The organism is Paenarthrobacter sp. FR1 (assembly GCF_051106045.1).
Lineage (GTDB): Bacteria > Actinomycetota > Actinomycetes > Actinomycetales > Micrococcaceae > Arthrobacter > Arthrobacter nitroguajacolicus_A.
On record NZ_JBPFSF010000003.1, the window covers coordinates 1 to 57671 of the forward strand.

A 57671-nucleotide genomic window follows, 5' to 3' on the forward strand; every position below is an offset into this window, starting at 1 on the left:
TTCAGAGGCCGCACGCCAAGCCTGCTACCCGGACTTCATCGAGCACTACAATCAACGCAGGCCACACACCGCACTCAAAGGCGCCTCACCCATCAGCCGCGTCACCAACCAACCGGGATAGTACAGCTAGCTGCCGGCAGGTCGAAAGTGCACTTAGGGAACCCGGTTCAACCAATCCTCGGTGCCGAACTTCGAGTCCACCCGCTTCCGGGCTTCGTCCAGTTCTGCTTCAGTGAGCCGGGATTCCACCGCGCCATAACGCTCGGTGAAGACTTCCTGCATGGCGTGAAGGATGGCTGACCGGGCCAGTCCGGTCTGCCGGCGCAATGGATCCACGCGCTTCTTGGCGCTGCGTGTGCCCTTGTCAGAGAGCTTCTCCTTGCCGATTCGCAGGACGTCCACCATCTTGTCGGCATCGATGTCGTAGCTCATGGTCACGTGATGCAGCATGCCGCCGTTGGCCAGCCGCTTCTGCGCAGCCCCGCCAATCTTGCCTTGGTCCGTGGCGATGTCGTTGAGCGGTACGTAGAAGGCCGTGATGCCGAGCTTCTCAAGCGCGGCCATGACCCAGGCGTCCAGGAAGGCGTAGGAGTCCGCGAAGCTGATGCCGTCCACGAGCGTCTGCGGCAAGTACAGGGAGTAGGTGATGCAATTGCCAGCTTCCATGAACATGGCACCGCCACCACTGATCCGGCGAACCACTGTGATGCCATGGCGGGCTACACCCTCCGGATCCACTTCGTTCCGCACCGACTGGAAACTGCCGATCACCACGGAGGGTTCTTCCCAATCCCAGAAACGGAGAGTGGGATTGCGCCTGCCGCTCCCGACTTCCTCAGTGAGCACCTCGTCCAGCGCCACGTTCACTTGCGTGGGAAGTACCGTTGGCGGAATGACGTCCCACTGGTGGTCTGCCCAGCTGGTTGCTTTGGACAGCGCCCGGCGAACAGTGACTGCCACGGCTTCCGCGGAAAATCCGAACAGTACAGCCCCTTCGGGCAGGCGGGCTGTAACAGCCGCTGCGATATCGGCGGCCGAAGAGGCATCCGAAAGTCCGGTGAGGGCCCCGTTGATGTCCTCCAAAGCCTCATCGGGCTCCAAGAAGAAGTCGCCGCTCAGCGAGACGTTGGCGAACCGCCCCTCCACCACATCCAGGTCCACCACCACGAGTTTTCCGCCCGGGACTTTGTATTCCCCGTGCAGGCGAGTGCCGCCGTCGTGCATTTTTGTTTCTGGTTTGGGCTGGGAAGTCATGCTGTCCATCTTGCCGGAAAACGCAAAAGCCCGCATTGCCGGAATTCCAGCAATGCGGGCTTTGAAAGCCTTGGGGTGAAGTGGGTTACTTCTTGCCGCCGAAGCCCTTGAAGCGAGCGTTGAAGCGCTCGACGCGGCCAGCGGAGTCCATGATGCGCTGCTTGCCCGTGTAGAACGGGTGGGACTCCGAAGAGATTTCGACGTCGATAACCGGGTAGGTGTTTCCGTCTTCCCACTCGATGGTCTTCGAGGAAGACACGGTGGACTTGGTCAGGAACTGCGTACCGGAAGCCAGGTCGTTGAAAACAACAGCTTCGTACTTCGGGTGGATATCAGACTTCATAATGGGACCTTTTGTTCACGCAACTGGATTTTGCCAGCTGCCAGGTATGAATGGAGGTGGTCCGATTGCTGGAATGTGAAAATTTCAGCGGCCGGGCCAACAACCAATCATAGCGGAAACAGCCACCCGGCACGAACCGGGGATTATCCGCGCGGACGAAGCTCCCAGAACGCCACCGCGGACGCCGACGCGACGTTGAGCGAGTCAACACCGGCCCGCATCGGAATCTTGACTGCGAGGTCGACGGCGTTCAAGGTGTCGCTGCTCATGCCGGCACCTTCGGTGCCGAGAACCAGGGCAAGTTTCGGGTACCGTCTGGCGGCCAGCTCGTCCAAGTCAAGGGCATCATCGGTCAGCTCCATGGCAGCCACGGTAAAGCCTTGCTCCTTGAGGCGGTCCAAGTCATTGGGCCAGCTTTCCAACCGTGCCCACGGCACTTGGAAGACAGTTCCCATGCTGACGCGGACACTGCGCCTGTACAGTGGGTCACCACACCGCGGCGATACGAGGACGGCGTCCACTCCGAGCGCAGCAGCCGAACGGAAGATGGCGCCCACGTTGGTGTGGTCCACGATGTCCTCGAGCACGGCGACCCGCTGTGCGTTCACCAAGAGCTCCTCCAGCGGAACGGGAGCTGGCCGGTGCATGGCAGCCATCGCGCCGCGGTGGAGGTGGAAGCCAGTAATCTCCTCCAGCAAGGGCGCTTTGCCAATGAAGACAGGAACGTCGGGATAGGCCTGGAAGACATCGTCGAGGTCCTCCAGCCACTTCTCTGCAAGGAAAAAGGATCTGGGCTGGTGCCCCGCGGCAAGCGCCCTCCGGAGTACCCGGGAAGATTCGGCAATGTACATGCCTTCTTCGGGTTCACGGAGTTTGCGGAGATGTACGTCGGTGAGCGTGGTGTAGTCAGTGACGCGGGGATCGTCAGCCGACTCGAGGTAGTGGAAGGTCACCGGGAGATTATTTCAGCAGGTTGGCAATCATGAAGCCAAGGGCCACGATGCCGAGGGTGAAAATGACCGCCCTGAGGATTCGCGGCGAAAGCTTTCGGCCAACCCTTGAGCCCACAAGACCGCCGATGGTTGAGCTGACGGCAATGAGCAGGACCACAAGCCAGTTGATGCGGTCGAAGGCGAAGATCAGGTACGAGACGGCCGCCACCATGTTTACGCCCAGCACCAGGATGTTCTTCATGGCGTTGGCGTTTTGCATGGTTCCCGTGAGGAACACCCCGAGGATTCCTACCAGCAGGATGCCCTGGGCTGCCACGAAGTAACCGCCGTAGACGCCGGCAAGATACACCAGGGCCACCAGCAAAATGCCGTGGCTGCGATCCCGGATGGCATGTTCAGGGTTCTGTTCCCTGCTGCGCACCCACGCCTGCAGCTTCGGCTGGAAGAGGACCATCATCAGAGCCAGAACCAGCAGGACGGGCGCAACGTAGTGGAAGACTTTCTCCGGGAGATGCAGCAGCAGCCACGCACCGGTGATGCCGCCCAGCAACGACGCTGGCAGCAGCTTCATGAGTTGCCGACCCCTGCCGGCCAGTTCTCGGCGATAGCCCCAAGCCCCGGCAGCCGTTCCCGCGACGAGGCCCATCGCATTGCTCATGGACGCAACCACGGGAGTAATGCCGATGGCGATGAGAACGGGGAAAGTCACCAGCGTGCCGGAACCGACTACTGCGTTGATGGTGCCGGCCCACAAGCCCGCGAAAAAGACCAGGATGCTGCTAAGAATTTCCACTGTTGGCTACGATTTCGCTTAGCGGCGGGCAGTCGCAGTGTAGCGACCACCGTTTTCCGAGAGATCCAAGGCCAGGCCGAAGGTGGTGCTTAGATGTCCGTCGGTGAGGACTTCCTTGATGGGGCCGGCCGCAACCACTCCGCCTTCGCGGAGAAGCATGGCGTGAGTGAAGCCCGGCGGCACTTCCTCGAGGTGGTGGGTGACCAGCACCATGGCGGGTGCGGCTTCGTCGCTGGCAAGTTCGCCGAGCTTGTGGACGAGTTCTTCGCGACCACCGAGATCGAGGCCGGCCGCGGGCTCGTCCAGCAGAAGCAGTTCGGGGTCGGTCATGAGGGCGCGGGCAATCTGGACTCGCTTGCGCTCCCCCTCGGACAGTGTTGCGAAGGTGCGGTTAAGCAACGGCCCCATGCCCCAGTCGTTCAAGAGGCCGAAGGCGCGCCGTTCGTCGTCGCGCTCGTAACCCTCCCGCCAACGTCCGGTGACGCCATAGGCGGCGGTCACCACGACGTTCAGGACGTTTTCGTGCTCCGGGATCTGGGTGGCGAGGGCCGCCGAAGAAAGCCCGATGCGCGGGCGGAGTTCAAAGACATCCACACGGCCCAGCGTCTCGTCAAGGATTCCTGCCTTGCCGCTGCTCGGGTGCAAGCGAGCGGCTGCGATCTGGAGAAGCGTCGTCTTGCCGGCACCGTTGGGGCCCAGGATGACCCAACGTTCGCCTTCGTTGACCTCCCAGTCGACCTTGTCCAGCAGGGTCTTCTTGCCTCGGACAACGCTGACGGAAGCCAATTCCAGAACATCACTCATAGCAGTAGACACTAGGACAAAACTGCACATGACTGATAACTGATGTTTCTGCTCGGATATGAGTCGAAACAGTTTCGGGTGGCAGCAGCACCCTCAGTAGGATTGAGCCCATGACTTCGAACTTGGCTGCAGTCAGCTATGGCGTGAATTTGTCCCCCGGGTCCCTCGAGGGTGTGCGGAAGGTGCTTGCCGACGCCGGCGTTGCAGTGTCATCGGAATCACACGGTGGAGACGAGCGCTTCACAGTCCACACGGCCAACCTCACTTTGCCGGCGAACTCTGCCGTCGACCTCTTGTCCGTGCGGCGCTTGGTGGCCCAGTCCGCCGATGCAGGCGTGGATACGGCTATTGTTCCGGAGGACCTTCGCCAGGCCGCCCGGAAGCTCCTCATCATGGACGTGGACTCAACGCTCATCCAGCAGGAAGTGATCGAGCTGCTGGCAGGCCATGCCGGTAAGCGCGAAGAAGTTGCCGAGGTGACTGAGGCTGCCATGCGTGGCGAGCTGGACTTTGCCCAGAGCCTTCACGCCCGTGTGGCCGTCCTCGCGGGTTTGCCGACCGCCGTCATCGAATCCGTGCGTCACGAGGTGCGCCTTAGCCTTGGTGCGGCAGAACTGGTTGCGGCGTTCAAGGCGGCTGGCCACGTGGTGGCGGTGGTTTCCGGAGGGTTCAACCAGATCCTGGGTCCCATCGCAGAGGAGCTGGGCCTTGATTACTGGATTGCCAATGAGCTTGAGATTGTCGACGGCGCTCTCACTGGCAAGGTCCTCGGAGATGTCGTAGATCGTGCCGCCAAGGAAAAGTACCTGCGCCGGTGGGCAGCCGCAGAAGGCATCAGCCTGGAACACACCATTGCAGTAGGCGACGGTGCCAATGACCTCGACATGCTCGGGGCGGCCGGAATAGGCGTTGCCTTCAATGCAAAGCCAGCCGTTCGGGCAGTGGCTGACGCCGTCATCAACATGCCGTACCTTGACGCCGTGAGGCACATCGCCAACGTCTGATCCGCAGGGTAAGCACCTGCAGCCCCTTACCGGTCATCCGCTCTTGCTTGGTCGGATCCTTTCGCGTGCCCAAAACAACGGCGGCTCCACATGAGCGGCGTGCGGCAAGAACGCCGCGAAACAAGCAAATGGATTTCGTGACGCCAAATTCCAAACAATTTACTGAATCGAAATCATTTCCCTGCGCATTGTCCACGCTGGCATTCGATGTGTTAGATTTCGAATTCCAAGACGAAGCTGTGAAGCATGCGCTAATTCGGGATATAGGTACAGGGGCAAAGAGTGAACCATTCGCAGCGCACATGGAAATGGTGGAAGCGGCGCGATGAATTTGAGCCGGATGCCAATGGCTGGGCTGCAAACACAAGCCAGCAAACGCCTTTCCACGAAATGTTCCATGGCGAAGACTGGGACACGGAAGCATCCGCGGTAAATGCCGCCGTGCCTGAACATCTCCGCAATGCAAGCCCTTACCAGGGAGCCCGGATGGCCGACTTCACGGAGACCGTTGATGATGAAGAAGAAGAGGATGAATTCACCATGAGCTCACTGAATGAAGCTATCAAGCAATTGCTTTCCATCGAAGGCGCCACGGGTGCGGCCATTGTGGACTACACCAGCGGAATGGCCTTGGCGCAGGGCGGAAGCCCTGGATTTGACCTCGGCGTGGCTGCCGCCGGCAATTCGAACGTGGTCAGCGCGAAGCTCCGCACTATGGCCGACTTGAGCCTGGAGAGCGATATCGAGGACATCCTCATTACGCTGGGCTCCCAGTACCACCTGATCAACGTCCTGAATTCAGACGGATCCAAGGGCCTGTTTGTGTACCTGGTACTCGACCGAACCTATGCGAACCTGGCATTGGCCCGCCACAAGCTCAAGACCTTCGCGAAGGCCATTACCATCTGAACCAACAAGAGCAGGAAAAGTGAGAGGGGCGGCCATCCATGGCCGCCCCTCTGTTGGTTCATCGTAGGAGGGGGCCGGGCTCCTGGGCCTTCACGCGGCGGGCTTCGCTGCCCTTGGAATCGAACTTCTGACCCAACATGTGGTGAACCAGGACATCCTCGTTGGTATTTGCGTTTGCCTCGATGGTGACAAGTTCCCCTTCGCGCATCACACCGATACGGTGGCACCAGTTGACCAGTTCCGACATGTCCGAAGACAAGAGAATGATGGCCACGCCTGATTGACTGAGCTCGGTGAGCATCTTGTAGACAGTTTCCTTGGCCCCAATGTCGATGCCCCGACTGGGATGGCTCAGGATCAAGACGTCGCAGTCAGTGGACATCCATTTGGCAAGCTCCACCTTCTGCCGGTCGCCGCCGGACAGGGTGGTGATGCTGCCATGGATGTTGGTGGTTCTGATCCGCATGCGACGGACGAGTTCGATGACGGTCCGGAGCTGGGTGATCTCCGTGTGGAGATCCGCCAGCCCTGCATCGGATCCAGGGCGGAGGCCGTTCGCGATGCTGGCGTCGGTATCCACGGCGTCCGCAGCGTCTGACAAGTACCCGACCCGCAAACGGGCTGCATCCTCCAGGCTCTGGATCTGGACCGCTTGTCCGTTCAGGAGAATCTGCCCCGAACTGATCGGGTGAATGCCCACAAGTGCTTCGACCAACTGGTAGATGCCGGAGCGGTGTGTACCGGCCAGGCCGAAAATCTCGCCCTTTGCCACGCTGAACGTCACGTCCCGGACATTCTTGCCCGCATTGAGTTTCAGGACCCGCAGCGCCTCGTCGCCGCCTGCAGGACCGGCGGGCCGGGCGCTGTCCTCGAGTTCCTGCTGGAGCAGGAGGAAGGCAAGTTCGCCGACGTCGGTCCGGCTCGCTTCCAAGGTCTTGTGCACCCTGCCGTCCCGCAGGACGGCGATGCGATGCGCAATGGAACGGACCTCGTCCAAGCGGTGGGTGATGTAGATGATGGCCCTGCCCTGCCCGATCAGCATTCGCAGGACTTTGTGCAGGACGGCGACGTCGTGGTCCGGAAGCGACGCAGCAACTTCGTCCATGATCACGAGCTGGGCTTCCTCGGCCACCATCCGCAGGACTTCCACCAGGGCTTGCTCCGCGCGTATCAGCGTCCCCACCCTCACGTCCGGGTCCAGGGCGATTCCGATGTCCCGGATCAACGTGAGTGCTTGGTCGCGGAGTTCCAGGTGCGGTTTGTTGGCTTGAAACGTGCCTCGAAAAATTGCTTCGGCGACGGTCTGTTCAGGCAGGAGCCGGAAGTTCTGTGGGATGAGTCCCACGCCGCAGGCCTGTGCTTCCTCCACGGAATCCGGCCCGTACTTTTCACCGGCCAACATCAGTTGTCCGGAATCATGCTTGTGGGATCCGGACAGTACGTCCATCAAGGTCGTCTTGCCTGCACCATTGGTGCCGATCAACCCCAGGATTTCTCCTCGGTGCAACGAAAATCCAATGCCTTTGAGGATGTGCCGTTGATCATAAGACGCATGAATGCCATCTGCATGCAGTAACAGGTCCAAAGAAGCTCCTAGTTCGCAGTTCAATGCGTTCGAGGTGGGCTGGAGAAGCTGGAGTCGCGTGCCGCCCGGAACGTAATGCTGTGCTCAATTACGGATTGGGCGCCTTGCAGATTCAATCAGATGGAAACAGTTAACGCAAAAGCATATTAGTGAAACAGGGTTTCTGATTTCGTGACGCTAAATTCAATACTATTTATCAAATTGTCATCTATCAGGATTCGGGTGAGTGGCCCTATAAACAACAACGGCCCGGGACATTGTCCCGGGCCGTTGCAGAGGGCGAAGCGCTACTCGGCTGTTTTACCGAAGTAGTCGGCGCCTCCCACGTATTCCGTGTGACCGGATTCGACATCGGCGGTAACCATTTTGGCAACCTCGGCCGCGAACTCCTCAACGGAGTAGAGCTTGCCGGCTTCCGCGCGGCGAGTCTCGATGGCACCCGGGTTGGAGCGGTCAAGAAGCGTTGCCGTAACGGTGCCCTCGATCATGTCGCCGGAAACGACCACCAGTGAAATGCCTTTGTCCGCAAGATTGGGAAGCAAGGCGCGCAGTGCATCCTCGCCGGCACGCTTGCTCTTTGCCACGGGTTCGTACTCGGGCATGGTGGGAACGGTCTCTACGAAGTGCGCCTGGTGGCTGGTCACGAAGACAACCCGTGAGCCTTCGGGCATGAGCGGCACTGCGGCATTGAGCATGTTGATCTGGGCATCGCGGTTCAGTTTCAACGCGTACCCCTCCTCCATGCCGGACTCCATGCCGCCGGAGGCGTTAAGGACCAATACGTCGAGGGAACCGAATTCCTCCATGGCAGTGCTGGCCAGGGCGTGCACGCCTTCATCGGTGGTGAGGTCGGCGCCGACAGCAGCGGCACGGCCACCCGCTGCCTGGATTTCGGCCACTACCTTGTTGGCGCGCGGCGCCTTCTGGCGGTAGTTGACTACGACGGCGGCACCCTCGCCGGCGAGGATCTTGGCAACTTCGGCGCCGATTCCGCGGGAAGACCCCGTGACGATCGCGGTCTTGTTATCCAGCATTCCCATTCGTGCTCCTTTTGTTCACTTCATCCAAATTCCGTGGGCTCGGATTCCATCATGCCAGCGGCCGAGCCGAAATCCGTTGTTGACCCCGGACAAAAAACTGCTGTTGGGGCTAGTTTGCTAGTGGCCCATTCCGAGGCCGCCATCGACCGGAATCACCGCGCCGGAGATGTAGGCGGCCTCGTCGCTTGCAACCCAACGCACAACATCGGCAACCTCGGACGCCTCGGCGAAACGACCAGCGGGGACGTTGGCCAAGTAGGACTTCTGCGTGTCTTCGGGGAGTTCAGCAGTCATGTCCGTGTTGATGAATCCCGGAGCCACGACGTTGGCGGTGATGCCGCGGCTACCGAGCTCGCGGGTCAGGGAACGCGCAATGCCCACCATGCCGGCCTTGGAGGCGGAGTAGTTGATCTGGCCGGGAGCGCCATAGAGACCGGACACTGATGAGATAAGAACCACACGGCCCTTGCGCAGCCGGATCATGCCCTTGGACGCCCGCTTGATGACACGGAAAGCGCCGGTGAGGTTGGTGTCCAGGACTGAGGTGAAGTCGTCCTCACTCATGCGAAGCAGGAGAGTGTCCTTGGTGATACCCGCGTTCGCCACCAGCACTTCCACGGGACCGTGGGCCTCTTCAACGATCTTGAACGCTGCGTCAATCGATGCTTCATCCGTGACGTCGGCCTTCACGCCCAGGATGCCTTCAGGCAGTTCTGTTTCACTGCGGTAGGTGACAGCCACCCTGTCGCCATTGGCAAGGAATGACTCGGCGATGGCCAGACCGATGCCACGGTTGCCGCCCGTGATCAGGACGCTGCGACCGGTGGATACTGCTTCAGACATACTCTTGCTCCAGGTTCCGCGGCAGTCGATTGCCGCTGTGAAGGGGGATTTTCCTGTGTCGATCTTATCCGCCGCCTGCAGCAACCCGCGGGTAACCAGCCACCTGCGCGGTTTGGGCCGGTACAGCCTTGGTGAGAGAATTGAGAGAGGCCTTTGGAGCGTGATGATTCAGCTGTGACACCAGAAAGCAGTCCCCTGCAGCAAGTGCCCGGGGAACCGGACGCTGTTTCCAGCGACCCCGAAGTCCACAGCATCACCGATGCCGCTGCGGCCCACTCTGAGGACATGCGCGAACGCATGATCAAATATGCCGTTGCCATGGGCATCCGCATGGTCTGCATCATCCTGATCTTCGTGGTTGACGGCTGGTTCAAGATTATTGCCATCGCCGGGGCTGTCTTCCTTCCGTGGATTGCCGTGGTGATCGCCAACGGCAATGACAAAGCCGAAGACCACAGTGAGTCTTTGTTGGACTACGTTGCTGTCCCGGAAATCGAGGGCTCGGCCCAGCCTGACGACGATGAACGGGCTGAGGCACCCACGGTGCTCCAAGGCGAATTGGTGGATGACGAGCCAACAGGCAATCAAGCGGACCCGACTAAGGGCCACGCAAGCGAGGCCGGACACGCCGGCGATGAACGGGCGGCTTCATGAACATCTTTAACCTTGGCGGCGCAGGAATGGCCGGCCAGGAGTCCGAACGTGCCGCCGGTCCGGCGGTATGTTCGCGCAAGGGCTGCCGATCTGGGGCCCAATGGCAACTGCTGTGGAACAATCCGCGGATTCACACTCCGGAACGGCGCAAGGTCTGGCTTTCTTGTGGCGATCACCGCGAGTGGCTTGAGGATTACCTGCAGACGCGTGGCCTCTGGAAAGACACTGTGCCGTTCACGGACCACTCAACGGCGAACGAGGCTGGCTGAATGTATCGTTTCCTTTTCTCCAGCAAGTGGCTGGGGTACTTCGTTCTTGCTGTCATCTTCGCTACTGCCTGCGTGTTCCTGGGCCGTTGGCAAATGGACCGAAGGGCCGAGACCCTGGCCGAAATCAACCGCGTGGTCAGTAATTACTCCGCAACGCCTGTCCCCTACACAGAGATCAAAGGCCAATTCGACGCTTTGGACCCTGAGCGTGAATGGACGCAGGTCCAACTGCGCGGTTCCTACGACCTTGACGGTCAGCGGGTTGTCCGGAACCGGCCGCTGAACGGCCAGCCAGGTTACGACGTCGTGGTTCCTTTCCGCCTCACCACCGGTGAAGCGGTGGTGATTGACCGCGGTTGGTTACCGATCGGAAACAACACACCCGGCCACCCCGACGTCGTTCCGCCGCCTCCCAGAGGTGAGGTCACCGTGGTCGCCCGCCTCAAACCCGCAGAGCCCAAACTGGACCGCGGCGCAGTGGACGGCCAGCTCGCCTCCATTGACCTTGCCAGCTATGCCACCGAACTCCCCTACCCGATCGCCACGGGCGCGTATGGGCAGCTCGCCAGCGAAGATCCTGCCGTGCAGCCCATGCCCACACCGTTCCCCAAGCCGGCCACGGAAGAGGGAACACATCTCTCCTATTCCCTGCAGTGGTTCGCTTTTGGCGTCCTGATGTTCATCGGTTTCGGTTACGCGGCGCGGCAGCAGGCCCGCAATGCCGCCATTGACGCCGAAGACGAAGAGGACGAAGAGATCATCGCCGCCGGCGGCACGCCCAAACGCCGAACTCCTGCCCCCCGCAAGAACAAACGGCCAACGTCCGAAGAAGAGGAAGACGCGATCCTGGATGCACAAGGCTACTGAACCGGTTCCCGACCCCGTCCTCAACGTCAGGTCTGCCTTGGTGGCTGCCGGCGCGCAGGACACCGTTCGGATTTTCGCTGCCACAGTGCCTACAGCCGCCGCAGCTGCGTCGGAACTCGGCTGCAACGTAGCCGCAATCACTAACAGCTTGATCTTTGAGCTTGATGGCGAACCCCTGCTTATCCTCGCCAGCGGCGCAGCAAAGGTGGACACGGCACTGGTGGCCAATCAGCTGGGAACGGGGAAAATCCGCCGCGCCAAGCCAGAATTCGTGCTGGAACACACCGGCCAGGAAGTGGGTGGAGTTGCCCCCGTGGGCCACCCCCGCAGAATCCGGACCGTCCTGGACACGTCGCTGCAGGAACACCCAGTGCTGTGGGCTGGCGCGGGAGACCACAACTCGATGTTCTCGATCAGCTACGAAGAACTGGCACGCATCACGGGTGCGGAACCCTTGCAGGTTCGTTAGCCAGAGGCTCCTAGGCCAGGGTAATGAGGTCCAGGTAGTCCTCGTTCCAGTGGTCCTCCACACCGTCCGGGAGCAGCACCACACGCTCCGGGTTCAGTGCCGAGACGGCACCTTCATCGTGGCTGACCATGACAACGGCGCCGCTGTAGTTTTTGAGCGCGCCCAGGATCTCTGCACGGCTGGCAGGGTCCAGGTTGTTGGTGGGCTCATCAAGGAGCAGCACGTTGGCGCTTGAGGCCACGATCGTCGCTAGAGCCAGGCGCGTCTTTTCGCCGCCGGACAGGACGCCGGCAGGCTTGTCGACGTCGTCACCGGAAAACAGGAACGAGCCCAGGATTCCGCGCACTTCGGCGTCCTTCATGTCCGGGGCGGAAGACCGCATGTTTTCCAGGACAGTGCGATCGTGGTCCAGGGTTTCGTGTTCCTGGGCGTAGTAGCCAACCTTGAGGCCGTGGCCCGGAATGATGTCGCCGGTGTCCGGCTTGTCGACTCCTGCCAGCATCCGCAACAGGGTGGTCTTGCCTGCACCGTTGAGCCCCAGGATGACCACCTTGGAGCCGCGGTCGATGGCGAGGTCCACGTCTGTGAAGATCTCCAAGGATCCGTAGGACTTGCTCAGGCCCTCCGCGGTGAGCGGCGTCTTGCCACATGGTGACGGGTCCGGGAACCGCAGCGCGGCCACGCGATCATTCTCGCGGACAGCTTCCAGGCCGCCGAGGAGGCGTTCAGCCCGCTTGGCCATGTTCTGCGCCGCGACGGCCTTCGTAGCCTTGGCACGCATCTTGTTGGCTTGGTCGATGAGGACCTGGGCCTTTTTCTCAGCGTTGGCACGCTCACGCTTGCGGGCCCGCTCATCCGTCTCGCGCTGCTGGAGATAGCGCTTCCAGCCCATGTTGTAGTAGTCGATCTGGGCGCGGTTGGCGTCCAGGTGGTAGACCTTGTTGACCGTGGCTTCCAGCAGTTCCACGTCGTGGCTGATGACAATCAGCCCGCCCTGGTGGTCCTTGAGGAAGTCGCGCAGCCAGGTGATGGAATCGGCGTCGAGGTGGTTGGTTGGTTCGTCAAGCAGCAGCGTCTCAGCCGAAGAGTAGAGAATGCGGGCGAGCTCCACACGACGACGCTGACCACCGGAAAGGGTCTTCAGCGGCTGGTTGAGGATGCGCTCCGGCAGGGCAAGGTTGGAGGAGATCGCAGCGGCTTCGGCTTCTGCGGCGTAGCCGCCCCCAGCCAGGAACTCAGCTTCCAAGCGGTCGTAGCGGTTCATGGCCTTGCGCTGGACGGCTGCGTCCTCGCTGGCCATTTCCATCTGAGCCTTCTTGAGCTTCCCCACCACCACGTCCAGGCCACGTGCAGAAAGGATGCGGTCACGGGCGAGCTGTTCCATGTCCGGAGTGCGCGGGTCCTGCGGCAGGTACCCGATCTCGCCGCTTCGGGTTACCTTTCCACCAGCGGGAAGGCCTTCTCCTGCGAGGACGCGCGTGAGCGTGGTCTTGCCGGCACCGTTGCGGCCAACCAGCCCGATCTTGTCGCCTTTGTCCACCCTGAAGTTAACCTGGTCCATGAGCAGGCGTGCGCCGGCGCGGAGTTCGAGTTCCTGGACGGTAATCAATTCGGGTGATGCCTTTCAATGGGGAACGCCTGCGGGGACCGGTGGGTCCGATAAGTGCGGCGGGGGCGGCCGTGAGAACAGCCTGTTCAAGTCTACCGGCAGCATGGCCGCTGGCTGACATCGTCCCCGGACAGCGAAAACTGTGTCATCGACCAAAGATTGCTGCCCGTCCGTTGTGGAGAGGCTCCAAAAACCCGGTTCCAAGGCCTCCGTATCCTCAAAAGCAGGGGAAAAACACGCACTTCCATCGCTTCGCACCACACCTGATAGGACCGTCATGAGCAAGACTGACTCTGCCGCTGCTGCCGCTTCCACGTCGCAGCGCACCGCCGCCTCCCGAAAACGCTGGACCGCGACTGACCTCGGCCTCATTGCCGTGTTTGCGGCCCTTGTGGCCGCCTCCGCCATTGTGCCCGGCATTCCTGTAGGGGCGCTTGGGGTTCCGATTACCTTGGTGACCCTTACAGTGATGCTCAGCGGATTGGTCCTCGGCGCTGGGCGCGGCTTTGCCGCCGTCGGTCTTTATGTCCTCCTGGGCCTGGCAGGCTTGCCGATCTTCAGCGGCGGCCGCAGCGGCCTGGGTATCCTTGCCAGCCCTTCCGCCGGCTACATTATCGCGTTCCCCCTGGCCGCTGCCGCCACCGGTTACCTGGCCGGCGTCGTGATTCGCCGGACGGTCAGGAACCGCGGGCTGTGGCTCTTTGCCGCGACCATGGTCAGCAGCATCGTGATCGTCCACGGCCTGGGTGTCCTGGGGATGATGGTTAACGGCAAACTGGATTTCACCAAGGCGTTCATCGCAGATCTCGCCTTCTACCCGGGCGACATCATCAAGAACGTACTGGCCGTGGTGATTGCCTTGGCAATCCACAAGGCCTTCCCTGACGTCCTGGTACGTCGAGTCAAGTAAAGCGGGAACAACCAGTACATGAACCTCATCAGTTTCAGCAGGGTCTCGGTGCGGATCGCCGTCGACGGCCGGGACGCGCCCAAGACCCTGCTGCATGACTTCTCCCTGGAGTTGTCCGAGCGTCGCATCGGCGTGATTGGCGCCAACGGATCCGGGAAATCAACGCTTCTGCGCCTCCTGAATGGCTTAGTGGAACCGAGTGCCGGAACGGTGACCGTGGGTGGCGCCGACACGGTGACGGACGTCCGCCGTGTCCGGGGCAATGTGGGCTTCGTCTTCACCGATCCCCTGTCCCAGCTGGTCATGCCGACAGGGCGCGAGGACGTTGAGTTGTCGTTGCGTCGATCCGTGAAGAATTCGAAGGAACGTGCGGCCCGGGCCGAGTCCGTCCTGGATCGCTTTGGCCTGCTCCACCTTGCCGACCAAAGCATTTATGAGCTCTCTGGTGGCGAGCGGCAGTTACTGGCGCTGGCCGCCGTCCTGGCCGTGAATCCTGGAGTGTTGGTCCTGGACGAGCCTTCCACGCTGCTGGACCTCCGCAACCGCGAACTTCTGCGCCGAACACTTGCGGGATTGGACCAGCAGGTCATCATGTCCACGCACGACCTCGATCTGGCGCTGGACATGGATCGCGTCCTGGTGGTGGAGTCGGGCCGCATAGTGTTCGACGGCGGTGCAGCCGAGGGCGTTGCCCTTTACCGGGCGCTGTGCGCAGCTTCCCTGGGTGAACTGCCGCACGAAAGTGCTCCACGGTGAGGGGCCACGGCTTCCTGATTGCCAACTACGTACGCGGAGACTCGGTGATCCACCGCACTCCGCTCTGGCTGAAATTCCTGGTGGTGGTTGCCTGCGGAACGGCGTCGTTCCTGATCGTGGACTGGGCTGTGTCCCTGGCGATCTTCGCCGTCATGTGCGGGCTGTTCCTTCTCAGCGGTGCCGGCGTGCGGCGCCTCCTCAGGGCAATCTGGATGGTGGCGCCGATCCTCCTGGTCATCGGGCTCTTCCAGTGGTGGCAGCTGGGGGGACCGACGGCGGCCCGCATCGTAGTGAACATCCTGGTCTGCGTTGTGGCGGCCTCGGTGCTGACAGCAACAACACCGGTGCAGGACCTTCTGGACGGCGTGGTGTCGTTGGCCAAGCCCTTCCGCCGGCTCGGTGCCGACCCCGAGCGCTTCGCACTGACCATCGCAGTGATGCTGAGGAGCATTCCTTTCATCGCCGGCGCCTTCTCCGATGTCCGGGACTCAGCGCGTGCCCGCGGTCTGGAACGCAATCCCCGGGCGCTGGTCCTTCCTGTCTTCATCACCACTGTGGCCTACGCCCGGCAGACGGGCGACGCGTTGGCCGCCCGGGGGCTGGGCGAGGCTGAGGAAATCCCGGAGAAGAGCTAGAGCCTTGAATACCGCAGGAGGGCAGCAGTTCCCATGCCGCCGGCGATGCTGATCATCGCCAACCCGAGCGCCGACGCACCCGTTTCCTGGTACTTCCTGCGCGCTTGTGCGAACAGTCGCGTGACCAGGACGGCCCCCGAAGCTCCGTAGCCGTGGCCCAACGCCAGCGCTCCTCCTTCGAGGTTGGCCCTGGCAGGGTCCACGCCCAAATGCTCCAGGCATGCGATCGTCTGGGATGCGAAAGCCTCGTTGAATTCGATGAGGTCAACTTCATCAGCCACCAGGTTGCTCGACGACAGCAAGCGTTCGGCTGCGTAGGCGGCACCGATACCCAGCAGTTCCGGGTCCACTCCATGGGTGTCGCAGCCCAAAACGGTCAAGCCGTCTGCGGCACCCATGCTGCGTGCACGCTTCAGCGACGTGATGACGACCGCGGACGCCGCGTCGGCGTCGAAGCATGAGTTTGCTGCCGTGACCGTTCCACCGCGCACGAATGCAGCCGGGAACCTCGCCATCAGCGGCGCCCGCAGTGAAGGTTTGGGGCCGTCGTCGGTATCCACCAGTGTTCCATTGCTCGTGAGCGGAACGATCTCCTCCGAGAACTTCCCGGCAGCAGCGGCGTCCACTGCACGGCGATGGCTTCTGAGCGCGTACTCGTCCTGCCGCTGCCGGGTCACCCCAAAGTCCCTTGCCACGTTCTCCGCCGCCACACCCATGTCCGGGTCGCCGAACTCGGGTGGCACGAAGGTGGCCCGGGCGTAAAAGTCCAGGCCGCCGTCGTCGTTCCTGTGAGCGCGGGCCGGTGCCGAACTGATGCTTTCGACGCCGCCGGCCAGGTACAGGGGATCGCCGCCGGCCGCCACCAGCCGCGAGGCCAGGGCAATCGCGTCCAGCCCTGAGCCGCACTGGCGGTCCACAGTGAGCCCTGGAACGGTCATTGGCAAGCCGGCCTGGAGGGCGGCGTACCTGGCAAGGTTTCCTCCCCCACCCACGGCATTGCCGATGATGACATCATCCACTTCTACTGGGTCCATACCTGTGGACTCCAGCAGCGAACTCAACACTGGTGCCAGCAAGTCCGGCGCTCGGAACTGCTTCAGTTGCCCGTTGGCGCGACATATCGGTGACCGCAACGCGGCGATGATGACCGGCTGCCGGGATTCATCCGTGCCCCTGCCGGACGGATTGACGCTAGCCAAGAGGCTGCGCCCGCGCATCATGGTTCTTGATCCAATCGAGGAGCACCTTGCGGCTGACCTTGCCTCGGTCGGTCACGGGCAACTCCGACAATACGTAATACTGCAGCGGCCACTTGTCCCGTGCCAGCAGGCCATCAAGGCCCGTACGGAGCTGCGTAGCTGTCACGGCACCGTAGGCAGGCACGATTCCGGCGATCACTTTTTGACCGCGGAGATCGTCGGGCGCCCCGGCGGCGATCGCGAGCTCGATCCCGGGAACGGAGGCGATGGCGAGTTCAACCTCGTGCGGGTAGACGTTCTTTCCGGCCGTGATGATCATGTCCGAACGCCTGCCAAGGATGTGGAGGGTGCCATGGTCGAGGTAGCCCTGGTCCCCCACCGTGTACCAGCCATCGAGGCACCGCAACGCCTGCCCGTCATCGCCCCACAAGTAGCCGTTGCTGACCATACCGCTGCGCACGCTGATATTCCCATGGTCTCCATCGGGAAGCGGCCGGCCTGCATCGTCAAGGATGCTCAGTTCGACACCGGGAAACGGGGTTCCGATTCCTGTGCCGCCGGCGTCCAGCGGTTCACCCGCGGCAAGGCGGGTGCCGGAGACGAAACTCAGCTCCGAGGCGCCGTAGTACTCATAGATGGCGGCATGCGGCGCCCATCGGCGTGCCGCCTCCAAAGTCCGGGCGTCCAGCTTGGAACCCGCGCAAATGATGCTGCGGATACCGGAGGCATCGACATCGCCGGCGAGGCCCCGTTCACTGAGCAACCGGAGCATGGTGGGAGCCAGCACAAGGCGGGTGATGCCGTCATGGCTGATGGCTGCGTGGGCGTCACCAACATCGAAGAATGCCAGGGTGTGAAACGCGGCGCCGGCATACAGGCACTCCGAGAGGGCATAGAGGTTCAGGCTGGCGGAAAGCGGGCCAGGCGCCAGCGTACGGTCATCCTGCGCAAGCCCGAAAAACTCGATGGAGGCGTCAAAGGACACCTGCCACGAGCGGCGGGAGCGAGTGAAGGCTTTCGGCACGGAAGTGGTGCCGGAGGTGAGACCGATCAGGAAAGTGCTGGAAGTATCTCCATCCACGAGTTCTGTCCCGGTCGCAGAGGCGTTGTCCAGGAGGCGCGAAGCCACGTCCTCGATCATGGCGGCCGGCCATTGCGGGTCCAGGACGGCGCAGCGCCGCTCCCCTGCTACGGCGGCAGCATAGTGTGCGACGAAGCGGACGGAGTTTGGCTCAGCCAGCACCGTAGTGGCTCCGGCGGTTCCGAGCAGCGCTGCTGCGGCATCGCGGAGTTCCACCCAGGTGATTCGGCTGCTGCCAACAACGACGGCGGTGTCGTGGGGGCGCTCATCAGCCCAGAGTTGAAGTTTGTCCAGGAAAGGCATCCAACCAATTTTACGGCAGTGTCCAGCCTCCGGCACTAAAAGTGACGTCTATTCTGACTGTATGAGTTTCAACGATGGTGCGCAGCTTGACCCGTCCCAAGTAGAAGACCGACGCGGCGGTGGAATGGGCCGAGGGACCAAGATTGGTGGTGGCATCGGCGGCGGCATCGTGGTGCTTTTGCTGGTGCTGCTCGGGGTAAATCCGAACGTCCTGGGAGACTTGACGGGCGGCGGAAGCCAGCCACCCGCCGTCGAAAGTGGCGGTCCCGGCGCGGGAGGTATCCAGGAATGCCAGACGGGTGCCGATGCGGACAAGCGCCTGGATTGCCGGATCACAGGCACTGTGAACAGTCTCAATGCCTTCTGGCCCGATTACCTGGCCCAGTACAACGTGCAGTACTCGCGGCCGGGGACGGTCATCTTCGATACGGCCACGAACACAGGGTGCGGCCCAGCCACCGCGGCAGTGGGACCCTTTTACTGCCCGGCGGACGTCAAAGCCTATTTTGATCCGGGCTTCTTTGACGAGTTGGTGACCCGCTTCGGTTCATCGGGTGGGCCCTTGGCACAGGAATACGTGGTGGCCCATGAGTTTGGGCATCACGTACAGAACATCCTGGGGACCTTGGACCAGGCCCAGCAGGACCCACAGGGCCCGCAGTCCGGAGCAGTCCGGGTGGAGTTGCAGGCGGATTGCTTTGCCGGGCTGTGGGTTCGCCACGCCACAACGCAAACCGATGCCAGCGGCAGGCCCTTCCTGGATCCGCTCACCGAGCAGGACCTGCAGGATGCGCTCTCGGCCGCGTCCGCCGTCGGCGACGACCGGATCCAACAAGCAGCAACCGGAAGGGTCTCGCCCGAGTCGTGGACCCATGGCTCCAGCGAGCAACGGCAGAAATGGTTCTATCAGGGCTACACCACCGGCGACATCAACAAATGCGACACGTTCGGAGTGGCCACGCCCTAGGGCTGTGGTGTCATGAAAAAGGAAGGGTTCCGGGCAACATGCCCGGAACCCTTCCTTATGCCCGCTTTCCGGACAAATCCTGCTGATCAGATGTTGAAGCCGAGGGCCCGCATCTGGTCCTTGCCGTCGTCGGTGATCCGCTCAGGACCCCACGGCGGCATCCATACCCAGTTCAGGCGCCAATCGTCAACGACTCCGTCGAGGGACTTGCCAACCTGCTCTTCAAGCACGTCCGTCAGCGGGCACGCCGCCGTGGTCAGTGTCATGTCAATCAGGAGGGCGCCGTCCTCGTCCGAGTACTTGAGTCCGTAAAGGAGGCCCAAGTCCACCACGTTGACCCCAAGTTCCGGGTCAATGACGTCCTTAAGCGCTTCCTCGACGTCCTCGAGGCTGGTGCGCGCCGTGTTGATTTCGGTCATGGAACGATCCTAACTAGGCCTGCACGGCAGGAGCAACGGCAACGCCGGCGCCTGGAGCGTAGCGGTCGTAGCCTTCTTCTTCGAGACGGTCCGCGAGCTCGGGGCCACCCTCTTCAACAACCTTGCCGTCGACGAAGACGTGAACGAAGTCCGGCTTGATGTAGCGCAGGATGCGGGTGTAGTGGGTGATGAGCAGCGTACCCATGTTGCCTTCTTCGTGCGCACGGTTGACGCCCTCGGAAACAACCTTCAGGGCGTCGACGTCCAAGCCGGAGTCGGTCTCGTCGAGGATGGCGAACTTCGGCTTGAAGAGCTCAAGCTGCAGGATCTCGACACGCTTCTTCTCGCCACCGGAGAAGCCTTCATTGACATTGCGCTGGGCAAAGTCGGCGTCGATGCGCAGCTGCTGCATGGCCGCCTTGACGTCCTTGGTCCAGGTACGCAGCGCCGGTGCTTCACCGTCGATGGCTGTCTTGGCGGTGCGCAGGAAGTTGGTCATGGTGACGCCCGGAACCTCTACGGGGTACTGCATGGCCAGGAAGACGCCTGCGCGGGCACGTTCGTCGACGCTCATCTCGAGGACGTCTTCGCCGTCCAGCGTGATGGTGCCGCTGGTGACGTTGTAGCGCGGGTGACCGGCGATGGTGGAGGCGAGCGTGGACTTGCCCGAACCATTGGGGCCCATGATGGCGTGGGTCTCGCCGGTCTTGATGGTCAGGCTGACGCCCTTCAGGATCTCCTTGGTGCCCTGCTCCGTCTCAATGCTGACGTGCAGGTCCTTGATCTCAAGAGTTGACATGCTCTTCTTTCTTTTCGTTCGTAAGTCTGGCGGTACTGGACGCTCAGTAGTTATCTACCGAAGCGCCGTTCACAACGTTGGTCACGTCCACGTAAACGTCGTCTCCGTCGATGGTGACGGCGAAAACCGGGACGGGGTCATAAGCAGGCAGCTGGAGGGGCTGGCCGCTGCGAAGATCGAACTGGGAACCGTGTCCCCAGCATTCGATCGCGCAGCCTTCAACCTCGCCCTCGGACAACGAGATGTCCGCGTGCGAGCAGGTATCGGCGATGGCGTGGATATCGCCCATCGAGTCCTTCACGATGGCTACGGGGTAGTCGTCGATCAGGACACGCAGCGCCTGCTTGACCTGGATGTCATTGGCGTTGCATACCAGTTCGCCCTTGGTTTCTTCACTCATTGTTGTCCTGCCTGGCCTGTCTTAGTTGTCGGTCGCGGCGAGTTCGCGCTCAACGGCTGCGGTCAGGCGCTCTTCGATTGCCGGGACCTTGATCTGCTGGATGATCTCGTTGAGGAATCCTCGGACCACCAGGCGGCGGGCAACCTTTTCGGGAATGCCACGGGCCATCAGGTAGAACAGGTGCTCGTCATCGAAACGGCCGGTGGCGCTGGCGTGGCCTGCACCCTCGATCAAGCCGGTTTCGATTTCGAGGTTGGGAACCGAATCCGCGCGGGCACCGTCGGTGAGCACCAGGTTGCGGTTGGCCTCGTAGGTGTCGGTGCCTTCGGCTTCCTTGCGGATCAGGACGTCGCCAACCCAGACACTGTGGGCATTGCGGCCCTGCAGTGCGCCCTTGTAGAGAACCCGGGACTTGCAGTTGGCCACTGCGTGGTCCACGAAGAGGCGCTGCTCGAGGTGCTGTCCGGCATCTGCGAAGTACAAGCCGAACATTTCGACGTCGGCGCCAGGTGCAGTAAAGCGAGTGGACGGCGTAACGCGGACGAGGTCCCCGCCGAGGCTGACCACGATGTGCTTGAACTTGGCGTCGCGGCCGATCTTGGCCTGCTGCGATGACGCGTGGACGGCGTTGTCTGCCCACTCCTGCAGTGAGACTACGGTCAGTTCCGCACCGTCTTCGACGATGATCTCCACATTCTCGGAGACAACTGCGGTGCCCTGGTGGTCAAGGACCACGACGGCCTTGGAGAAACGCTCCGCCACAATCACGATGTGCTGGGCGGAAGGAGCCTCTCCGGCACCGGTGATGAGGACCGAAACTTCACTGTCCGCCTGCAGTTCCGCGGGCACGGTAACCACCGTGGCTTCGGCGAAGTTTTCCCAGGCGTTGGCGGACACGAGGTCCTCCGGGATGGCGGCCTGGCCGATGCGCTTGTCATCGCGTCCTACGGTTTCAACAACGACGCCGGCCGGTGCGGTGACGCTGACAGCCGGAGCTGCGCCGTTGAGGACTTCGGTGTGGAGGCCGCGCAGGCGCTTCAGCGGTGTGAAACGCCAGTCTTCCTCCAAGCCGTTCAGCGGCTTGAAGTCAGCCAGCTTGTAGGAAGTGAGGCGGCCTGCCCGCGAGCTGTCCGGGATGCCTACGCCGCCACCGTGCGAGTGGCTCTTGGCCGAAGCGCCAGCGAGCGGACCAGCGGAAGGCTGCTCCGACGTCGTGCTGGTGTTCGTCCCGGTGTTTACGGGCGAAAGGTTTTCGCCTTCCTCGGTGAAACCGTTGATAAACGGCTGGGCCGAGGGCGCGCCGATGCGCGCCTTTTCAGTAGTGATATCAGTCATTGTTAACCGACGGACCCTTCCATCTGCAGTTCAATCAAGCGGTTCAGCTCAAGGGCGTATTCCATGGGCAGTTCACGGGCGATCGGCTCGATAAAGCCGCGCACGATCATGGCCATGGCTTCGTCTTCAGGCATGCCGCGGGACATCAGATAGAAGAGCTGCTCTTCGCTGACGCGGGAAACGGTGGCCTCGTGCCCCATTACAACGTCATCCTCACGGATGTCGATGTACGGGTACGTGTCCGAACGGGAAATGGTGTCCACCAGAAGGGCATCACAGCGGACCGTGTTGGCCGAGTGCTTGGCGCCTTCGCGGACCTGGACCAAGCCGCGGTAGGCAGCACGTCCGCCGCCACGGGCCACGGACTTGGAGATGATGGAGCTCTTGGTGTTCGGCGCGATGTGCACCATCTTGGAGCCCGTGTCCTGGTGCTGGCCTTCGCCGGCAAAGGCGATGGACAGGGTCTCACCCTTGGCGTGCTCGCCAACAAGGTAGACGGCAGGGTACTTCATGGTCACCTTGGAACCGATGTTGCCATCGATCCACTCCATGGTGGCGCCCTCTTCGCAGATGGCGCGCTTGGTGACGAGGTTGTACACGTTGGTGGACCAGTTCTGGATGGTCGTGTAGCGGACGCGGGCGCCCTTCTTCACGATGATTTCCACAACAGCCGAGTGCAGGGAGTCCGAGGTGTAGATCGGAGCCGTGCAGCCTTCGATGTAGTGAACGTACGAGTCTTCATCGGCAATGATCAGCGTGCGCTCGAACTGGCCCATGTTTTCCGTGTTGATGCGGAAGTAGGCCTGCAGCGGGATATCAACGTGCACGCCCTTGGGCACGTACACGAACGATCCGCCGGACCATACAGCTGTGTTCAGCGAGGCGAACTTGTTGTCGCCCACCGGGATGATGGTGCCGAAGTACTCCTGGAAGATCTCCGGGTGTTCGCGCAGCGCGGTGTCCGTGTCAAGGAAGATGACGCCCTGGGCTTCCAGATCCTCGCGGATTTGGTGGTAGACAACCTCGGATTCGTACTGGGCAGCGACACCCGAGACGAGACGGCTGCGCTCAGCTTCCGGGATACCCAGCTTCTCGTAGGTGTTCCGGATGTCTTCGGGGAGGTCTTCCCACGTAGCTGCCTGCTTCTCCGTGGAACGCACGAAGTATTTGATGTTGTCGAAGTCGATGCCCGAGAGGTCTGCACCCCAGGTGGGCATGGGCTTGCGGTCGAAGTACTTCAGGCCCTTGAGGCGCAGATCGAGCATCCATTCGGGCTCGTTCTTCTTCGAGGAGATGTCGCGGACAACCTCCTCGTTGAGGCCACGACGGGCATTTGCGCCTACGTCGTTCTTGTCGGCCCAGCCGTACTCGTAGTTTCCGATACCGTGCAGTTCGGGATTCTTCTCCAGAATCTCCGAGATCACAGTGCCGTCGGCTACCGCTTTCTCTGCTATTTGGTCCGTCATCACGGCCTTTCTTGCTGGTTGTTTGATTCCTGATACGGGTTCCCGGACTGCACTGCGACATCTGGGGATGCCGTGGCAGCCAGTCGCCCGGTAGGTATATGGGTGGTGCAGACGTGCCCGCCTTGCGCGAGCGTGGAGAGCCGCCGGACGTCGACGCCCACCAAGCGGGAGAAGACCTTGGTCTCTGTATCGCAGAACACCGGGAATTCGGCGGCAAGACGCTGGATGGGGCAGTGCCCTTGGCATAGCTGGACGCTGGACAAGGCAGCGGGCAACGGGGCCTTGGCCTCAATGGAATGGGCAGAGGCGACGAAGCCGTCGCGGCTCAGGGCTTTGGAGAGCGCCATGGCACGAGCCGTGATGTCATCACCGGCCGCTTCCACCTCAGGGGCGTAACGGCGTTCCATGTCGGCGAATCGTTCTTCCGCGTACTCCCGCACTGCGTCCTCGCCCGCAAGTTCCTGCAGGCGCCGCAGCGCGGAACTGGCGATGTTCAGGTAATCGTCGCCAAGCGTTGACTGGCCCTGGGAACTGAGGACATAGCGGCGTGCCGGACGACCTGCGCCGGAGCCGGCCTTGGCCACCCTTTTGACCTCGATCACGCCACTGCGTTCCAAGTGGTCAAGGTGCCTGCGCACTGCGGCCGGGGTGAAACCGAGAAGATCTCCCAGTTCTGCGGCGCTTACCGGGCCATTCTCCAAGACGGCGCTCAGGACGCGATCCCGTGTACGGTCATCCGCGTCCGGCAGCGCCGGCGAAGGCACATAGGCCTCTGCCGCTGCAGCATGCCGCTTTGAGGGCATGGAAACTGGACTGCTCATGGAATACACAACACAATCATGTCGTAATTTGTTTCATGCATCCAGTAAGGCAAGACTGACCTGGGGCTGCCCGCCAAGTGTGACCGTACTACTTCACGTAGAATACTTTGGTGCGATCACCCGATTCCCCTGTCCTCACCATAGACGGACTCATTAAGGACGTAGGCCCTTTGGCCTCGCTTGACGGCAAAATGCTGCGGGTGGTCAGCGGACTGTCACTGGTAGCCGAGCGCGGCCAAGTCACCGCCCTTCTGGGGGCAAATGGGGCGGGCAAGACCACCACCCTCGAGTGCGCCCAAGGTCTTCAAAAACGTACCGGCGGGACTATTTCGCTGCTCGGCGCGGACCCGGACACGGCGGGTGCGGACTTGAGGGCGCGCGTAGGTGTGATGCTCCAGGACGGTGGCTTGCCGCCGTCGGCCCGTCCCATCCCACTGTTGCGGCACGTCGCCGGCATGTACCGAAACCCCATGGACGTTGACGCCTTGGTGGAGCGCCTCGGAATCGATCAATTTTCCAGGACCACTGTTCGTCGCCTCTCCGGCGGCCAAAAGCAACGGCTCGCCTTGGCGGCCGCGCTGGTGGGAAACCCGGAGATCCTGTTCCTGGACGAACCCAGTGCAGGGCTGGATCCCCAGTCGCGCCAGATGGTGTTCGACCTCATCGCAGAACTTCGGGACGCAGGAATGGGGATCGTCCTCACGACGCATCTCATGGACGACGCCGAACGCTTGGCGGACTACGTCTATATCATCGACGGCGGACACAATGTTGTAGAAGGAACAGTCGCCGAGCTTCTGAAGCACGACCATTCTTCCGACACCTCCATGACGGACCGGACCTTGTACTTCGATGCCCCGGCCGGACTCGACTTTACCGGTGTCCTCGGCGCCGGGCTCCAGATCACAGAGACCCGATCGGGCAGCTACACGATTAGCGGTGAGCTGACGCCAAACGACCTTGCGGCCCTGACCGCCTGGTGGGCAGAACGGAACATCTTGCCCGCTTCACTGCGCTTGGAAGCCCGTAGCCTTGAAGATGTGTTCCTGGATATTTCCGGAAGGGACCTCAGATGAGCAAGCTCCTCTCACCCAACGCCGGTCCGGCGTCATTGCCGCGCCGGATCATCCAGCAGGGCCGCTACGAGACCATCACCATGCTGCGCAACGGCGAGCAACTGATTCTCGCCATCGTGCTGCCGTTGATGGCACTTGTAGGTCTGGTGGTCACCCCCATGTTGGACGGCATGGGCGGATCGCGTGTGGATGTGGCGACCCCTGGAATTCTCGCCCTGTGCGCCATGTCCACAGCATTTACCGGCCAAGGCATCGCGACGGGGTTTGATCGTCGCTATGGTGTCCTCCGGTTCCTCTCCACTACTCCTTTGGGCCGTGGAGGCCTGATTGCGGGCAAGATTCTCGCAGTGCTGGTGGTCCTGTTCCTCCAGGTCCTGGTGGTAGGCGCGATTGCCGGCCTTCTTGGCTGGCAGCCACGTCCAGAGGCATGGTTGCCTGGGCTTGGGTTGCTGGTCCTCGGTGCCGCCGCCTTCACAGCACTGGGCTTGCTGGTGGCGGGCACGGTGCGACCGGAAGCAACGCTGGCCATCACCAACCTGCTGTGGATCCTGCTGGGCGCGCTGGGCGGCATTGTGGTCCCTGCCGAACGGCTTCCCGCCCTCGCCCAGGGCATAGTGCAGTTCCTTCCCTCTGGCGCGTTGGGTGAAGCACTCCGTGACGTCTTCCTGCTGGGGGCCGTCCCGCTTCCCGCCGTCGTGATCCTCCTGCTGTGGACAGTGCTAGCCGGCGCCGCAGCCATCCGCTGGTTCAAGTGGAACTAACCAGCCTGTAGCCACTAACAATGCAGAACTGAGAGTTGAGAAAACTGTGAGCACGGCATCGCGCCTCCCGAAAACCATCCAGCGATTCACGTCCAAGTTGCCCACCGAAGTCAACAAGGCGGTGCGCCGACTGGCCCTGCTGTCGCTCATTGGGCAGACGGTTCTTGTGGTGACCGGTGGTGCGGTCCGTCTTACCGCCTCGGGTCTGGGCTGCCCCACGTGGCCGCGATGCACCAACGACTCGTTGGTCAATACACCGGAGATGGGCATTCACGGATTCATTGAGTTCGGCAACCGACTGCTTACGTTCGCCCTCGCGGCCGTTGCAGCGCTCATGTTGGTGTATTTGTGGAACCTCCGCAAGGAGCGTCGCGACCTCTTTGTCCTGGCTCTGGGACTCCTCGCAAGTATCCCGGCCCAGGCCATCATTGGCGGCATCACCGTATTGTCAGGCCTCAACCCCTGGGTTGTAGGCCTCCACTTCCTGGTGTCCATGGCATTGGTGGTCTTCGCAACGCTGCTCGTCAACCGGGCTTACGGCAGGACCGGGGGCTTCATGAATCGCACGCTGCCGTCCCTTCCGGCGATTGCCCGCCCGGCAATGATGGCAGTAGCCGTCTTCTCGGCCCTTTCTGTGATGCTTGGCGTTGTAGTTACCGGTGCCGGACCGCACGCAGGCGACGCCGACGCTCCCCGGAACGACCTCGACTGGGACCTCTTCTCGCACATCCACGCCGTTCCCGCCTACCTCATCACGGCCGGAACGCTCCTCGCGGTGTTCCTGGTGGTGCGCCACAAGATCGGCGGACCGTTCCGCACAGCGGCTTATCTCTTGTTGGGCGTAACCCTGCTGCAGGCCATCATTGGGTTCACCCAGTACTACAATGGCATCCCGGCCCTCCTCGTCGGTGCCCACATGTTCGGCGCTGCCGTGCTGATGAGTGCTGCGACGAATGCAGCAGACCTGGCAAAGTACAGCCCCGCCACCTGAACCCCGCACGCTCGCTCACATCCCGCCCCTTTTTGAGGTTCGCTCTCTCACATCCCGCCCCTTTTTGAGGTTCGCTCTCTCACATCCCACGGGTTTTAACGGGACCCTCTCCCACATCCCACGGGTTTTAACGGGACCCTCTCCCACATCCTGAACTGCTCCCTTTTGTCATGTGTAAGTGGTCGCGGCGCCGGCACCCGGGCGTGACCATGACACGCGGCGATTGGTGTCTGTATCTCCTCGCTGAACAGCGCCTTTCCTCGTTGGATGCCGCTGGACTTACCGAACCGCGCCGTTGTACGAGGACGGGCTCCGACCGTGGCTGTAGACAGCGAGGATTGTCCACTGGAGCGTGATCCAGGCAGCGCTCAGCAGGGAGGGGCCTTGGTTCGAGCCCTCAGCATCCCTCGATTCCCGAACAGCTCGAAACAAGGCGACGGCGGGGACTCCGGGGTCGGTCAGTTGCTAACAATGCCCGCACTTCGGCGTTGCTCAGGGAAGCCTTCGCGATGGGGAGGTGTGCCCCGCCGCCTGCGCCCCTCGCCCAGTCGCGAACACCACCCTTGGAACTCCGGACCTGTGCCATGTGCGAGACGTGCGAGAGGGACCGGCGAAAGGGTGCGGGAGGTGAGAGAGGGACCGGCGAAAGGGTGCGGGAGGTGAGAGAGCGTCGCGGTGGCGTTGGGCGAAACAGCGACGCCGGCACTCGGGTGAGTGCCGGCGTCGTCAGTATCTGTTGCTTGCGGGGTGGGACGCCCTAGCCGCCGATGATCGGTGAACCGATGAAGGGGTCAACGGCAAGCGCGATGAAGAGCAGCGTCAGGTAGCTGATGGAACCGTGGAAGACCTTCATTGCACCCTTGTTGGAGACGTCGCCACCCTGTGCGCGCTTGTACAGTGCATGGCTCTCGTAGAGGAACCATGCACCCGCAGCAACCGCGACGATGGTGTAGACCCATCCGGCCCCGCCAACGGGGACCATCAGCAAGGAGCAGGCAACCATGGCCCAGGCGTACAGGACGACCTGCACCGAGACCACTTTCGCGCCGGCGATGGCGCCGAGCATCGGTACCTTGGCGTTGCGGTAGTCCTCGCCGTAGCGCATGGACAGCGGCCAGTAGTGGGGAGGCGTCCAGAGGAAGATCACCATGAAGAGCACGATTGCGGGCCACTCAACAGTGTTGGTGACCGCTGCCCACGCGATGAGGACCGGGAAGCAACCGGCGGCCCCGCCCCAGACGATGTTCTGGGCGGTGCGGCGCTTCAGGATCATGGTGTAAATGACGACGTAGAAGACTATGGCACCGAGGCCCAGCCAGGCTGACAGCGGGTTGGCCCCGAACCACAGGATCGCGATGGACGCAGCGCCAAGAACCCAGGCGAAAACCAAGGCCTCGCGCGGAGTCACCTCGCCAGTGACAAGGGGACGCTTCTCGGTGCGGTGCATCAGTTTGTCGATATCGCGGTCGATGTAGCAGTTGAAGACGCCGGCGCTGCCTGCAGCGAACGCGCCGCCCACGAGGGTGGCGAGGATGAGGCCGATCGACGGGAATCCGCGCTGGGCGAAGATCATGGTGGGAAGGGTGCTGACCAGGAGCAGTTCGATGACACGGGGTTTTGTCAGTGCCAGATACGCCTTGAACTTGCGGGAAATTCCGATGCTTCCCCGGGCCGGGGACGCGTTGAGGGGCGTATCAGTTGTGCTCACGGCGGCAGTCACTCTGTTCTATGCTCTGGGGTTCTCGCAGCGGCTGGCGTCCCGGTTGTCGAAAGCAAGCACGGGCGCGTGAACCGCTGGTGGCCTCCAAATATCATACCGTGGCCGGAAGTGGCCCGATGTCCGCAAAATACGTCAATGTTTCCGAATCTTCACTCCCCCGGCGGGCCATCGTGATTCATATAAGGGAATTTCTGTCCAGTTAGTGGGATTCCCTGAGTTCCCTGACACGTTTAGGGCTAAGCTGTTGAGCAGATCAGCACACGTTGACCATCCGGGAAACCGTATTCTCGGATATCCGTGCGTCTGGATGAGAGATCAACGTTTCAATGGTGAACGGCTGGTAGACACATTGCAGCGGGCGCCATCCTGTGCTTCCTGCGTGCCGTGTCCATACGCCTGCCGTCAGCACAGAGAGGGGCTCGGTTTTCGTGCCACATTTGGAAGAGCAAGAACTGTCATGGACCGATCTGGACAAGAAGGCTGTTGACACCGTTCGTGTGTTGGCCGCCGACGCCGTGGAGAAGGTCGGCAACGGCCACCCTGGTACGGCAATGAGCTTGGCTCCGGCAGCGTACCTGCTGTTTCAGAAGCTGATGCGCCACGACCCCAAGAACCCGGACTGGATTGGCCGCGACCGGTTCGTCCTGTCCCCCGGCCATACCTCGCTGACGCTGTACATCCAGCTGTTCCTGTCCGGTTACGGCCTGGAACTGAAGGATCTGGAAGCGCTGCGCACCTGGGGTTCGCTGACCCCGGGCCACCCCGAGTACAAGCACACCGCCGGCGTGGAAATCACCACCGGTCCCCTGGGCCAGGGCCTGGCTTCCGCTGTTGGTTTCGCCTACTCACAGCGTCGCCAGCGCGGCCTGTTCGACGCCGATGCTCCCGCCGGCGAGTCGCCGTTCGACCACACCATTTGGGTCATTGCCTCCGACGGCGACCTGCAGGAAGGTGTGACCTCCGAGGCCTCCTCGCTTGCCGGCCACCAGGAACTGGGCAACCTCGTCGTCATTTATGACGAGAACCACATCTCGATCGAAGACGACACTGACATCGCCTTCACCGAAGACGTCCTCAAGCGCTACGAGGCCTACGGCTGGCACACCCAGCGCGTCGACTGGACCAAGACCGGCGACTACGTCGAAGACGTCCAGGAGCTGTACTCCGCACTTCAGGCGGCCAAGGCAGAGACGAACAAGCCGTCCATCATCTCGCTGCGCACCATCATCGGTTACCCGGCTCCGAAGAAGCAGAACACCGGCAAGATCCACGGTTCGGCCCTGGGTGCCGAGGAAGTCGCAGCACTGAAGACCGTGCTCGGCTTTGATCCGGCCAAGTCCTTCGACGTTGACGAAGAAGTCCTCGCACATGCCCGCAAGGTCCTTGACCGCGGTGCTGAGTCCCGCGCAGCCTGGCAGGCTTCGTTCGAGGCATGGCAATCAGCCAACCCGGACGCCGCCGCCCTGCTGGAGCGTGTGGAAGCCAAGAAGCTTCCCGTGGGCATCGACGCCGCGCTTCCGGTGTTCGAAGCCGGCAAGGACGTTTCCACCCGCGCGGCTTCGGGCAAGGTCCTGAACGCCATTGGTCCGGTTCTTCCGGAGCTGTGGGGCGGTTCGGCCGACCTCGCCGAGTCCAACAACACCACCATCGAAGGCTCGCCGTCGTTCATCCCGACCTCGCGTTCCACGGATGCCTGGAAGGGCAACCCGTATGGACGCGTGCTGCACTTCGGTATCCGTGAGCACGCTGCCGCGTCGATCGTGAACGGTATTTCCCTGCACGGCCGCACCCGCGCTTTCTCCGGCACGTTCCTGATCTTCTCCGACTACCAGCGGCCGGCCATCCGCCTCGGCGCGCTGATGGGTGTCCCGTCCCTGTACGTGTGGACGCACGACTCCATCGGCCTGGGCGAAGACGGACCCACCCACCAGCCGGTGGAGCAGCTCGCATCCCTGCGGGCCATCCCGGGCCTGGATGTTGTCCGCCCCGGCGACGCCAACGAAGTCTCTGCGGCATGGAAGGCCATGCTGGAGAACCACGAGAACCCGGCCGGCATCGTCCTGACACGCCAGAACATCCCCACCTACGCCCGCGGTGAAGGCGAAGCTGCTGGTGACACGTTCGGTTCCACCGCTGGTGTTGCCAAGGGCGGTTACGTCCTGGCCGAAGCCTCCAAGGACGGCGAAACCGTTGACGCCCAGGTCATCCTGATCGGCACCGGCTCGGAAGTCCAGCTCGCAGTCCAGGCCCGCGAAGCCCTCCAGGCCGAAGGCATCGCAGCGCGCGTTGTCTCCATGCCGTGTGTTGAGTGGTTCAACAAGCAGGACGAGGCTTACCGCGAATCTGTGCTCCCCGCTTCCGTGAAGGCCCGCGTTTCCGTCGAGGCCGGCCTGGCGCTCGGCTGGCGCGAATTCGTCGGCGACGCAGGCCGATCCATCTCCCTGGAACACTTCGGTGCCTCGGCCGATTACAAGCGACTCTTCAACGAATTCGGCATCACCGCCGAAGCCGTGGCAGCCGCAGCCAAAGACTCCCTCGCAGGCTTGACGGCCTGATCCCCCACAACAGGAGAAAACACATGTCTACAACTCCCACGCAGCAGCTTTCCGACGCCGGCGTTTCGATCTGGCTCGATGACCTCTCCCGCAACCGTCTGGAGACCGGCACCCTGCAGAAGCTCATCGACGAGAAGAGCGTTGTTGGTGTAACCACCAACCCGTCGATCTTCCACGCCGCCATCACCTCCGGCACGGACTACGACGCCACCATTGCAGCCCAGGCTGCGGCGGGCGCCAGTGTCGAAGAGACGATCTTCGAGATCACCACCACCGACGTTGCAGACGCCTGCGACCTCTTCGCGCCCATCGCTGCAGCCACCCATGGCGTGGACGGCCGCGTCTCCATCGAGGTTGATCCCCGCTTGGCTTGGGACACCGCCGGCACCATCGCCGAGGCCAAGCACCTCTACGCCAAGGTCAACAAGGACAACGTCCACATCAAGATCCCGGCAACCCTGGAGGGCCTTGAAGCCATCACGGCCACCTTGGCCGAGGGCATCAGCGTCAACGTGACCCTGATCTTCTCCCTGGAGCGCTACCGCGCAGTCATCAATGCATTCCAGTCCGGCCTTGAGCAGGCCAAGGAGAACGGCCACGACCTCTCCAAGATCCACTCCGTGGCTTCGTTCTTCGTCTCCCGCGTGGACTCCGAGATCGATAAGCGCCTTGACGCCATCGGCACCGATGAAGCGAAGGCACTCAAGGGCAAGGCCGGCGTCGCGAACGCACGCCTGGCTTACCAGGTCTACGAAGAACTCTTCTCCACCGAACGATGGTCGGTCTTGGCCGAAGCCGGCGCCCTCCCGCAGCGTCCGCTCTGGGCCTCCACCGGCGTGAAGGACCCGGCCTACCCGGACACCCTCTACGTGACGGAACTCGTTGCAGCAGGCGTGGTCAACACCATGCCGGAGAAGACGCTCGACGCCACCTTCGACCACGGCGTGGTCACCGGTGACACCATCACGGGCACTTACGACGAAGCAAACGAGACCCTCAACGCCCTCGAAGCGCTCGGTGTCTCCTACAACGACGTCGTCACCCTCCTCGAGACCGAAGGCCTCGAGAAGTTCGTGGGCTCCTGGAAGGAACTCCTCGCCGACGTCGAAGGCGCACTCGTCACCGCACGGAAGGCTTCCTAACCCACTATGAGCACTATCAGCTACGACGCCAGCGGTGCCGCCCAGCAGGCCATCGCAGAACACATTGACGGCTTGGTCGAAGAGAAGATCGCCACCCGAATCTTCACCAAGGACCACACGCTGTGGGGCCCTGACGCGGAGTCCGAGTCAGCGATCCGCCTTGGCTGGGTTGAGGCCGCAACAGTGTCCCAGCCCTTGGTCGACGGGATCCTGAAGCTTCGCGATGCCCTTCGCGCCGAAGGCGTTTCACGCATTGTCCTGTGCGGCATGGGTGGATCGTCCCTGGCACCGGAGGTTATTGCGGGTACCGCCGGCGTCGAGCTGACTGTGCTGGACAGCACCGATCCTGAACAGGTCAGTGCTGCTCTGGCAGACCGGTTGGCGGAGACGGCAATCGTCGTTTCCTCCAAGTCCGGCTCCACTGTGGAGACCGACTCGCAACGACGCGTCTTCGAAAAGGCGTTCAACGACGCCGGTATCGACGCCAAGAGCCGCATCATCATCGTCACGGACCCCGGGTCTCCGCTGGACAAGGCATCCCGCGAAGCCGGCTACCGTGCAGTGTTCAACGCCGACCCCAACGTCGGCGGACGCTTCTCGGCACTCACTGCCTTCGGTTTGGTACCTTGCGGGCTGGCCGGCGTGGACATCCAGGCATTCCTGGATGAAGCGGAAGAGGCTGCGGAGATCCTCAACGAGGACTCCACTGACAACATCGGCCTTGCCCTGGGCATTGCCTTGGGTGGTACCAACCCGCTGCGCAACAAGATCGTCATCGCCGAGGATGGTTCGGGCATTGTGGGCTTCGCCGACTGGGCCGAGCAGCTCATCGCGGAATCCACCGGCAAACTCGGTACCGGTGTTCTTCCGGTCGTGGCCGGCCCGGAGTCCCCGGAGGCCCTCAACGGAGCCGACGACGTCCTGGTGGTTCGGCTGGTAAGTGCGGATGCCGACGTCGAACTTCGCGAAAACGAGGTTGCCATCGCCGGTGGGCTGCCCTCCCAGATGTTCGTCTGGGAATTCGCCACGGCAGTCGCCGGTCGCCTGCTGGGCATCAACCCGTTCGACCAGCCAGACGTCGAGGCCGCGAAGGTGGCTGCCCGTGGCTTGTTGGACGCCCGGCCGGAACCCACTCCCGCAGCCTTCACGGATGGTGCCGTTGAAGTACGCGGTGGTGAGTGGCTCGGCTCAGCGTCAACTGCATCGGAAGCCGTGCAGGCGCTCCTCGGCCAGCTCGGCACGGATGGCTACTTAAGCGTCCAGGCTTACCTTGACCGCATTTCGCACGCTCCGCTCGAAGGAATTCGCGACGAACTCGCCGCTGTCAGTGGCCGTCCGGTGACCTTCGGCTGGGGCCCCCGGTTCCTGCACTCCACCGGGCAGTTCCACAAGGGTGGACCGGCCATTGGGGTGTTCCTGCAGATCACCGCTGCATCGTCCACCGATCTGGCCATCCCGGAGCGCCCTTTCACCTTCGGTCAGCTCATTGCCGCGCAGGCCTCGGGCGATGCCCAGGTCCTGGAAGGCCATGGCCGCCCCGTGTTGCGCCTGCACCTCACCGACCGTGCTGCCGGCGTAGCCCAACTCCAGGAAGTCGTCGCTGCGTTGGCCGGCCAGGCCAGCGCACTCGAAAGCTAAGGCACAGAACCAAACATGCCAGAAACTGAAAACGGCAGGAAGAACGCCGGCCTGCGGAACCCATTGCGGGATCCGCGGGACCGGCGCCTGAACCGCATTGCCGGGCCATCGTCGTTGGTGTTCTTCGGAGTCACCGGCGACCTCGCCCGTAAGAAGCTCATGCCCGCGGTCTATGACCTCGCGAACCGTGGTCTCCTTCCTCCCAGCTTCGCTTTGGTGGGTTTCGGCCGCCGCGAGTGGGACAACGCGGAATTTGCCGCTGAGGTCAAGGAGAACGTCAAGGCCCACGCCCGGACGAAATTCGATGAAGCGGTCTGGGAGCAGCTTGCTTCCGGTATCCGCTTTGTCCAGGGCGAGTTCGACGACGACGACGCTTTCGAGCGCCTCGGAGATGTCCTGGATGAGCTGGACGAAACCCGCGGCACGCGCGGCAATCATGGCTTCTACCTGTCCATCCCGCCCAAGGCGTTCGAGCAAGTCTGTCGTCAGCTGTCCAAGCACGGCTTGGCACAGGCCAAGCCCGGGCAGTGGCGTCGCGTGGTCATTGAGAAGCCGTTCGGACACGACCTCGAGTCCGCCCGGCAGCTCAACGACATTGTGGAGTCGGTGTTCCCTGCCGATGCGGTGTTCAGGATCGATCACTACCTGGGTAAGGAAACGGTGCAGAACATCCTCGCGCTTCGTTTCGCGAATCAGTTGTTCGAACCCCTCTGGAACGCCAACTACGTGGACCACGTCCAGATCACCATGGCCGAAGACATCGGCACCGGCGGGCGCGCAGGCTACTACGACGGTGTGGGCGCGGCCCGTGACGTGATCCAGAACCACCTCCTGCAGTTGCTCGCGTTGACGGCGATGGAAGAACCCATTTCCTTTAACGCCGATGACTTGCGGGCGGAGAAGGAAAAAGTTCTGGCTGCGGTCAAGTTGCCCGAGGACCTCTCCACTCACTCCGCACGTGGTCAGTTCACTGGTGGCTGGCAGGGCGGCGAGGAAGTCCTGGGCTACCTGGACGAGGACGGCATCCCGGCTGACTCCAAGACCGAGACGTACGCCGCGATCCGGGTGGATATCAATACCCGCCGCTGGAATGGTGTGCCGTTCTACCTGCGGGCCGGTAAGCGCCTTGGCCGCCGCGTTACAGAGATCGCGGTGGTCTTCAAGAGGGCACCCAACCTGCTGTTCCGTGATCACGGCGAGGACGACTTCGGACAGAATGCCGTAGTGATCCGTGTCCAGCCCGACGAGGGCGCCACGATCCGTTTCGGTTCCAAGGTTCCGGGCACGCAGATGGAAGTCCGCGATGTCACCATGGACTTCGGCTACGGCCACTCCTTCACCGAGTCCAGCCCCGAAGCCTATGAACGCCTCATCCTGGATGTACTCCTGGGCGAACCCCCGCTCTTCCCGCGTCACCAGGAAGTGGAGCTGTCCTGGAAGATCCTTGACCCGTTCGAGGAATACTGGGCCGGGCTGGAAGAACAACCACAACCTTACGCACCCGGCAGCTGGGGTCCGGCTTCGGCCGACGCCCTGCTGGCTCGCGACGGACGAACCTGGAGAAGGCCATGATTGTAGATCTTCCAGATACCACTACTTCCAAGGTCTCCAAGAAGATCATGTCGCTGCGCGAACAAGGCGGTGTCATCGCGTTGGGCCGAGTGTTGACCCTGGTGGTGGTGACAAAGTCCGGGCAGGAAGAGGAAGCAATCGAGGCGGCTAATGAAGCCAGTCGGGAACACCCGTGCAGGATCATTGTGCTTGCCGACGCAGGTGTCGAAGGTCCGGACCGCCTGGACGCGCAGATCCGTGTTGGAGGTGACGCCGGTGCTTCCGAGGTCATCGTCCTGCGCGGCCACGGGCATATGGCCCACGAGAGCGAATCGCTGGTGGCGGCACTTCTGCTTCCGGATGCACCGATCGTAGCCTGGTGGCCGCACGGTGCCCCGGAAAGTGCCTGCGAAACTTCCATCGGCCGCATTGCGCACCGCCGCATCACGGACTCCGCGAACGAGCCGGACCCCCGACGTGCTCTGGAGAACATTCGTGCAACGTACAAGGCCGGCGATACCGATCTTGCCTGGACCCGCCTGACCAACTGGCGCATGCAGCTCGCAGCTGTCTTCGACCAGGTTGACGGCGACCCGGTTTCGGCGGTGGCCGTCGAAGGCGCATCGGACTCACCCAGTACATTGCTCCTCGCCGCCTGGTTGAGCCTTGCCCTGCAGGCGCCCGTCACGATCGTGGCAGACCCGGCGGGTACCGGTATCCGCCGTGTGCGCCTCACCCGCGCCAGCGGCGATGTGCAGCTCTTCCGTCCCGGCTTGTCCGTGGCCGAGCTGACCCAGCCAGGACAACCCGCGCAGCGCATCACCCTCCCCCGGCGCAGCCTTAAGGACTGCCTGGCCGAGGAACTCCGGCGGCTGGACCCCGACGAAGTCTTCGGAGAAGTGATTACGATGGGACTTCCACTTACCAGCCAGAGGAGAGTCCAGACAAGTGCACGCTGAGCCAAGAGTAAGCATCCACCCCGACTCCAAGGTGTTGATGGCCGCGATTGCAGCCCGTCTCATCACCAAGCTCGTGGATGTCCAGGACAAGCACGGCGAAGCCACGGTGGTCCTCACCGGCGGAACCGTAGGCATTGGAACGCTGAAGGCGGTGGCCGACTCTGCCGCCGCCCCTGCAGTCGACTGGTCGAAGGTCAACTTCTGGTGGGGTGACGAGCGGTTCGTCGCCGCTGACAGCGACGACAGGAACACCCGCCAAGCACACCAGGCCTTGCTGGCCCACTTGTCTGTTGATCCCGCACGGGTTCACGAACCTGGTTCGGCCGACGAGTTCTCCACCGCGGAGGATGCAGCTGCTGCCTACGCCGAAGAACTCAAAGCCGCAGCCCAGGCTGAGCACGCCGCGGACATGTCTGATGACAGGCCGGAGCAGCCCGGCAAGCTGCCCCGCTTCGACATCCTGCTTCTTGGCGTAGGTCCGGACGCCCACGTGGCGTCGCTCTTCCCGGAGCAGGCCGGCATTCGGGAGAAAGAACGCACCGTGGTGGGCGTCGAAAACTCACCCAAGCCGCCGCCGTCGCGTATTTCCTTGACTCTGCCGGCCATCAACACCGCCCAGGAAATTTGGATGGTTGTTGCCGGTGAAGACAAGGCGGGTGCCGTTGGACTTGCCCTTGCAGGTGCCAACCCCGTTCAGGTGCCGGCAGCTGGTCCCGCCGGCCGGGCGAGGACCCTGTGGCTTATTGACGAGAATGCGGCCTCACGCGTCCCCCAGCAGCTGGTCCGGAAGGACCCCGCGGGCGCGTAGCCGCTCCAGCGCTCCAGCCAGGACAACTTCGGCGTCTTGGCTGGAGCGTCTTTCTTTAACGTAGTCCAGGTGGGATTTGAAGAGTTCGTCTTCGGGTCTTGGTTCCGCAGGGTGACCGGGATCCCGTGAAGCCGGCAAGCCGCATTTAGGGCAGTCCCAGGTCTTGGGAATCTGGTCATCCGGCAGCTTAAGAAAAACGAGCCGCGTCTCGTGTCCCTTGGCGCACCAATAGGGGACACGAATACGCGGCAATTGTTCACCTTCGCCGTGGTCGCTTTGATTTCTGGGAGCGGATCCGAGGGCTACCCCAACGCGGGTGCCGCGGTAACCAGGCGTGCCATGAACCATTTTCGAACCCCTAGCGACTCGGTGGTTGGCCGTCACGGCCCGTGGGCCTTACGGCCAACAGGGCCAGTCTAATGCGGGAGGTTCGACGGCGGCACTAGTGATTTGTGCCGCCGAGCAGAAAAAATGGGGAGGCCCCTTCGAGGAGCCTCCCCAGCCGGGGACGACTAGGAGTCGCCACCCGACGTGAAGCGCATGATCAGGCCCAAGCCGATGATGACTGCGCCCCACGTAATACCAAGAATGATGGTGAAGCGGTTCAGGTTGCGCTCGGCTACGCCGGACGAACTCAATCCGGAGCTCATTCCGCCACCGAACATGTCGGACAAACCGCCGCCACGTCCCTTGTGCAGGAGGATGAGCAGCGTCAGCAGAAGGCTGGTGATGCCCAGCAGGATCTGCAGAATGACTTGAAGAACGTCCACGACGGCCTTTCGAAGAAGCGGAAAACGGGAGCCGGACTAGTCCGTGACGAGGTGGCTCTCGAACCTGACAATGTTAGCAAACTCGGCGGGGTCCAGGCTGGCGCCACCCACAAGCAATCCATCTACGTCGGTTTCGGCCATAATGGCGGCAGCGTTGTTGGCCTTGACCGAGCCACCGTAAAGCAGGCGCGTCTTGGCGGCAACGGACTCATCAAAGAGCTCGCTAAGTTCGGCACGGATGGCGGCGCACATTTCCTGTGCATCGTCGGGGCCGGCTACCTCTCCTGTACCAATGGCCCAGACAGGCTCATAGGCAACCACAAGTTCGGCTGCCTGCTCTGCCGTGAGGCCTTCAACGCCGGCACGCAACTGAGCCAGCGTGTGATCGACGTGTGTGCCTGCTTGGCGGATCTCCAAGCCTTCGCCCACGCAGAGAACCGGGGTGACCCCGTGACGGAAGCCAGCTTTGACCTTGGCGTTCAGAACATCGTCCGATTCATTGTGGATGGTGCGACGCTCACTGTGGCCCACCAAGACGTAGGCGCAGCCCAGCTTGCTAAGGAACTGTCCGGAGATGTCGCCGGTGTAAGCGCCGGAGTCGAACTGGGACAGGTCCTGGCCGCCGTACACAACTTCCAGTTCGTCGCCCTGTACCAGTGTCTGGACGCCGCGGAGATCGGTGAACGGAGGAAAGACAGCAACCTCGACACGCTTGTAGTCGTGCTTGGCGTCGGACAAGGTCCAGGCGAGCTTCTGCAGCAACGTGATGCCCTGGACGTGGTCCATGTTCATCTTCCAGTTGCCGGCGATGAAGGGTTTGCGGACAAAGTTGCCGTTGGCAGAGGTAGTCACATGAACTCCAAAGAATGCGTTGAAATATGGAACGGCCGGCAGGACGTGTGAGCGTCCTGCCGGCCGGTGTGATGCTTAGCGGTCCAGGACGCTGAGGCCGGGAAGTTCCTTGCCTTCAAGGTATTCCAAGCTGGCGCCACCACCGGTGGAAATGTGGCCGAACTGCGAGTCCTCGAAGCCGAGGGTTCGAACGGCCGCTGCGGAATCGCCGCCGCCGACCACCGTGAAGGCCACGGTGTCCGTCAGCGCCTGGGCGATGGCCCGGGTGCCATTGGCGAACGCTTCGAATTCGAAAACGCCCATGGGGCCGTTCCAGAAGACTGTCTTGGCGCCTTCAATCTGAGCCGCAAAGGCGGACGCCGATTCGGGGCCAATGTCCAGGCCAATGCCGGAAGCACCGAAGGCGCTGTCCTCAATGGCATCCGCCTTGACCACCTCATGCTCAGCATCGGCCGCGAAACGGCTGGCGACCACCACATCCGTCGGGATGACAAAGGAGGTGCCTGCGGCAGAAGCCCGCTTGAGGTAGTCCTGGACGACGGGGATCTGGTCTTCTTCCAGGAGGCTGCCTGCCACTTTGTGTCCGGCAGCGGCGAGGAAGGTGAACAGCATGCCGCCGCCGACAAGGATGGTGTCGGCCTTGCCCAGCAAGTTGTCGATGACGGCCAGCTTGTCGGAGACCTTGGAACCGCCAAGGACCACAACGTAGGGACGTTGCGTGTCCGTGGTGAGCTTCCGGAGAACTTCCACCTCGGTGTGTACGAGATCGCCAAGGTATGACGGCAGCCGGGTGGCGACGTCATAGACACTGGCGTGTTTGCGGTGCACAGCGCCGAAAGCATCGTCCACGAACGCGCCGTTGCTTCCCGTGAGGGCCACCAGTTCGTCAGCGAAGGCGCCGCGCTCGGCGTCGTCCTTGCTGGTTTCGCGGGCATCAAAGCGAACGTTCTCCAGGACGAGTACTTCGCCGTCCTGCAGTGCCCCGGCAAGCTCCTTTGCGGAGGCACCCACCGTATCTTCGGCGAGCTGGACTTTGAAGTCCGCGAGTTCCGCCAGGCGGGCAGCGGCGGGCTTCAATGAGTACTTGTCTTCAGGGGCACCTTTGGGGCGTCCCAGGTGGGCTGTTACGAGCACACGGGCACCGGCGTCCGAGAGCTTCTTGAGGACCGGAAGGGACGCTTTGATGCGGCCATCGTCAGTCACTGTAGAGCCGTCGAGCGGCACATTCAGGTCACTTCTGACCAGAATGTACCGCCCGCGGACACCTTCAGCGATGAGTTCGTTGAGGGTGTGAGATGTCATGTGTCTACCCTAGCCCAGCTTGGATGCGACGAGCTCCGTAAGGTCCACGAGACGGTTGGAGTAGCCCCACTCGTTGTCGTACCAGGAAACAACCTTGACCTGGTTGCCAATGACCTTGGTCAAACCGGAGTCGAAGATGGAGGAAGCGGGGTCGCCCACGATGTCGGAGGACACGATGGGGGCATCGGTGTAGCTCAGGATGCCGGCGAACTGCTCGGACTCTGCAGCTGCCTTGACGGCGGCGTTAACTTCTTCCACCGTCACTTCGCGGGAAACGGTGACGGTGAGGTCGGTGGCGGAACCCGTGGGGACGGGAACGCGGATGGCGTAGCCGTCCAGCTTGCCCTTGAGCTCCGGCAGGACCAGGCCGATGGCCTTGGCAGCACCGGTGGAGGTGGGGACCATGTTGATGGCTGCGGCGCGGGCGCGGCGAAGATCGCCGTGCGGCCCGTCCTGCAGGTTCTGGTCAGCCGTGTAGGCGTGGACCGTGGTCATAAGGCCACGTTCGATGCCAAAAGCGTCGTTGACTACCTTGGCCAGCGGGCCAAGGCAGTTGGTGGTGCAGGAAGCGTTGGAGATGATGTTGTGAGCTGCGGGGTCGTAGAGCTCGTGGTTGACGCCCATGACGATAGTGATGTCTTCGTCGCTTGCAGGTGCCGAGATGAGGACCTTCTTGGCGCCGGCGTCGATGTGCTTCTGGGCCGCTGCTGCCTTGGTGAAGAAGCCGGTGGACTCGATAACGATGTCCACGCCCAGCTCGCCCCAGGGAAGGTTGGCGGGATCGCGCTCGGCAAGGACCTTGATGGACTTGCCGTCGACTACCAGGTTTCCATCGACAACTTCCACGGTCTGGGCGAGGCGTCCACCGACGGAGTCGTACTTAAGGAGGTGGGCGAGGGTCTCGGGGCTGGTGAGGTCGTTGACTGCAACGATCTCAAGGTCTGCGCCCTGGGCCAGTGCTGCGCGGAAGTAGTTACGGCCGATGCGGCCGAAGCCGTTAATACCAATACGGGTGGTCACTATGTGTCAATCTCCTTGGTGCTCTTGCAAGCACGCCTAGTGAGTCGGATTTAGTAAATTTCCAACTAACAGACCCCGCACGTCTTTGGGCAGAGGTGATTATCAGATCGGAGGGCGACCAGCCACGTTGCTGAAGGCTAACCGCCTTCCGTGATCCATCTTACGTTTAACTAAGCCTGCCCCCGCAACTGCGGAGGCAGGCTTTCCAGCATTTGGTCCCATTTCACGCAAAAAGTGACTTTTGTTACATCGGCGTGAACCGGAACTCACCAACTACAGGACGATGAGGCCCGTGGCGTTGGCGCGCGCAGCTTCGAACCGCTTGGCAACGTCTGCCCAGTTGGCGATGTTCCAGAAGGCCTTGACGTAGTCGGCCTTGACGTTGACGTAGTCCAGGTAGAAAGCATGCTCCCACATGTCCAGCATCAGCAGCGGGGTTGTGCCCACGGCCACGTTGCCCTGCTGATCGTAGAGCTGCTCGATGAGCAGGTTGCCACCGATGGGCTCGTAGGCCAGGAAAGCCCAGCCGGAACCCTGCAGGCCCAGCGCGGCAGCGCTGAACTGGGCGCGGAAGGCATCGAACGAACCGAAAGCATCGTCGATGGCGGCTGCGAGCTCGCCCTCGGGCTTGTCGCCGCCGTCCGGGGAGATGTTGTTCCAGAACACGGAGTGGTTGATGTGGCCGCCGGTGTGGAACGCGAGGTCCTTGGAAAGGCGGTTGATGTTGGCGTAGTCGCCCTTCTCGCGCGCTTCGGCCAGCTGCGAGAGCGCGTTGTTGGCGCCAGCAACGTAGGCCGCATGGTGCTTGCTGTGGTGCAGCTCCATGATCTTTGCCGAAATGTGCGGCTCGAGTGCTGCGTAGTCGTAGCCGAGCTCGGGCAGAACGTACTCTGTCACGAAATCCTCCAATGTAATGGACTGAAGTCCGGTTTGGTAACTCTCGTTATTTCATCCGACCAGCGGGCCGGCCGGAAATCCTTGGCGAAGAAACCTGCTCTTGCCTCCACCGGGAACAACCCGCGGTGGCCTCGCAGTATTTCCTCCGCACTTTTTCGATTCTATGGGTGTGGACTACTCGTCCATCATTTCGGGAGTCACATTTGCTTCAGTGCCCGGGATGCCCAAATCTGCTGCGCGTTTATCCGCCATGGCCAGAAGGCGGCGAATGCGCCCCGCAATGGCGTCCTTGGTCATCGGGGGGTCGGCAAGACGGCCCAGCTCGTCCAGGCTCGCCTGCTTGTGGGCCACCCGGAGCTCCCCCGCGTATTTGAGGTGATCCGGGACGTCGTCGCCCAGGATCTCCAAGGCGCGGTCCACCCTTGCGCCGGCTGCCACGGCCGCCTGGGCAGAGCGCCGCAGGTTGGCGTCATCAAAGTTGGCAAGCCGGTTGGCAGTGGCGCGGACTTCCTTACGCATGCGCCGTTCCTCCCAGACCATCAGGGCGTCGTGGGCGCCCATTCGGGTCAGGAGAGCCGCGATGGTGTCGCCGTCGCGGATGACGACGCGGTCAACGCCACGAACCTCCCGTGCCTTGGCCTGGATGCCGAGGCGGCGGGCAGCTCCGACGAGCGCCAAGGCCGACTCAGGGCCGGGGCAGGTTACTTCGAGCGAGGACGAACGTCCGGGCTCAGTAAGGGATCCATGCGCGAGGAAAGCGCCCCGCCACACTGCCTCGGCGTCCGCGGCGGAGCCGTTGACGACAACCGACGGCAAGCCTCGGACAGGACGGCCGCGTCCATCCAGCAGGCCGGTCTGGCGGGCAAGTGCTTCTCCGTCGCGGACAACGCGGACCACGTAGCGGCTCCCCCGTCGCAGCCCGCCGCCGGAGACCACAATGATCTCGCTCTGATGGCCGTAGACCTCTGCGATTGCCGCGCGGAGACGCCGGGCCGTGGAGGCGAGGTCGACCTCGGCCTCAATGACGATCCGTCCCGAAATGATGTGCAAGCCGCCTGCAAAGCGCAGCATTGCCGAAACCTCCGCCTTGCGGACTGAAGATTTCTTGATGTCCAGCCGGGACAGTTCGTCCTTGACCGACGCAGTAAGTGCCATCGTGTGTTCCTAACTGTTCCCGAAGATATCGTGGTACGCCGCTGCCAACAGCAGTGGATCATGGACGGGGCGGCGCCTCGACGCCCCTACTCTACCCAACACCACTTCGGCGCCGATCATCCCTGCGGCTTTCTCGAAGGCCTTGAGATCCTGGATGGCTGCGGGATCCGCAAGGACCACGTCCACGCTGAACTCAGGTGCATAGCGGCGCAGGACGTCCAAATGGTCGGCCGCCGTCATGCCTGATGTTTCTTTTGTTTCCACATCAAGGTTCATGGTGAGGCAGCGCTTGGCTGCAGTATCGCCCAGGGCTTGCCGAAGCTCAGGCAGGAGCAAATGCGGCAGCACAGAGGTGTACCAGGAGCCGGGACCGAGGATGACCCAGTCTGCGAGCTCTATCGCTGTGAGCGCCTCCGTGCAGGCCGGGGCGTCTTCGGGCAGGAGCGTGACCTCTTCCAACTTTCCGGCGACGGCGCATTTCGCTTGTCCCCGCACGGTCTGGAGCTCATGCCCGCCGCCTGGCAGCTCTACTCGCGCCTGCCCTTCGATGGTCAGCGGGACGCTGGACATGGGAAGCACCTGACCGCGGGCGCCCAGCAGGGCTCCAGCCCACTTCAAGCCGGCAACGGTGTCGCCGAGCAGTTCCCATAGTGTCACGATGAGCAAGTTGCCCATGGCATGGTTGTCCAGCGAACCACCCTTGGCCGATCCGGCGTCGAAGCGGTGCTGCATCACGTCGCGCCAAGTCCGCCCCCAGTCCGTGTCATCGCACAGGGCGCTCAAGGCCATCCGCAAGTCACCGGGCGGGAGGACGCCGTACTCGTCGCGGAGCCGCCCGGAGGAGCCGCCGTCGTCCGCTACCGTAACGATGGCCGTCAGCTCTGAGGTGAGCAGGCGCAGGGCCGACAAGGAGGCCGCCAGCCCGTGCCCGCCACCCAGGGCGACCACCGAGGGGCTCTTCTTCTGCTGGCTGCCTGGAACGCCCTTCGGCGGGATGAGGGGCAGCGGACCAGTCAGTACCCCCACTACTCGCGTCCCAGGTCGCGGTGGGTGGTGGTGACGGTGACGCGAGGATATTGTGCCAGGCGTTTGGAAAGCTCGACGGCGACCGCCACCGAACGGTGCTTGCCGCCGGTGCAGCCTACGGCCAAGGTGGCGTAGTGCTTGTTTTCTTGGCGGTACCCGTCCAAAACGGGTTCCAGGGCGCTGACGTAGCGGTCTACGAACTCATGCACGCCATCGGCGGCCAGCACGTAGTTGCTGACGTCCTCGTCGAGCCCTGTGTGGGGCCGAAGTTGCGGGACCCAGTGCGGGTTGGGGATGAAGCGGGCGTCGGCTACGAAGTTGGCGTCCACAGGCAGCCCGTATTTGAAACCAAAGCTCATGACGTTGAGCCGAAGGGTCACCGGTCCAGTGTCGCTGAACAGCTCGGTGATGGCCGTGGCAAGGCCATGGACGTTGAACTCGCTGGTATCCAAAACAATGTCGGCGTGTTCCCGCAGTTCCCGCAGGACCTCCCGCTCGATGCCGATGCCATCAAGGATGCGACCCCCACCTTGCAGGGGGTGAGGCCTCCTGCCTTGCTCGAACCGGCGGACCAGGACTTCATCGCTTGCGTCCAGGAAGAGCACCCGGAACGAAATGCCGGTGGCACTCAAAGCGCCCAGCGCAGTCTGGATGTCGGTGAAGAGATCCTTGCTGCGGACATCCACCACCACAGCCAGCTTGGGAATTGACTTGGGGGCATGGGAGACGATTTCGGCCAGCGTACCCAGCATTTGCGGAGGCAGGTTGTCCACGACGTACCAGCCGTGATCCTCCAGCGCATCCGAAGCGGTACTGCGTCCCGCCCCCGACATGCCGGTGACGACCAGCAGCTCCGCCTCCGGTGGCTTGACGGGCGTCATGCCGTCCTGCTCCGTGCCGGACCCTGCCGTTGCCTCATCCATCAATTGTCCCCGTTTCGTCGGAAGTGCTCAGTACAGCAAGTTCTAACCCTAGCTAAGATTCAAGGATTTCGCCGGTGGTCATGTTGACCGCGGGCGCTGTTTCATCAGTGTCCGCGGTGGAACCCAAATGCTGGACGACTGCAGCGGCCAGGGCCGGCCCGATGCCCTTGGCGGAAGTGAGCTCCTCCACGGATGCGGCCCGGATCTTCTTGAGCGAACCAAAATGTGCCACCAGGGCCTTTCGTTTGGCCTCGCCCAGGCCAGGCACACCGTCCAAAACGGAGACCGTCATGGCCTTGCCGCGCTTTTGCCGGTGGAAGGTGATGGCGAAACGGTGGGCTTCGTCGCGGATCCGTTGGAGAAGGTACAGTCCCTGCGACGTTCGGGGAAGGATCACCGGGAAGTCGCTGTCGGGGAGCCAGACCTCCTCCAAACGCTTGGCCAAACCCACCACGTAGACGTCGTCGATTCCAAGCGCGGCGAGGGCGCGCGCGGCGGCGTTGACCTGCGGTTGCCCGCCGTCCACCACCACCAGGTTGGGCGGGTAGGCGAACTTCGCCTTTGGCGCAGGCATGCTTGGGTCCGACGGCGGCACTTCACTTGCGGTCTTGGCGCCCGCCCTTGTCGGGTTGACGATCTCCCCGGACACTACCGGGACTTGTGCGGCCTTGTCCGTCAGGTAATGCCGGAAGCGCCGGGTCAGGACGTCGTGCATGGCAGCGGTGTCGTCCGCTGCCGCGGGACCGGTAATGGAGAACTTTCGGTAGTCCGATTTCTTGGGCAGCCCATCTTCGACCACCACCATGGAGGCCACCACGTTGGTGCCTTGTACGTGGGAGATATCGAAGCATTCGATGCGCAAGAGGGGAACCGGTATCTCGAGTGCTTCCTGCAGTTCCTGGAGCGCCAGGGAGCGCACGGTAATGTCGCCGGCGCGGCGGGTCTTGTGCAATTTGAGGGCTTGCTCCGCATTGTCCCGCACGGTGGACATCAAGGCAGCTTTGTCTCCGCGCTGCGGCACACGGATGTCTACCTTGGCGCCGCGCAACCCACCCAGCCATTCGGTGAGTTCGGCGTGGTTGCTGGGGTTCTCCGGTACCAGTACCTCCCGCGGGATGCGGCCTTGCACCTCGCTGTCTTCCCCGTACACCTGCTGAAGCAAGTGCTCAATGAGTTCCGGTGTGGTGGCGTCCTCGACTTTCTCCACCACCCAACCCCGCTGCCCGCGGACACGGCCGCCGCGCACGTGGAACACCTGCACGGAGGCTTCCAGTTCGTCGTCGTGCAACGCGAAGACATCTGCGTCGGTATCCTCCGCGAGGACCACGGCGTTGCGTTCAAAGACCTTGCGGAGGGCAATGATGTCATCCCTGAGTCCCGCGGCACGCTCGTAATCCAGCTCGGCCACGGCCGCCGTCATGTCCTTTTCAAGCCGTCCGATGAAGCGCTTGGCTTCGCCCCCCATGAAGGAACAGAAATCCTCGGCGAGGGCCCGGTGTTCATCGGGTGTGACCCGGCCAACGCAGGGGGCCGAACACTTGTCGATGTAGCCCAGGAGGCATGGCCGTCCACTGGACTGCGCCCGTTTGAAGACCCCTGCACTGCAGCTGCGGACCGGAAAGACCCGCAGGAGGGTGTCCATGGTTTCCCTGATGGCTCCAGCAGTGTAGGGCCCAAAGTACCGGGTGCCTTTCCGCCGCTCCCCACGCATGACCTGCACCCTGGGGTACTTCTCGCCCATGGTCACGGCGAGGTAGGGGTAGGTCTTGTCGTCGCGGAAAACCACATTGAAGCGCGGCTTGAATTCCTTGATCCAGGTGTATTCCAGCTGCAGCGATTCCAGTTCGCTGCCCACCACGGTCCATTCCACGCTACTGGCCGCGTGGACCATTGCGTGGGTTTTCGGGAGCAGCCCCGCAGGGTTGGCGAAGTAGGAGTTCAGCCTGGACCGGAGGTTCTTTGCCTTGCCCACATAGATGACCCGGCCATGGGGGTCGCGGAATCGATAGACGCCCGGGGTGGTGGGAATTTCACCCGTTTGGGGCCGGTAACTTGCTGGATCTGCCACGGTTCCAGTCTAGTGAACAGGACCGACAGCCATTGACAACCGTTCGGACGCGCTGCTGGCCCTAGTCCACCGACTTGCTCTGGTTGTAACTCGTGGAGCGTTCCTGTCCGCTGAGGAGGGCAATGGCGTCCATGATCTTGTCAGTCACTTCACGGCGTGCGGGCAACGAGTGGTCAGGGCCCGTTTTATCGAAGTACAGGGGCTCGCCGACCTTCATGGTGAAATGCTGCGGGCGTACGGCGTTCTTATCCGCAGGCTGCAGCTTTTCCGTACCGATCAGGCCCACGGGGATGACCGGCGCTCCGGTCGTCAAGGCAAGCCAGCCCACCCCGGTCCGACCACGGTAAAGGATGCCGTCACGGGACCGGGTTCCCTCAGGGTAAATGCCGATGCCTTTTCCGGATTCGAGAATGTCCAGGAGGGTCTTGAGCGCTTGTACGCTTGCCGCCTGCTCGCCGCGTTCAACGGGGATGGAACCTACGGCCTCGAAGAAGGACTTCATCACAGCGCCTTTGACGCCCTTGGTGGTGAAATATTCGGCCTTGGCGAAGAAAGCGACAGGACGGGGCATGAGGGCTTGGACGATGACACTGTCCAGGAAGGAAAGGTGATTGGGAGCAACGATGAACGGTCCCTCCTTGGGGACGTTTTCGAGTCCAATGACCGTAGGCCGGCATGTGGAGGAGATCAGTCCGCGGGTGGTCCACCGGATCGCATCAAAGACTGCCATCGTTTTGTACCTCGCTAAGGGCTGCCGCACGGACAGCGTCAAGTTCTTCAATTTTGTTTCGGAGTTCAAGCGCGGTTCCCACGACGGCTACCGCACCGGCTTCTTCCAGTTCGCCGTCCGGGGCGAATCCCCACGTGACGCCGATGCAGTCCAAGCCGTTGGCCATTGCGCCGGCGACGTCCTGGTGCCTGTCCCCCACCATCACCGCCGGCTGGGAATGGAGGTCCGCCAAAGCAGCGCCAACGATCTCCACCTTGCCGGACGTGGTATTCGCCCCCACGGACTCGTCATCCGCCGCTCCACGAATGGAGACGAAGAAATCAGCAATGTTGTGGTGCTCCAGCACGAGCTGCGCAATCGACTGCGGTTTTTGGGTAGCCACTGCCACTGGCCGGCCGGATTCGGCGAAGAACTCAAGGAGGTCGGATATTCCGGGGTAAAGCTTACTTTGGGCTATACCGGATTCCCGGTAATGGCGCCGATAGCGATCAATGGTTTCATCCACCAATTCCGCAGGGACGTTTGCCAAATGCAGGAGGGAGTCGCTGAGCTTGGGCCCCACCATGGAATTCAGTACGGCTTGTTCGGGAACGGGCAGGCCCATTTCCTGGAGCGCTGCCGAAATTCCTCCTGTGATACCACCTGCGGGATCGACAAGGGTGCCGTCCAGATCGAATATTACGGGCACCGTTGTTTGAGTCACCGGGTTAGTTTCTCACGAGTAGCGGCATGCCTGAAACTCGCATGCCGCTACCGGAATACTTCCTGGGTTGGAGAGATATTCCCTTGACAGCCTCATGGCCGCCAGTCAGGTACTAGCCCAGAATCTCTGCCAAGAAGGTAGCTGTGTGGCTGTCGGTCGATTTGGCAACTTGCTCCGGTGTGCCGGTGGCCACGATCTTTCCGCCACCCGAACCGCCATTCGGGCCCAAATCCACAATCCAGTCTGCGGACTTGATGACGTCCAGGTTGTGCTCGATGGTGATGACGGTGTTGCCTTTGTCCACCAAGCCCTGCAGCACCATGAGCAGCTTCCGGATGTCCTCGAAGTGCAGGCCGGTGGTGGGCTCGTCCAGGACGTAAATGCTGCGCCCGTTGGAGCGCTTCTGGAGCTCGGCCGCGAGCTTCACTCTCTGGGCTTCGCCACCTGACAAGGTGGTGGCCGGCTGACCCAGACGAACGTAGCCAAGGCCAACGTCCACCAGCGTGTTCAAATGCCGTGCGATGGGGGTGAAGGCGGCAAAGAACTCGGCGCCTTCCTCGATGGGCATGTTGAGGACATCGGCAATGGTCTTGCCCTTGTAGTGGACCTCAAGTGTTTCCCGGTTGTACCTGGCGCCGTGGCACACCTCGCAGGGCACGTAGACATCAGGCAGGAAGTTCATCTCGATCTTCAGCGTGCCGTCGCCTGAGCAGGCTTCGCAGCGCCCGCCCTTGACGTTGAACGAGAACCGTCCTGGCTGGTATCCGCGAACCTTGGCTTCGGTGGTCTCCGCGAACAGTTTGCGGATGTTGTCAAACACACCTGTGTAGGTTGCCGGGTTGGAACGGGGCGTCCGCCCGATGGGGCTTTGGTCCACGTGGACCACCTTGTCCAGGTGCTCCAGTCCAGCAACAGTCCGGTGGCGTCCTGCCACTTGCTTGGCGCCGTTGAGTTTATTGGCGAGGACCTTGTAAAGGATCTCGTTCACCAGTGTCGACTTGCCCGAGCCGCTCACGCCGGTCACTGCAGTGAAGAGTCCCAACGGGAACGTCGCGTCAACGTTGTTGAGGTTGTTCTCCCGTGCGCCGACAACCTTGAGCTCACGCTTTTTGTCGTACTTGCGGCGCTTGGCGGGGATGTCGATCTTGCGACGTCCCGACAGGTAGTCGCCGGTCAGGGAGTCGGTGTTCGCCAGGAGTTCCTTATAGGTACCGGAGTGCACCACCTGTCCACCGTGCTCGCCGGCTCCTGGTCCAATGTCCACTACCCAGTCGGCCTCATGAATGGTGTCTTCGTCGTGTTCCACCACAATCAAGGTATTGCCGAGGTCGCGCAGGCGGGTCAGTGTCTCGATGAGTCGCCGGTTGTCGCGTTGGTGAAGGCCGATGGACGGCTCATCCAAAACGTAAAGGACACCCACCAGGCCGGAACCGATCTGAGTGGCGAGACGGATGCGTTGGGCTTCACCACCGGACAAAGTACCCGAGGGTCGCTCAAGGTTGAGGTATTCCAAGCCGACATCCAGGAGGAAGGTCAGGCGGGCCTGGATCTCCTTCAGCACCTGGTTGGCGATCTGGGCTTCCCTGTTGGTGAGGGTCAAACTGCCCAGGAACTCTGCGCACTCGCGCATCGGCAGGGCCGCAACGGCGGCAATCGATTTTCCGTTAATGAGTACGGACAAGGAGGCGGGGTTGAGGCGCGCACCGTTGCACTCAGGGCACGGGATCTGGCGCATGTACTCTTCGTATCGGTCGCGGGCCCAGTCGGAGTCGGTTTCGCCGTGCTTCCGATGGACGTACTGAATGGCACCTTCAAAGCCGGTGCTGTACTTGCGTTCACGACCGAAGCGGTTCTTGTACTGGACAACCACTTTGTGGTCCTTGCCGTGAAGAACGGTGTTCCGCACGTCCTTGGGAAGCTTTTCCCACGAGGTCTTCATGGAGAAGCCAAGCTCGTGGGCCAGGCCCTCCAGGAGGCGGTTCCAGTACTCAGTAGTCGCTGTGCCCAAAGACCAAGGGGCGATGGCACCCTCGCCCAAGGACAGTTCCGGGTTGGGAACGATGAGTTCCTCATCCACTTCCAGCTTGGTGCCGATGCCGCTGCAGGCGGAACAGGCGCCGAAGGGGTTGTTGAACGAGAAGGAGCGGGGTTCGATTTCATCGATGGCCAGCGGGTGCTCGTTGGGGCAGGCCAGGTTCTCGGAGAAGGCCCGGATACGCGCGGGATCCTCGGCATCAAGGTCCACGAATTCAACCAGCACGCGCCCTTCAGCCAGGCCCAAGGCGGTCTCCACGGAGTCCGTAAGACGCTGGCTGATATCTTCCTTCACCACCAGGCGGTCCACCACGACCTCGATGGTGTGCTTGAACTGCTTTCCCAGCTTGGGAGGATCGCTCAGCTGAACGAGTTCCCCATCCACCCGGGCACGGGAATAGCCCTTCGCGGTCAATTCTTTGAAGAGATCAACGAATTCGCCCTTGCGCCCGCGAACCACCGGGGCGAGGACCTGGAAACGAGTGCCTGTCTCCAGTTCCAGGAGCTGGTCCACGATCTGCTGCGGCGTCTGCCGGGCAATGGGCTCGCCACAGACAGGGCAGTGCGGGCGGCCTACGCGGGCCCACAGCAAACGCATGTAGTCGTAGATCTCAGTGATGGTGCCCACCGTGGAACGGGGGTTCTTGCTGGTGGACTTCTGGTCGATGGACACTGCCGGCGACAAGCCTTCGATGAAGTCGACGTCGGGCTTATCCACCTGGCCAAGGAACTGGCGGGCGTACGCGGACAGCGACTCCACGTACCGGCGCTGGCCTTCGGCAAAAATGGTGTCAAAGGCCAAGGACGATTTACCGGAACCTGAGAGCCCCGTGAACACGATCATGGCATCACGCGGGAGGTCGAGATCCACGTTGCGGAGGTTGTGTTCCCGGGCACCCTTCACCACAAGCCGCGACAGGTCTGGCTTGCTCGGCTTCGTATCGGGAACGACGGAGACGCTCTTGGGAGAATCGATGGCGGTATCTTCAGCTAAGGCTTTGGGCACTTACCAATGCTAATCGAAAACTTCTTCGAATTTCCATGTCGTGCCTCACATGCTACTGATCGGTATCAATCGGCATCGTAGGCAGCTGCAAGAAGCTGCACTGCTTCGGCGAAGGAAGCCCCTTGAGCTTTCGCGGCGGCCGCATACTGCGCAGCGACATCAGCCAGCGCGCCCCAACGGTCATCCCGTGCGCACACCACCGTTCCATTGCGCCCACGGGTGGCCACGACGCCTGCCGCTTCCAACTCCTTGTACGCCCGGGCCACAGTGTGTGGAGCGACGTCGAGCACCCCGGCCAGGTTGCGCACTGGCGGGAGTTTAGCCCCGACGGCGAGGACGCCGGAGTCCGCCAGCTCAATGATCCGCAGCCGCAGCTGTTCAAAGAGCGCCACAGCGCTGGCCGTGTTGGGGCGCCAGACGCCCGGGAACTCCCCGGTGGGAGTCACGAGGAACTCCGGCCGTGTGCCCGCACCACTCGGTGCGGCTGAAGATTGAAGCGTCCTTGGTCCATGCCGAGAATTAGACCAGCGACGCCTGCATGGGACAAGCCATCGCACCGCCGGAACCTGATTGCTACGCAAAAGGCAGCAGACCGCCGGTTCATGCGTTCTTTCGCGCGACCGCGAAGATGCGACGGAACGGAAATACCGTTCCGTGGCTCGTCGCCGGGTAGGCCTCCCGCAGCAGCGCGGAGTACTGCTGTTCGAAGTCGGCGGCTTCTGCCGTGGACAAGGCCGCCAGCACCGGTCTGAGCCCCGTGCCGCGGACCCATTCCAAAACGGGATTCCCACCTTCCAGGACCTGCTGGTAGGTGGTCTCCCAAGCGTCAGCCGAGCATCCGGCGTCGAGCATGATGCCCAGGTACTCCGCAGGAGTGCCAACCGCGCCGTCGTGCCGCAGCACTCCGCCCAGCAGCGGCCGCCACTGCGGAGATTCGGCGAGTCCGCGCATCAGCGTGTGCGACGGCGACGTGAAGTTTCCCGGAACCTGCATGGCAAACCAGGCGCCGGGTTTCAGGGCAGCGAGCCAGTTGCTGAGCATTTCCCGATGGCCGGGAACCCATTGGAGGGCGGCATTGGTGACAACGACGTCAGTTTCGGGGTCAGGGGCCCAGTCGGCGATGTCTTCCTGCTCGAAAGTCAACTGGCTGGACTGCAGTGCCTGGCGTTCGGCCTTCTGCAGCATTTCCTCCGACGAGTCGATGCCCACAATCCGCGCTGCTGGCCAACGGTCCGTGAGCGTGGCCGTCAGGTTTCCGGGGCCACAGCCAAGATCCACCACGAGCCGCGGATCGCTGGATTGGACCCTCGCGACAAGATCATGGAACGGGCGGTCCCGATGATTGCCAAACTCCACATACTTGGACGGATCCCATTTCACAAAAGCCTCCTCGCATCCGGCACCACTGCTGGGCCGAGCCTAAACCGTCCGGGCACTAAGCTGGAAACCAATGAAACTTCTTGAGCAGCTCCCTGGTTCCACCGCTACCGGTCCCTTGGACCCGGACGAAATCTACACACGGTTCGTGGAGTGGACGGAGAGCCGCGGGCTGCAGCTGTACCCTGCGCAGGACGAAGCGATCATGGAACTCGCCGCCGGCGCCAACGTCATCCTTGCCACCCCTACGGGTTCGGGCAAATCACTGGTAGCCATCGCAGCCCACTTTGAGGCCATGGCCCGAGGTCAGCGGAGCTACTACACGGCTCCCATCAAGGCGCTGGTCTCGGAGAAGTTCTTCGCGCTGTGCGATATCTTCGGAGCCGAGAACGTGGGCATGATCACCGGTGACTCCGGTGTGAACCAGGACGCCCCCATCATCTGCTGCACGGCGGAGATCCTCGCCAACATCGCGCTGCGCGAAGGAGCGTCAGCGGAACTGGGCTCGGTGATCATGGACGAGTTCCATTTCTACTCCGATCCCCAGCGCGGCTGGGCCTGGCAGGTGCCCCTGCTGGAACTGCCCCAAGCGCAGTTCCTCCTGATGTCCGCCACGCTGGGCGACGTCAGCCGTTTTGAAACCGGGTTGACTGGGCTGACGGGCCGGGCGACCACTACGGTGAGTTCTGCCGAACGTCCCATTCCGCTGCATTACTACTACCACCTGACCCCGGTGCACGAGACGTTGGAAGAACTGCTCGCCACCAAGCAGGTTCCGGTGTACGTGGTCCACTTCAGCCAGGCTGAAGCCATTGAACGCGCGCAGAACCTCATGAGCATCAACATGTGCAGCCGCGATGAAAAGGACCGGATCGCCGAGCTCATTGCCGGCTTCAGGTTCGCCGCCGGTTTCGGAAAGACGCTCAACCGGCTGGTTCGCCACGGGATCGGGGTCCACCACGCCGGTATGCTCCCCAAATACCGCCGCTTGGTGGAGCAGCTCGCCCAGGCAGGGCTCCTCAAGGTCATTTGCGGCACTGACACTTTGGGCGTGGGCATCAACGTGCCCATCCGCACCGTTTTGTTGACGGCCTTGAGCAAATACGACGGCGTCCGAACCAGGGCGCTCAACTCCCGTGAGTTCCACCAGATTGCGGGACGTGCCGGCCGTGCCGGCTACGACACCGCCGGCACGGTGGTGGTCCAGGCCCCTGACCATGTGGTGGAAAACACCAAAGCCATGGCAAAGGCCACCGCCAAGTTTGGCGACGACCAGAAGAAGCTGCGCCAGGTGGTCAAGAAGAAGCCGCCGGAGGGATTCGTGTCCTGGGGCGAACCCACGTTCAATCGACTGGTTGAATCCGTTCCTGAGCCACTGACCTCAAGCTTTACGGTGACCCACGCAATGTTGCTCAACCTCATGGAGCGTCCGGGAGATCCCTTCCAGGCGACCCGTCGCTTGCTCACTGAAAACCATGAGAGCCGGCCTGCGCAGTTGCGGCTCATGAAGAAAGCCCTGGGGATCTACCGCGAACTGCTGGCTGCGGGCGTCGTGGAGCGCATCCCGGAAGAGGAGCAGGAAGCAGAAGGACGGTCAGTCCGTCTGACCGTTCACCTGCAGGCCAACTTCGCCTTGAACCAGCCCCTCTCCCCCTTCGCGCTTGCTGCCTTGGAACTACTCGATCCGGAGTCGCCGTCGTACGCCCTTGACGTGGTCTCCGTCATCGAATCGACGCTGGAGAAGCCGCGCCAGATTCTCTCAGCCCAGCAGAAGAAGGCACGCGGCGAGGCCGTGGCCGCCATGAAGGCTGATGGCATCGAGTATGAGCAACGCATGGCCATGCTGGATGAAGTCACCTATCCGATGCCATTGGCGGAGATCCTGGGCGAAGCCTTTGAGGTCTATCGCAAAGCGGCACCGTGGGTGGGCGACTTCGAGCTTGCACCGAAATCGATCATCCGTGACATGTACGAGCGCGCCATGAATTTTGGTGAGTTCGTGCAGTTCTACGGCCTGGCCCGCTCGGAAGGTATCGTCCTGCGTTACCTGGCTGACGGTTTCCGTGCCCTGCGCCAGACCGTTCCCCAGGACTCGCTTCGTGAGGATCTTGAAGACCTCATTGCGTGGTTGGGCGAACTGGTGCGCCAAGTGGACTCCAGCTTGCTGGACGAATGGGAAGAGCTCACGTCGGGATTGACGCCGACGCCGCATGATGCGCCACCGCCCCCACCGCCGCTGCTGACCTCCAATATCCGGGCCTTCCGGGTGATGGTCAGGAACGAGATGTTCCGCCGCGTTGAACTCTTTGCGGACGAGGACTCAGCTGCCTTGGGCGAACTGGACTCCGATGCCGGCTGGGATGCTGACCGCTGGGAAGAGGTCCTGGACGACTACTTCGACGAACACGACGACATTGGGACCGGGCCGGATGCACGTGGACCGGGCTTACTCATCATCACTGAGGAAGCCGGAGTGTGGAAAGTCCGGCAAATCTTCGATGACCCGGCCCGCAACCACGACTGGGGCATTTCGGCTGACGTTGATTTGGCAGCTTCTGACGAGACAGGCACCGCCGTGGTCCGCGTGACCGACGTCAACAGGCTGTAGCTGGTACGCATGGAGTCCATCCCCGACCTTACGGGCAGCCTGAGGCAACTGGAAGCCGTACGCGAGGTGCCGCGAGCGTCCTGCACGGGTCCGCGGCGGTGGTGGGGCGGTGGTCTGGATGTTGAGGGGCTGGCGGTTGGTTCTGTTCAGGCCGCAGCGACGGCACTCAACGCCCTGACAGGGTCTGCCGGTACGTACGGAGCGGCGGCAGAGTTGGTGGCGGCAGCCTTCGACTCCCTGGGGTACCTCAGGATCGCCGGGCAGAAGCCCGAAGGCTTTGCGGCCATGTCGGGGTTCCGGCGTACCTCGGACGGCTGGATCCGCCTCCATGCCAATTACCCTCACCACGCTGCCCGGTTGATGGCGGCCCTTTCGGCAACCGGGCCCCACGATGTTGACCGCGTCCTGTTGTCGATGACGTCGTTGGAGGCCGAGGAGGCGATCGTCTCGCACCAAGGTGTCGCTGCCGCTGTTCGCAGGCGAACGGAATGGATGTCCTCAGCCATGCATACCGCGGCCAGCTCCGGCCCCTGGATCAGCTTCCACCGTTCCGAGGTTCAGTCCTCGGGGACGGGTGCCCCACCGTGGACGCCGGGAGGGAACCGGCTTCTGCCGTTGGACGGTTTGAAGGTCCTGGACCTTACGCGCGTCATCGCCGGACCAACAGCCACCCGCCTGCTCGGCGCTCTGGGTGCGGACGTGCTGCGCGTCGACCCGCCAGGCATTCCGGAACTGACCGATGCATTTGTGGATGGGGGCTTCGACAAACGGAGTGCTCTTGCAAATCTGGAGGACACTGTGGAGTTGGCCGCCGTCACCTGCCTTGTCGATTCCGCCGATGTCGTCGTGACGGGATACCGCGACGGCGGTCTGGACCGTTTTGGTTTTGGGTCCCAGGCGTTGTTGGCACGAAGGCCCGACCTCGTGGTGGCCACATTGACGGCGTGGGGAGGAACCGGACCGTGGAGAGGTCGGCGCGGTTTCGACAGCCTTGTCCAGGCTGCCTCCGGAATTGCCGAACGCTACGGACAGCATGGCGACGCCGGGTGGACGCCGGGCGCATTGCCCGTCCAGGCCCTGGACCACGCCACCGGGTACGGGCTGGCGGCAGCGGTGCTGGCACTGCTCGCCCAGCGCCTCAGGACCGGAGCTGGTGGTTCAGCCAAGCTCTCCCTGGCGCGGACGGCGGAGGAGCTCTTCGGGCTGCCGTCGAGCCCTGCGGACGCTTCCACGAGTTGGGTTGCCGAGCCCGACTACCTTGACATGGACAGCCCCTACGGCCAGCTCAGGTTTGTTGGGCCACCACTCGTGGTTGATGGCATCCCATTCCGATACAGGGAGCCGCCTGTCCGGTATGGAACGTCTGCTCCCGCCTGGCGGCAGCGCGCCTGACTCCCCTAGTAAGCTCGAAGACATGAGTGTAATCCGCCCCGCCACCGCTGAAGACGTCCCTGCGATCCTGCGTATGATCCACGATCTTGCGATCTACGAAAAGGAACCGGACGCTGTCAA

General features: G+C 62.4%; 57 protein-coding genes (1 of these 57 running past the window's edge). 24 read left to right on the forward strand and 33 right to left on the reverse strand.

Annotated elements, in window-relative coordinates:
• The coding region (locus tag ACR30Z_RS06925; RefSeq protein ID WP_434372152.1) for an integrase core domain-containing protein at positions 1-121 on the forward strand (121 nt) is incomplete at its 5' end.
• 32 nt (positions 122-153) lie between these two features.
• Here the strand turns inward: ACR30Z_RS06925 and ACR30Z_RS06930 are convergent.
• From ACR30Z_RS06930 to ACR30Z_RS06950, 5 genes are all read right to left on the reverse strand, one after another.
• Complete coding sequence (locus ACR30Z_RS06930; protein WP_244296465.1) at positions 154-1254, reverse strand: lipoate--protein ligase family protein; 1101 nt, start codon at positions 1252-1254, stop codon at positions 154-156.
• Positions 1255-1339: 85 nt separating this feature from the next.
• The gene (locus tag ACR30Z_RS06935; RefSeq protein WP_017200906.1) at positions 1340-1597 is read right to left on the reverse strand and encodes a type B 50S ribosomal protein L31; all 258 of its coding nucleotides are present in this window, start codon (positions 1595-1597) and stop codon (positions 1340-1342) included.
• A gap of 143 nt (positions 1598-1740) precedes the next feature.
• The gene (locus ACR30Z_RS06940) at positions 1741-2550 is read right to left on the reverse strand and encodes a TrmH family RNA methyltransferase (RefSeq protein WP_144648261.1); all 810 of its coding nucleotides are present in this window, start codon (positions 2548-2550) and stop codon (positions 1741-1743) included.
• A 7-nt stretch (positions 2551-2557) separates the two neighbouring features.
• A complete protein-coding gene (locus ACR30Z_RS06945; RefSeq protein ID WP_144648260.1) occupies positions 2558-3343 on the reverse strand; it encodes a sulfite exporter TauE/SafE family protein in 786 nt (261 codons plus the stop codon).
• An 18-nt stretch (positions 3344-3361) separates the two neighbouring features.
• A complete protein-coding gene (locus ACR30Z_RS06950; RefSeq protein ID WP_434371751.1) occupies positions 3362-4147 on the reverse strand; it encodes an ABC transporter ATP-binding protein in 786 nt (261 codons plus the stop codon).
• Positions 4148-4257: 110 nt separating this feature from the next.
• Between ACR30Z_RS06950 and serB the strand changes: the two genes are divergently transcribed.
• From serB to ACR30Z_RS06965, 3 genes are all read left to right on the forward strand, one after another.
• Entirely contained in the window at positions 4258-5151 is an 894-nt protein-coding gene (serB, locus tag ACR30Z_RS06955; protein WP_434371752.1) for a phosphoserine phosphatase SerB, read from the forward strand.
• A gap of 65 nt (positions 5152-5216) precedes the next feature.
• A complete protein-coding gene (locus ACR30Z_RS06960) occupies positions 5217-5480 on the forward strand; it encodes a hypothetical protein (protein ID WP_144648257.1) in 264 nt (87 codons plus the stop codon).
• Positions 5481-5637: 157 nt separating this feature from the next.
• The gene (locus ACR30Z_RS06965) at positions 5638-6060 is read left to right on the forward strand and encodes a hypothetical protein (RefSeq protein ID WP_306439357.1); all 423 of its coding nucleotides are present in this window, start codon (positions 5638-5640) and stop codon (positions 6058-6060) included.
• A gap of 58 nt (positions 6061-6118) precedes the next feature.
• Here ACR30Z_RS06965 and ACR30Z_RS06970 read toward each other — a convergent pair whose 3' ends face one another.
• From ACR30Z_RS06970 to fabG, 3 genes are all read right to left on the reverse strand, one after another.
• On the reverse strand, positions 6119-7669 hold the full coding sequence (locus ACR30Z_RS06970; RefSeq protein ID WP_434371753.1) for a sugar ABC transporter ATP-binding protein: 1551 nt from the start codon (positions 7667-7669) through the stop codon (positions 6119-6121).
• Positions 7670-7932: 263 nt separating this feature from the next.
• Positions 7933-8685, reverse strand: coding sequence for an SDR family oxidoreductase (locus ACR30Z_RS06975; RefSeq protein WP_434371754.1), 753 nt, complete (start codon positions 8683-8685; stop codon positions 7933-7935).
• 117 nt (positions 8686-8802) lie between these two features.
• Positions 8803-9528 (reverse strand): 3-oxoacyl-ACP reductase FabG, encoded by a 726-nt coding sequence (fabG, locus tag ACR30Z_RS06980; RefSeq protein ID WP_434371756.1) that lies wholly within the window; start codon positions 9526-9528, stop codon positions 8803-8805.
• Positions 9529-9681: 153 nt separating this feature from the next.
• Here fabG and ACR30Z_RS06985 point away from each other — a divergent pair, with 153 nt between their 5' ends.
• Genes ACR30Z_RS06985 through ACR30Z_RS07000 form a run of 4 tightly spaced genes read left to right on the forward strand, consistent with a single transcriptional unit; the run spans position 9682 to position 11787 of the window.
• Positions 9682-10182 carry a DUF3099 domain-containing protein gene (locus ACR30Z_RS06985; protein ID WP_144648253.1) on the forward strand — a complete coding sequence of 167 codons (501 nt, stop codon included), beginning with the start codon at positions 9682-9684 and terminating at the stop codon, positions 10180-10182.
• On the forward strand, positions 10179-10451 hold the full coding sequence (locus ACR30Z_RS06990) for a hypothetical protein (protein ID WP_144648252.1): 273 nt from the start codon (positions 10179-10181) through the stop codon (positions 10449-10451). Before ACR30Z_RS06985 ends, ACR30Z_RS06990 begins: the two co-directional genes overlap by 4 nt.
• On the forward strand, positions 10452-11318 hold the full coding sequence (locus tag ACR30Z_RS06995; RefSeq protein WP_434371758.1) for an SURF1 family cytochrome oxidase biogenesis protein: 867 nt from the start codon (positions 10452-10454) through the stop codon (positions 11316-11318).
• Positions 11302-11787: a YbaK/EbsC family protein gene (locus ACR30Z_RS07000; protein WP_434371760.1), complete on the forward strand. Its 486-nt coding sequence runs from the start codon at positions 11302-11304 to the stop codon at positions 11785-11787. Before ACR30Z_RS06995 ends, ACR30Z_RS07000 begins: the two co-directional genes overlap by 17 nt.
• 10 nt (positions 11788-11797) lie before the next feature.
• Here the strand turns inward: ACR30Z_RS07000 and ACR30Z_RS07005 are convergent, their stop codons facing one another.
• Positions 11798-13396, reverse strand: coding sequence for an ABC-F family ATP-binding cassette domain-containing protein (locus ACR30Z_RS07005; RefSeq protein WP_144648249.1), 1599 nt, complete (start codon positions 13394-13396; stop codon positions 11798-11800).
• A 277-nt stretch (positions 13397-13673) separates the two neighbouring features.
• Between ACR30Z_RS07005 and ACR30Z_RS07010 the strand changes: the two genes are divergently transcribed.
• From ACR30Z_RS07010 to ACR30Z_RS07020, 3 genes are read left to right on the forward strand one after another with little or no spacing between them, the layout of a single operon-like run.
• Positions 13674-14306: a biotin transporter BioY gene (locus ACR30Z_RS07010; protein ID WP_144648248.1), complete on the forward strand. Its 633-nt coding sequence runs from the start codon at positions 13674-13676 to the stop codon at positions 14304-14306.
• Positions 14307-14324: 18 nt separating this feature from the next.
• On the forward strand, positions 14325-15062 hold the full coding sequence (locus ACR30Z_RS07015; protein ID WP_434371762.1) for an energy-coupling factor ABC transporter ATP-binding protein: 738 nt from the start codon (positions 14325-14327) through the stop codon (positions 15060-15062).
• Positions 15059-15697, forward strand: a complete 639-nt coding sequence (locus tag ACR30Z_RS07020; RefSeq protein ID WP_144648246.1) for an energy-coupling factor transporter transmembrane component T family protein — start codon at positions 15059-15061, stop codon at positions 15695-15697. Before ACR30Z_RS07015 ends, ACR30Z_RS07020 begins: the two co-directional genes overlap by 4 nt.
• Here the strand turns inward: ACR30Z_RS07020 and ACR30Z_RS07025 are convergent.
• Positions 15694-16914, reverse strand: coding sequence for a thiolase family protein (locus ACR30Z_RS07025; protein ID WP_434372153.1), 1221 nt, complete (start codon positions 16912-16914; stop codon positions 15694-15696). The two genes, ACR30Z_RS07020 and ACR30Z_RS07025, sit on opposite strands and share 4 nt — an antisense overlap.
• Positions 16889-18280 carry a class I adenylate-forming enzyme family protein gene (locus ACR30Z_RS07030; protein WP_434371764.1) on the reverse strand — a complete coding sequence of 464 codons (1392 nt, stop codon included), beginning with the start codon at positions 18278-18280 and terminating at the stop codon, positions 16889-16891. The genes ACR30Z_RS07025 and ACR30Z_RS07030 overlap by 26 nt, the downstream gene beginning before the upstream one ends.
• Before the next feature lie 61 nt (positions 18281-18341).
• Between ACR30Z_RS07030 and ypfJ the strand changes: the two genes are divergently transcribed.
• The gene (gene ypfJ / locus ACR30Z_RS07035) at positions 18342-19247 is read left to right on the forward strand and encodes a KPN_02809 family neutral zinc metallopeptidase (protein ID WP_434371766.1); all 906 of its coding nucleotides are present in this window, start codon (positions 18342-18344) and stop codon (positions 19245-19247) included.
• Between the two features lie 86 nt (positions 19248-19333).
• On the opposite strand, the gene ACR30Z_RS07040 is transcribed toward ypfJ, so the two are convergent.
• Genes ACR30Z_RS07040 through ACR30Z_RS07065 form a run of 6 tightly spaced genes read right to left on the reverse strand, consistent with a single transcriptional unit; the run spans position 19334 to position 24487 of the window.
• Entirely contained in the window at positions 19334-19666 is a 333-nt protein-coding gene (locus ACR30Z_RS07040; protein ID WP_011774796.1) for a metal-sulfur cluster assembly factor, read from the reverse strand.
• Positions 19667-19679: 13 nt separating this feature from the next.
• Positions 19680-20465, reverse strand: a complete 786-nt coding sequence (gene sufC / locus ACR30Z_RS07045) for a Fe-S cluster assembly ATPase SufC (protein WP_011774795.1) — start codon at positions 20463-20465, stop codon at positions 19680-19682.
• A 43-nt stretch (positions 20466-20508) separates the two neighbouring features.
• Positions 20509-20865, reverse strand: a complete 357-nt coding sequence (locus ACR30Z_RS07050; protein WP_011774794.1) for a non-heme iron oxygenase ferredoxin subunit — start codon at positions 20863-20865, stop codon at positions 20509-20511.
• 21 nt (positions 20866-20886) lie between these two features.
• The gene (gene sufD / locus ACR30Z_RS07055) at positions 20887-22200 is read right to left on the reverse strand and encodes a Fe-S cluster assembly protein SufD (RefSeq protein WP_144648243.1); all 1314 of its coding nucleotides are present in this window, start codon (positions 22198-22200) and stop codon (positions 20887-20889) included.
• A 2-nt stretch (positions 22201-22202) separates the two neighbouring features.
• A complete protein-coding gene (gene sufB, locus ACR30Z_RS07060) occupies positions 22203-23666 on the reverse strand; it encodes a Fe-S cluster assembly protein SufB (RefSeq protein ID WP_011774792.1) in 1464 nt (487 codons plus the stop codon).
• Positions 23666-24487 (reverse strand): helix-turn-helix transcriptional regulator, encoded by an 822-nt coding sequence (locus tag ACR30Z_RS07065; RefSeq protein ID WP_434371769.1) that lies wholly within the window; start codon positions 24485-24487, stop codon positions 23666-23668. The genes sufB and ACR30Z_RS07065 overlap by 1 nt, the downstream gene beginning before the upstream one ends.
• 110 nt (positions 24488-24597) lie before the next feature.
• Between ACR30Z_RS07065 and ACR30Z_RS07070 the strand changes: the two genes are divergently transcribed.
• Genes ACR30Z_RS07070 through ACR30Z_RS07080 form a run of 3 tightly spaced genes read left to right on the forward strand, consistent with a single transcriptional unit; the run spans position 24598 to position 27315 of the window.
• Entirely contained in the window at positions 24598-25563 is a 966-nt protein-coding gene (locus ACR30Z_RS07070; protein WP_434371771.1) for an ABC transporter ATP-binding protein, read from the forward strand.
• A complete protein-coding gene (locus tag ACR30Z_RS07075; protein WP_434371773.1) occupies positions 25560-26324 on the forward strand; it encodes an ABC transporter permease in 765 nt (254 codons plus the stop codon). The genes ACR30Z_RS07070 and ACR30Z_RS07075 overlap by 4 nt, the downstream gene beginning before the upstream one ends.
• Before the next feature lie 46 nt (positions 26325-26370).
• A complete protein-coding gene (locus tag ACR30Z_RS07080) occupies positions 26371-27315 on the forward strand; it encodes a COX15/CtaA family protein (RefSeq protein WP_434371775.1) in 945 nt (314 codons plus the stop codon).
• Positions 27316-28072: 757 nt separating this feature from the next.
• Here ACR30Z_RS07080 and ACR30Z_RS07085 read toward each other — a convergent pair.
• The gene (locus ACR30Z_RS07085; RefSeq protein ID WP_144648238.1) at positions 28073-29035 is read right to left on the reverse strand and encodes a heme o synthase; all 963 of its coding nucleotides are present in this window, start codon (positions 29033-29035) and stop codon (positions 28073-28075) included.
• 428 nt (positions 29036-29463) lie between these two features.
• On the opposite strand from ACR30Z_RS07085, the gene tkt reads away from it, so the two are divergent.
• From tkt to pgl, 6 genes are read left to right on the forward strand one after another with little or no spacing between them, the layout of a single operon-like run.
• Positions 29464-31590 carry a transketolase gene (tkt, locus tag ACR30Z_RS07090; RefSeq protein WP_434371776.1) on the forward strand — a complete coding sequence of 709 codons (2127 nt, stop codon included), beginning with the start codon at positions 29464-29466 and terminating at the stop codon, positions 31588-31590.
• 23 nt (positions 31591-31613) lie between these two features.
• Positions 31614-32732 (forward strand): transaldolase, encoded by a 1119-nt coding sequence (gene tal / locus ACR30Z_RS07095; protein ID WP_110504609.1) that lies wholly within the window; start codon positions 31614-31616, stop codon positions 32730-32732.
• 6 nt (positions 32733-32738) lie between these two features.
• Positions 32739-34370 carry a glucose-6-phosphate isomerase gene (locus ACR30Z_RS07100; protein ID WP_434371778.1) on the forward strand — a complete coding sequence of 544 codons (1632 nt, stop codon included), beginning with the start codon at positions 32739-32741 and terminating at the stop codon, positions 34368-34370.
• 15 nt (positions 34371-34385) lie between these two features.
• Positions 34386-35942, forward strand: a complete 1557-nt coding sequence (gene zwf, locus ACR30Z_RS07105) for a glucose-6-phosphate dehydrogenase (protein ID WP_144648236.1) — start codon at positions 34386-34388, stop codon at positions 35940-35942.
• On the forward strand, positions 35939-36880 hold the full coding sequence (locus tag ACR30Z_RS07110; protein ID WP_144648235.1) for a glucose-6-phosphate dehydrogenase assembly protein OpcA: 942 nt from the start codon (positions 35939-35941) through the stop codon (positions 36878-36880). The genes zwf and ACR30Z_RS07110 overlap by 4 nt, the downstream gene beginning before the upstream one ends.
• The gene (gene pgl / locus ACR30Z_RS07115; RefSeq protein WP_144648234.1) at positions 36870-37688 is read left to right on the forward strand and encodes a 6-phosphogluconolactonase; all 819 of its coding nucleotides are present in this window, start codon (positions 36870-36872) and stop codon (positions 37686-37688) included. The genes ACR30Z_RS07110 and pgl overlap by 11 nt, the downstream gene beginning before the upstream one ends.
• Here pgl and ACR30Z_RS07120 read toward each other — a convergent pair.
• The 15 genes from ACR30Z_RS07120 to ACR30Z_RS07190 form a co-directional block, all read right to left on the reverse strand.
• Positions 37641-38036, reverse strand: a complete 396-nt coding sequence (locus ACR30Z_RS07120) for an RNA polymerase-binding protein RbpA (protein WP_434371781.1) — start codon at positions 38034-38036, stop codon at positions 37641-37643. The genes pgl and ACR30Z_RS07120 overlap by 48 nt on opposite strands.
• 164 nt (positions 38037-38200) lie before the next feature.
• Positions 38201-38458 (reverse strand): preprotein translocase subunit SecG, encoded by a 258-nt coding sequence (secG, locus tag ACR30Z_RS07125; RefSeq protein ID WP_024821019.1) that lies wholly within the window; start codon positions 38456-38458, stop codon positions 38201-38203.
• A 36-nt stretch (positions 38459-38494) separates the two neighbouring features.
• Entirely contained in the window at positions 38495-39310 is an 816-nt protein-coding gene (gene tpiA, locus ACR30Z_RS07130) for a triose-phosphate isomerase (protein WP_434371783.1), read from the reverse strand.
• A gap of 75 nt (positions 39311-39385) precedes the next feature.
• A complete protein-coding gene (locus ACR30Z_RS07135) occupies positions 39386-40612 on the reverse strand; it encodes a phosphoglycerate kinase (protein ID WP_144648231.1) in 1227 nt (408 codons plus the stop codon).
• Between the two features lie 9 nt (positions 40613-40621).
• Positions 40622-41632, reverse strand: a complete 1011-nt coding sequence (gene gap, locus ACR30Z_RS07140; RefSeq protein ID WP_089595055.1) for a type I glyceraldehyde-3-phosphate dehydrogenase — start codon at positions 41630-41632, stop codon at positions 40622-40624.
• A 273-nt stretch (positions 41633-41905) separates the two neighbouring features.
• A complete protein-coding gene (locus ACR30Z_RS07145; protein ID WP_144648230.1) occupies positions 41906-42529 on the reverse strand; it encodes a superoxide dismutase in 624 nt (207 codons plus the stop codon).
• A 174-nt stretch (positions 42530-42703) separates the two neighbouring features.
• On the reverse strand, positions 42704-43684 hold the full coding sequence (whiA, locus tag ACR30Z_RS07150) for a DNA-binding protein WhiA (protein ID WP_144648229.1): 981 nt from the start codon (positions 43682-43684) through the stop codon (positions 42704-42706).
• A 9-nt stretch (positions 43685-43693) separates the two neighbouring features.
• On the reverse strand, positions 43694-44710 hold the full coding sequence (locus ACR30Z_RS07155; protein WP_144648228.1) for a gluconeogenesis factor YvcK family protein: 1017 nt from the start codon (positions 44708-44710) through the stop codon (positions 43694-43696).
• The gene (gene rapZ / locus ACR30Z_RS07160) at positions 44710-45633 is read right to left on the reverse strand and encodes an RNase adapter RapZ (protein WP_144648227.1); all 924 of its coding nucleotides are present in this window, start codon (positions 45631-45633) and stop codon (positions 44710-44712) included. Before rapZ ends, ACR30Z_RS07155 begins: the two co-directional genes overlap by 1 nt.
• 52 nt (positions 45634-45685) lie before the next feature.
• Positions 45686-47701 carry an excinuclease ABC subunit UvrC gene (uvrC, locus tag ACR30Z_RS07165; protein WP_144648226.1) on the reverse strand — a complete coding sequence of 672 codons (2016 nt, stop codon included), beginning with the start codon at positions 47699-47701 and terminating at the stop codon, positions 45686-45688.
• Between the two features lie 61 nt (positions 47702-47762).
• Positions 47763-48431 (reverse strand): lysophospholipid acyltransferase family protein, encoded by a 669-nt coding sequence (locus ACR30Z_RS07170; protein ID WP_144648225.1) that lies wholly within the window; start codon positions 48429-48431, stop codon positions 47763-47765.
• A complete protein-coding gene (locus ACR30Z_RS07175) occupies positions 48418-49134 on the reverse strand; it encodes an HAD hydrolase-like protein (protein WP_144648224.1) in 717 nt (238 codons plus the stop codon). Before ACR30Z_RS07175 ends, ACR30Z_RS07170 begins: the two co-directional genes overlap by 14 nt.
• 112 nt (positions 49135-49246) lie before the next feature.
• A complete protein-coding gene (uvrA, locus tag ACR30Z_RS07180) occupies positions 49247-52174 on the reverse strand; it encodes an excinuclease ABC subunit UvrA (protein ID WP_144648223.1) in 2928 nt (975 codons plus the stop codon).
• A 65-nt stretch (positions 52175-52239) separates the two neighbouring features.
• A complete protein-coding gene (locus ACR30Z_RS07185) occupies positions 52240-52620 on the reverse strand; it encodes a GntR family transcriptional regulator (protein ID WP_144648222.1) in 381 nt (126 codons plus the stop codon).
• Positions 52621-52774: 154 nt separating this feature from the next.
• Positions 52775-53554: a trans-aconitate 2-methyltransferase gene (locus ACR30Z_RS07190; protein WP_434371789.1), complete on the reverse strand. Its 780-nt coding sequence runs from the start codon at positions 53552-53554 to the stop codon at positions 52775-52777.
• Positions 53555-53624: 70 nt separating this feature from the next.
• Between ACR30Z_RS07190 and ACR30Z_RS07195 the strand changes: the two genes are divergently transcribed.
• The 3 genes in view from ACR30Z_RS07195 to ACR30Z_RS07205 are tightly spaced (at most 22 nt apart) and all read left to right on the forward strand, a layout consistent with a single transcriptional unit that may run on beyond the window.
• Positions 53625-56159: a DEAD/DEAH box helicase gene (locus ACR30Z_RS07195; RefSeq protein ID WP_434371790.1), complete on the forward strand. Its 2535-nt coding sequence runs from the start codon at positions 53625-53627 to the stop codon at positions 56157-56159.
• 9 nt (positions 56160-56168) lie between these two features.
• Complete coding sequence (locus ACR30Z_RS07200) at positions 56169-57551, forward strand: CoA transferase (protein ID WP_434371792.1); 1383 nt, start codon at positions 56169-56171, stop codon at positions 57549-57551.
• A gap of 22 nt (positions 57552-57573) precedes the next feature.
• Positions 57574-57671, forward strand: the start of a protein-coding gene (locus ACR30Z_RS07205; protein ID WP_144648218.1) for a GNAT family N-acetyltransferase. It continues 415 nt past the right edge of the window; the window shows 98 of its 513 coding nt (coding positions 1-98); the start codon lies at positions 57574-57576; the stop codon falls past the right edge of the window.

Coding starts and splice junctions, on each gene's coding strand:
- ACR30Z_RS07200 (WP_434371792.1), top strand. CDS start 56,169: ATGGAGTCCATCCCCGACCTTACGGGCAGCCTGAGGCAACTGGAAGCC.
- tal (WP_110504609.1), top strand. CDS start 31,614: ATGTCTACAACTCCCACGCAGCAGCTTTCCGACGCCGGCGTTTCGATC.
- fabG (WP_434371756.1), bottom strand. CDS start 9,528: ATGTCTGAAGCAGTATCCACCGGTCGCAGCGTCCTGATCACGGGCGGC.
- ACR30Z_RS07050 (WP_011774794.1), bottom strand. CDS start 20,865: ATGAGTGAAGAAACCAAGGGCGAACTGGTATGCAACGCCAATGACATC.
- ACR30Z_RS06930 (WP_244296465.1), bottom strand. CDS start 1,254: ATGACTTCCCAGCCCAAACCAGAAACAAAAATGCACGACGGCGGCACT.
- ACR30Z_RS06965 (WP_306439357.1), top strand. CDS start 5,638: ATGGCCGACTTCACGGAGACCGTTGATGATGAAGAAGAAGAGGATGAA.
- ypfJ (WP_434371766.1), top strand. CDS start 18,342: ATGAGTTTCAACGATGGTGCGCAGCTTGACCCGTCCCAAGTAGAAGAC.
- serB (WP_434371752.1), top strand. CDS start 4,258: ATGACTTCGAACTTGGCTGCAGTCAGCTATGGCGTGAATTTGTCCCCC.
- ACR30Z_RS07000 (WP_434371760.1), top strand. CDS start 11,302: ATGCACAAGGCTACTGAACCGGTTCCCGACCCCGTCCTCAACGTCAGG.
- ACR30Z_RS07135 (WP_144648231.1), bottom strand. CDS start 40,612: ATGACATCTCACACCCTCAACGAACTCATCGCTGAAGGTGTCCGCGGG.
- ACR30Z_RS07100 (WP_434371778.1), top strand. CDS start 32,739: ATGAGCACTATCAGCTACGACGCCAGCGGTGCCGCCCAGCAGGCCATC.
- ACR30Z_RS06935 (WP_017200906.1), bottom strand. CDS start 1,597: ATGAAGTCTGATATCCACCCGAAGTACGAAGCTGTTGTTTTCAACGAC.
- sufB (WP_011774792.1), bottom strand. CDS start 23,666: ATGACGGACCAAATAGCAGAGAAAGCGGTAGCCGACGGCACTGTGATC.
- ACR30Z_RS07065 (WP_434371769.1), bottom strand. CDS start 24,487: ATGAGCAGTCCAGTTTCCATGCCCTCAAAGCGGCATGCTGCAGCGGCA.
- ACR30Z_RS07075 (WP_434371773.1), top strand. CDS start 25,560: ATGAGCAAGCTCCTCTCACCCAACGCCGGTCCGGCGTCATTGCCGCGC.
- ACR30Z_RS07120 (WP_434371781.1), bottom strand. CDS start 38,036: ATGGTTCATGGCACGCCTGGTTACCGCGGCACCCGCGTTGGGGTAGCC.
- ACR30Z_RS07030 (WP_434371764.1), bottom strand. CDS start 18,280: ATGCCTTTCCTGGACAAACTTCAACTCTGGGCTGATGAGCGCCCCCAC.
- ACR30Z_RS07110 (WP_144648235.1), top strand. CDS start 35,939: ATGATTGTAGATCTTCCAGATACCACTACTTCCAAGGTCTCCAAGAAG.
- ACR30Z_RS06975 (WP_434371754.1), bottom strand. CDS start 8,685: ATGGGAATGCTGGATAACAAGACCGCGATCGTCACGGGGTCTTCCCGC.
- sufC (WP_011774795.1), bottom strand. CDS start 20,465: ATGTCAACTCTTGAGATCAAGGACCTGCACGTCAGCATTGAGACGGAG.
- sufD (WP_144648243.1), bottom strand. CDS start 22,200: ATGACTGATATCACTACTGAAAAGGCGCGCATCGGCGCGCCCTCGGCC.
- ACR30Z_RS06950 (WP_434371751.1), bottom strand. CDS start 4,147: ATGAGTGATGTTCTGGAATTGGCTTCCGTCAGCGTTGTCCGAGGCAAG.
- ACR30Z_RS07025 (WP_434372153.1), bottom strand. CDS start 16,914: ATGCGCGGGCGCAGCCTCTTGGCTAGCGTCAATCCGTCCGGCAGGGGC.
- ACR30Z_RS07195 (WP_434371790.1), top strand. CDS start 53,625: ATGAAACTTCTTGAGCAGCTCCCTGGTTCCACCGCTACCGGTCCCTTG.
- ACR30Z_RS06995 (WP_434371758.1), top strand. CDS start 10,452: ATGTATCGTTTCCTTTTCTCCAGCAAGTGGCTGGGGTACTTCGTTCTT.
- rapZ (WP_144648227.1), bottom strand. CDS start 45,633: ATGGATGAGGCAACGGCAGGGTCCGGCACGGAGCAGGACGGCATGACG.
- ACR30Z_RS07015 (WP_434371762.1), top strand. CDS start 14,325: ATGAACCTCATCAGTTTCAGCAGGGTCTCGGTGCGGATCGCCGTCGAC.
- ACR30Z_RS07170 (WP_144648225.1), bottom strand. CDS start 48,431: ATGGCAGTCTTTGATGCGATCCGGTGGACCACCCGCGGACTGATCTCC.
- ACR30Z_RS07040 (WP_011774796.1), bottom strand. CDS start 19,666: ATGACCGAAATCAACACGGCGCGCACCAGCCTCGAGGACGTCGAGGAA.
- ACR30Z_RS06990 (WP_144648252.1), top strand. CDS start 10,179: ATGAACATCTTTAACCTTGGCGGCGCAGGAATGGCCGGCCAGGAGTCC.
- ACR30Z_RS07010 (WP_144648248.1), top strand. CDS start 13,674: ATGAGCAAGACTGACTCTGCCGCTGCTGCCGCTTCCACGTCGCAGCGC.
- whiA (WP_144648229.1), bottom strand. CDS start 43,684: ATGGCACTTACTGCGTCGGTCAAGGACGAACTGTCCCGGCTGGACATC.
- zwf (WP_144648236.1), top strand. CDS start 34,386: ATGCCAGAAACTGAAAACGGCAGGAAGAACGCCGGCCTGCGGAACCCA.